49 protein-coding genes, 2 tRNA genes, 1 rRNA gene and 2 pseudogenes (1 of these 54 running past the window's edge) are annotated in these 57,671 nt (G+C 38.5%); 26 read left to right on the top strand and 28 right to left on the bottom strand.

The window, feature by feature from the left end; translation table 11 throughout:
* The 3 genes from pyrH to rpsB form a co-directional block, all read right to left on the bottom strand.
* A protein-coding gene (gene pyrH, locus BQ4443_RS02050; protein WP_023950043.1) for a UMP kinase crosses the window boundary here: on the bottom strand, positions 1-274 show its start. The gene continues 440 nt to the left of window position 1, outside the view; 274 of the gene's 714 nt are visible here — the first part of the coding sequence; the start codon lies at positions 272-274; its stop codon lies beyond the left edge, outside the window.
* A gap of 339 nt (positions 275-613) precedes the next feature.
* Complete coding sequence (tsf, locus tag BQ4443_RS02045; protein WP_071057910.1) at positions 614-1,489, bottom strand: translation elongation factor Ts; 876 nt, start codon at positions 1,487-1,489, stop codon at positions 614-616.
* Positions 1,490-1,624: 135 nt separating this feature from the next.
* Positions 1,625-2,362 (bottom strand): 30S ribosomal protein S2, encoded by a 738-nt coding sequence (gene rpsB, locus BQ4443_RS02040; RefSeq protein ID WP_023950045.1) that lies wholly within the window; start codon positions 2,360-2,362, stop codon positions 1,625-1,627.
* A 315-nt stretch (positions 2,363-2,677) separates the two neighbouring features.
* On the opposite strand from rpsB, the gene map reads away from it, so the two are divergent.
* The 4 genes from map to BQ4443_RS02020 are packed head-to-tail and all read left to right on the top strand — an operon-like array spanning position 2,678 to position 7,287.
* Entirely contained in the window at positions 2,678-3,481 is an 804-nt protein-coding gene (gene map, locus BQ4443_RS02035) for a type I methionyl aminopeptidase (RefSeq protein WP_071057909.1), read from the top strand.
* A gap of 12 nt (positions 3,482-3,493) precedes the next feature.
* Positions 3,494-6,091 carry a [protein-PII] uridylyltransferase gene (locus BQ4443_RS02030; protein ID WP_071057908.1) on the top strand — a complete coding sequence of 866 codons (2,598 nt, stop codon included), beginning with the start codon at positions 3,494-3,496 and terminating at the stop codon, positions 6,089-6,091.
* A gap of 4 nt (positions 6,092-6,095) precedes the next feature.
* Positions 6,096-6,782, top strand: coding sequence for a MarC family protein (locus tag BQ4443_RS02025; RefSeq protein WP_071057907.1), 687 nt, complete (start codon positions 6,096-6,098; stop codon positions 6,780-6,782).
* Position 6,783: 1 nt separating this feature from the next.
* On the top strand, positions 6,784-7,287 hold the full coding sequence (locus BQ4443_RS02020; protein WP_071058276.1) for a disulfide bond formation protein B: 504 nt from the start codon (positions 6,784-6,786) through the stop codon (positions 7,285-7,287).
* A 93-nt stretch (positions 7,288-7,380) separates the two neighbouring features.
* Here the strand turns inward: BQ4443_RS02020 and BQ4443_RS02015 are convergent, their stop codons facing one another.
* Positions 7,381-7,809 (bottom strand): Lrp/AsnC family transcriptional regulator, encoded by a 429-nt coding sequence (locus BQ4443_RS02015; RefSeq protein ID WP_031274263.1) that lies wholly within the window; start codon positions 7,807-7,809, stop codon positions 7,381-7,383.
* A 129-nt stretch (positions 7,810-7,938) separates the two neighbouring features.
* Here BQ4443_RS02015 and BQ4443_RS02010 point away from each other — a divergent pair, with 129 nt between their 5' ends.
* The gene (locus BQ4443_RS02010; RefSeq protein WP_023950050.1) at positions 7,939-8,985 is read left to right on the top strand and encodes an ornithine cyclodeaminase; all 1,047 of its coding nucleotides are present in this window, start codon (positions 7,939-7,941) and stop codon (positions 8,983-8,985) included.
* Between the two features lie 155 nt (positions 8,986-9,140).
* Here the strand turns inward: BQ4443_RS02010 and BQ4443_RS02005 are convergent, their stop codons facing one another.
* From BQ4443_RS02005 to BQ4443_RS01980, 6 genes are all read right to left on the bottom strand, one after another.
* Entirely contained in the window at positions 9,141-10,163 is a 1,023-nt protein-coding gene (locus BQ4443_RS02005; protein ID WP_071057906.1) for an NAD(P)H-dependent flavin oxidoreductase, read from the bottom strand.
* Entirely contained in the window at positions 10,156-11,667 is a 1,512-nt protein-coding gene (gene purF / locus BQ4443_RS02000) for an amidophosphoribosyltransferase (protein ID WP_071057905.1), read from the bottom strand. Before purF ends, BQ4443_RS02005 begins: the two co-directional genes overlap by 8 nt.
* Positions 11,668-11,688: 21 nt before the next feature.
* Positions 11,689-12,177, bottom strand: a complete 489-nt coding sequence (locus BQ4443_RS01995) for a CvpA family protein (RefSeq protein ID WP_023950053.1) — start codon at positions 12,175-12,177, stop codon at positions 11,689-11,691.
* 2 nt (positions 12,178-12,179) lie between these two features.
* Positions 12,180-13,247 (bottom strand): SPOR domain-containing protein, encoded by a 1,068-nt coding sequence (locus BQ4443_RS01990; protein ID WP_071057904.1) that lies wholly within the window; start codon positions 13,245-13,247, stop codon positions 12,180-12,182.
* Positions 13,248-13,264: 17 nt separating this feature from the next.
* Complete coding sequence (gene folC, locus BQ4443_RS01985; RefSeq protein WP_071057903.1) at positions 13,265-14,575, bottom strand: bifunctional tetrahydrofolate synthase/dihydrofolate synthase; 1,311 nt, start codon at positions 14,573-14,575, stop codon at positions 13,265-13,267.
* Positions 14,576-14,652: 77 nt separating this feature from the next.
* On the bottom strand, positions 14,653-15,198 hold the full coding sequence (locus tag BQ4443_RS01980; RefSeq protein WP_071057902.1) for a cytochrome b: 546 nt from the start codon (positions 15,196-15,198) through the stop codon (positions 14,653-14,655).
* 131 nt (positions 15,199-15,329) lie between these two features.
* Here BQ4443_RS01980 and mutM point away from each other — a divergent pair, with 131 nt between their 5' ends.
* The gene (gene mutM / locus BQ4443_RS01975) at positions 15,330-16,145 is read left to right on the top strand and encodes a bifunctional DNA-formamidopyrimidine glycosylase/DNA-(apurinic or apyrimidinic site) lyase (protein ID WP_023950061.1); all 816 of its coding nucleotides are present in this window, start codon (positions 15,330-15,332) and stop codon (positions 16,143-16,145) included.
* Between the two features lie 104 nt (positions 16,146-16,249).
* Here the strand turns inward: mutM and lpdA are convergent, their stop codons facing one another.
* From lpdA to aceE, 3 genes are all read right to left on the bottom strand, one after another.
* Positions 16,250-18,022 carry a dihydrolipoyl dehydrogenase gene (lpdA, locus tag BQ4443_RS01970; protein ID WP_071057901.1) on the bottom strand — a complete coding sequence of 591 codons (1,773 nt, stop codon included), beginning with the start codon at positions 18,020-18,022 and terminating at the stop codon, positions 16,250-16,252.
* Between the two features lie 14 nt (positions 18,023-18,036).
* Complete coding sequence (gene aceF, locus BQ4443_RS01965) at positions 18,037-19,710, bottom strand: dihydrolipoyllysine-residue acetyltransferase (RefSeq protein ID WP_071057900.1); 1,674 nt, start codon at positions 19,708-19,710, stop codon at positions 18,037-18,039.
* 62 nt (positions 19,711-19,772) lie between these two features.
* Complete coding sequence (gene aceE / locus BQ4443_RS01960; RefSeq protein WP_071057899.1) at positions 19,773-22,460, bottom strand: pyruvate dehydrogenase (acetyl-transferring), homodimeric type; 2,688 nt, start codon at positions 22,458-22,460, stop codon at positions 19,773-19,775.
* Between the two features lie 295 nt (positions 22,461-22,755).
* On the opposite strand from aceE, the gene BQ4443_RS01955 reads away from it, so the two are divergent.
* From BQ4443_RS01955 to BQ4443_RS01935, 5 genes are all read left to right on the top strand, one after another.
* Complete coding sequence (locus tag BQ4443_RS01955; RefSeq protein ID WP_071057898.1) at positions 22,756-24,510, top strand: PAS domain-containing sensor histidine kinase; 1,755 nt, start codon at positions 22,756-22,758, stop codon at positions 24,508-24,510.
* On the top strand, positions 24,500-25,117 hold the full coding sequence (locus BQ4443_RS01950; protein ID WP_071057897.1) for a response regulator transcription factor: 618 nt from the start codon (positions 24,500-24,502) through the stop codon (positions 25,115-25,117). The genes BQ4443_RS01955 and BQ4443_RS01950 overlap by 11 nt, the downstream gene beginning before the upstream one ends.
* Positions 25,118-25,135: 18 nt before the next feature.
* Positions 25,136-25,993, top strand: coding sequence for a bifunctional methylenetetrahydrofolate dehydrogenase/methenyltetrahydrofolate cyclohydrolase FolD (gene folD, locus BQ4443_RS01945; RefSeq protein WP_071057896.1), 858 nt, complete (start codon positions 25,136-25,138; stop codon positions 25,991-25,993).
* A gap of 188 nt (positions 25,994-26,181) precedes the next feature.
* On the top strand, positions 26,182-28,239 hold the full coding sequence (locus tag BQ4443_RS01940; protein WP_071057895.1) for a M3 family metallopeptidase: 2,058 nt from the start codon (positions 26,182-26,184) through the stop codon (positions 28,237-28,239).
* 26 nt (positions 28,240-28,265) lie between these two features.
* The gene (locus tag BQ4443_RS01935; protein WP_083331826.1) at positions 28,266-28,865 is read left to right on the top strand and encodes an SCO family protein; all 600 of its coding nucleotides are present in this window, start codon (positions 28,266-28,268) and stop codon (positions 28,863-28,865) included.
* 87 nt (positions 28,866-28,952) lie between these two features.
* Here the strand turns inward: BQ4443_RS01935 and BQ4443_RS01930 are convergent, their stop codons facing one another.
* Positions 28,953-30,728, bottom strand: coding sequence for an SLC13 family permease (locus BQ4443_RS01930; RefSeq protein ID WP_071057894.1), 1,776 nt, complete (start codon positions 30,726-30,728; stop codon positions 28,953-28,955).
* A gap of 184 nt (positions 30,729-30,912) precedes the next feature.
* Between BQ4443_RS01930 and rpsT the strand changes: the two genes are divergently transcribed.
* Entirely contained in the window at positions 30,913-31,176 is a 264-nt protein-coding gene (gene rpsT, locus BQ4443_RS01925; RefSeq protein ID WP_023950071.1) for a 30S ribosomal protein S20, read from the top strand.
* Between the two features lie 355 nt (positions 31,177-31,531).
* Here the strand turns inward: rpsT and BQ4443_RS01920 are convergent, their stop codons facing one another.
* Positions 31,532-31,822, bottom strand: a complete 291-nt coding sequence (locus BQ4443_RS01920; RefSeq protein ID WP_023950072.1) for a DUF3579 domain-containing protein — start codon at positions 31,820-31,822, stop codon at positions 31,532-31,534.
* A gap of 154 nt (positions 31,823-31,976) precedes the next feature.
* On the opposite strand from BQ4443_RS01920, the gene argF reads away from it, so the two are divergent.
* The 6 genes from argF to BQ4443_RS01890 all read left to right on the top strand — a co-directional run bounded on the left by argF (position 31,977) and on the right by BQ4443_RS01890 (position 38,400).
* On the top strand, positions 31,977-32,900 hold the full coding sequence (gene argF, locus BQ4443_RS01915) for an ornithine carbamoyltransferase (protein WP_371128771.1): 924 nt from the start codon (positions 31,977-31,979) through the stop codon (positions 32,898-32,900).
* 65 nt (positions 32,901-32,965) lie between these two features.
* Positions 32,966-34,183, top strand: coding sequence for an argininosuccinate synthase (locus tag BQ4443_RS01910; RefSeq protein ID WP_071057893.1), 1,218 nt, complete (start codon positions 32,966-32,968; stop codon positions 34,181-34,183).
* Between the two features lie 191 nt (positions 34,184-34,374).
* The gene (locus BQ4443_RS01905) at positions 34,375-34,704 is read left to right on the top strand and encodes a rhodanese-like domain-containing protein (RefSeq protein ID WP_023950076.1); all 330 of its coding nucleotides are present in this window, start codon (positions 34,375-34,377) and stop codon (positions 34,702-34,704) included.
* Positions 34,705-34,855: 151 nt separating this feature from the next.
* Positions 34,856-35,863 (top strand): Fe(3+) ABC transporter substrate-binding protein, encoded by a 1,008-nt coding sequence (locus BQ4443_RS01900; RefSeq protein ID WP_245586958.1) that lies wholly within the window; start codon positions 34,856-34,858, stop codon positions 35,861-35,863.
* Positions 35,864-35,954: 91 nt separating this feature from the next.
* Positions 35,955-37,598, top strand: a complete 1,644-nt coding sequence (locus tag BQ4443_RS01895; protein WP_143000526.1) for an ABC transporter permease — start codon at positions 35,955-35,957, stop codon at positions 37,596-37,598.
* A gap of 22 nt (positions 37,599-37,620) precedes the next feature.
* Complete coding sequence (locus BQ4443_RS01890; RefSeq protein ID WP_071057892.1) at positions 37,621-38,400, top strand: ABC transporter ATP-binding protein; 780 nt, start codon at positions 37,621-37,623, stop codon at positions 38,398-38,400.
* Between the two features lie 109 nt (positions 38,401-38,509).
* Here BQ4443_RS01890 and BQ4443_RS01885 read toward each other — a convergent pair.
* The 8 genes and pseudogenes from BQ4443_RS01885 to BQ4443_RS01850 form a co-directional block, all read right to left on the bottom strand.
* Positions 38,510-38,911: pseudogene (locus BQ4443_RS01885) on the bottom strand (aquaporin); the annotation flags it as partial.
* Positions 38,912-39,323: 412 nt separating this feature from the next.
* Positions 39,324-39,399: transfer RNA gene (locus BQ4443_RS01880), tRNA-Val, on the bottom strand.
* Between the two features lie 23 nt (positions 39,400-39,422).
* Positions 39,423-39,498: transfer RNA gene (locus BQ4443_RS01875), tRNA-Val, on the bottom strand.
* Between the two features lie 345 nt (positions 39,499-39,843).
* Positions 39,844-40,116 (bottom strand): HU family DNA-binding protein, encoded by a 273-nt coding sequence (locus BQ4443_RS01870; protein ID WP_023950080.1) that lies wholly within the window; start codon positions 40,114-40,116, stop codon positions 39,844-39,846.
* Between the two features lie 187 nt (positions 40,117-40,303).
* Complete coding sequence (locus tag BQ4443_RS01865; protein ID WP_023950081.1) at positions 40,304-41,545, bottom strand: cystathionine gamma-synthase family protein; 1,242 nt, start codon at positions 41,543-41,545, stop codon at positions 40,304-40,306.
* An 8-nt stretch (positions 41,546-41,553) separates the two neighbouring features.
* Positions 41,554-42,291: a 23S rRNA (guanosine(2251)-2'-O)-methyltransferase RlmB gene (gene rlmB / locus BQ4443_RS01860; protein ID WP_023950082.1), complete on the bottom strand. Its 738-nt coding sequence runs from the start codon at positions 42,289-42,291 to the stop codon at positions 41,554-41,556.
* 247 nt (positions 42,292-42,538) lie between these two features.
* A complete protein-coding gene (rnr, locus tag BQ4443_RS01855) occupies positions 42,539-44,968 on the bottom strand; it encodes a ribonuclease R (RefSeq protein ID WP_083331868.1) in 2,430 nt (809 codons plus the stop codon).
* A gap of 127 nt (positions 44,969-45,095) precedes the next feature.
* The gene (locus BQ4443_RS01850) at positions 45,096-45,863 is read right to left on the bottom strand and encodes a TSUP family transporter (protein ID WP_071057890.1); all 768 of its coding nucleotides are present in this window, start codon (positions 45,861-45,863) and stop codon (positions 45,096-45,098) included.
* A 110-nt stretch (positions 45,864-45,973) separates the two neighbouring features.
* On the opposite strand from BQ4443_RS01850, the gene BQ4443_RS01845 reads away from it, so the two are divergent.
* A complete protein-coding gene (locus BQ4443_RS01845; protein ID WP_023950084.1) occupies positions 45,974-46,354 on the top strand; it encodes a SirB2 family protein in 381 nt (126 codons plus the stop codon).
* Positions 46,355-46,402: 48 nt separating this feature from the next.
* Here the strand turns inward: BQ4443_RS01845 and BQ4443_RS01840 are convergent, their stop codons facing one another.
* The gene (locus tag BQ4443_RS01840; protein ID WP_071057889.1) at positions 46,403-46,849 is read right to left on the bottom strand and encodes a GNAT family N-acetyltransferase; all 447 of its coding nucleotides are present in this window, start codon (positions 46,847-46,849) and stop codon (positions 46,403-46,405) included.
* Positions 46,810-48,612 (bottom strand): ABC transporter ATP-binding protein/permease, encoded by a 1,803-nt coding sequence (locus tag BQ4443_RS01835; RefSeq protein WP_071057888.1) that lies wholly within the window; start codon positions 48,610-48,612, stop codon positions 46,810-46,812. The genes BQ4443_RS01840 and BQ4443_RS01835 overlap by 40 nt, the downstream gene beginning before the upstream one ends.
* Positions 48,613-48,837: 225 nt before the next feature.
* Between BQ4443_RS01835 and BQ4443_RS01830 the strand changes: the two genes are divergently transcribed.
* The 7 genes from BQ4443_RS01830 (at position 48,838) to BQ4443_RS01800 (ending at position 54,686) form a co-directional block, all read left to right on the top strand.
* On the top strand, positions 48,838-49,629 hold the full coding sequence (locus BQ4443_RS01830; protein WP_031274278.1) for a ferritin-like domain-containing protein: 792 nt from the start codon (positions 48,838-48,840) through the stop codon (positions 49,627-49,629).
* Complete coding sequence (locus tag BQ4443_RS01825; RefSeq protein WP_023950086.1) at positions 49,630-50,886, top strand: D-amino acid dehydrogenase; 1,257 nt, start codon at positions 49,630-49,632, stop codon at positions 50,884-50,886.
* 385 nt (positions 50,887-51,271) lie between these two features.
* Positions 51,272-51,751, top strand: coding sequence for a TM2 domain-containing protein (locus BQ4443_RS01820; protein ID WP_023950087.1), 480 nt, complete (start codon positions 51,272-51,274; stop codon positions 51,749-51,751).
* A 37-nt stretch (positions 51,752-51,788) separates the two neighbouring features.
* Positions 51,789-52,253 carry a T6SS immunity protein Tdi1 domain-containing protein gene (locus tag BQ4443_RS01815; protein ID WP_023950088.1) on the top strand — a complete coding sequence of 155 codons (465 nt, stop codon included), beginning with the start codon at positions 51,789-51,791 and terminating at the stop codon, positions 52,251-52,253.
* 264 nt (positions 52,254-52,517) lie between these two features.
* Complete coding sequence (locus BQ4443_RS01810; RefSeq protein WP_023950089.1) at positions 52,518-53,894, top strand: nucleobase:cation symporter-2 family protein; 1,377 nt, start codon at positions 52,518-52,520, stop codon at positions 53,892-53,894.
* A gap of 218 nt (positions 53,895-54,112) precedes the next feature.
* Complete coding sequence (locus tag BQ4443_RS01805; RefSeq protein WP_023949862.1) at positions 54,113-54,391, top strand: BrnT family toxin; 279 nt, start codon at positions 54,113-54,115, stop codon at positions 54,389-54,391.
* The gene (locus BQ4443_RS01800; protein ID WP_023949860.1) at positions 54,378-54,686 is read left to right on the top strand and encodes a BrnA antitoxin family protein; all 309 of its coding nucleotides are present in this window, start codon (positions 54,378-54,380) and stop codon (positions 54,684-54,686) included. The genes BQ4443_RS01805 and BQ4443_RS01800 overlap by 14 nt, the downstream gene beginning before the upstream one ends.
* A 539-nt stretch (positions 54,687-55,225) precedes the next feature.
* Here BQ4443_RS01800 and BQ4443_RS01795 read toward each other — a convergent pair.
* The 3 genes and pseudogenes from BQ4443_RS01795 to rrf form a co-directional block, all read right to left on the bottom strand.
* Positions 55,226-56,758, bottom strand: a pseudogene (locus BQ4443_RS01795) (IS66 family transposase).
* An 86-nt stretch (positions 56,759-56,844) separates the two neighbouring features.
* The gene (gene tnpB, locus BQ4443_RS01790; RefSeq protein ID WP_083331814.1) at positions 56,845-57,237 is read right to left on the bottom strand and encodes an IS66 family insertion sequence element accessory protein TnpB; all 393 of its coding nucleotides are present in this window, start codon (positions 57,235-57,237) and stop codon (positions 56,845-56,847) included.
* Positions 57,238-57,545: 308 nt separating this feature from the next.
* Positions 57,546-57,658, bottom strand: a 5S ribosomal RNA gene (gene rrf / locus BQ4443_RS01785).
* Positions 57,659-57,671: the final 13 nt, after the last annotated feature.

Raw genomic sequence — 57,671 nt, 5'->3', positions numbered from 1 at the left:
TTAACGCATCTTGTAAAGCTAAGGCATTCATCACAGTCGCTAGCATACCCATATAATCTGCTGTTGCACGATCCATTCCCTGAGCACCAGGAGCAATTCCACGGAAAATATTGCCACCACCGATAACAATAGCTAACTCAACACCCTGTTTCGCTACCTCTGCAATTTCTTCAGTCATTCTTATAATAGTTGCACGATTAATACCGAATGCGTCCTCACCCATCAATGCTTCACCAGAAAGCTTAAGTAATACACGTTTATAAGAAATAGCCATGGTTTGAATCCCTTGAAAGAAAATAATCGCTATTTTAACAATTTTATGACATCAATTCAGCCCAAAAGAGTGCATTAGTGAATGAAAACAGCTGATTTTTGTATTTCAGCGTGTAATTATTCTCTCCACTCTTGATTTCTCATAAACTCATTATTGCTAAACTGTTTATAGCACACAAAGCCACCTACTTCTGCAGAAGACTGGAAGATATTTTTTAAAAAAATATACAAAAAATCAACCCTCTATTTATAAAATAGAGGGTTAAAATATAGCTAAATCTTTATTTTAACTTTGACGAACTTTTTTTAGCATAGGCTAAAAATTTCATGCACCAAAGAATTATTTAGCTTGAGTCATTGAGGCAACTTCAGCAGCAAAGTCTGTTGTCGCTTTCTCAATACCTTCACCAACGATAAATAAAGCAAAACTTTGAACAGCTGCTTTTTTCTCTTTAAGCATTTGCTCTACGCTTAATTTATCATTTTTAACGAAAGGTTGATTTAATAGAGTAACTTCTTTTAAGAATTTAGCCACAGATCCTTCAACCATTTTTTCAACAATTTCAGCTGGCTTACCAGATTCAGCGGCTTTTTGAGAAGCTACTGAACGTTCTTTTTCGATATCCTCAGCAGAAACGCCTGTTTGATCTAATGCTTTTGGCTTAGTTGCAGCTACATGCATTGCCACATCTTTACCAACCTCTGCATCACCAGAGTACTCAACAAGAACGCCAATACGACCACCATGGCTATAACTAGCAATACTGTTTGGTGTATCAATACGTTGGAAACGGCGAATTGAAATATTTTCACCAATTTTACCCACTAGAGCAGCACGTGTTGTTTCTACTGTACCTTCACCGAAAGCTAAATCAGCTAACGCAGCTACATCAGCAGGTTTAGCTTCAGCAATTTTCTTAGCTAATGAATTAACAAAATTAATGAAATCATCTTGTTTTGCAACAAAGTCAGTTTCGCAGTTTACTTCAACAACAGCACCAGATTTTGCATCATCAGAAACAAATAAACCAACAAGACCTTCTGCTGTAACGCGGCTAGCTACTTTGCTGGCTTTGTTACCTAACTTAACACGAAGAATTTCTTCTGCACGCGCTAAATCACCCTCTGCTTCTACTAATGCTTTTTTACACTCCATCATAGGAGCATCAGTTTTTTCACGTAATTCGCGAACCATTGCAGCGCTAATTTCAGCCATGTTTTCTCCAAATTTAAATAAATGACTCAATAATTGAGCCGTAATCAATCTATAAAAATAAAGTCGCACTCAAGTATATACTCTCAGCGACTTTATTATAAAAACTCTCGTTTACACTAAAACGACAGTACTCACTTATTCTGCCGCAGCTTCTTCTGCTGATTCTTCACGAATCTCTTCTACTAAGCCATCTTCACGTTGTTGACGACCTTCTAAAATCGCATCCGCAATACCTGCAGCATATAACTCAATCGCTTTTGCAGAGTCATCATTACCAGGAATAACAAAATCAACACCGTCTGGTGAGTGGTTAGTATCTACAACAGCAATCACTGGAATACCTAATGTACGAGCTTCTTGGATAGCAATTTTGTGGTAGCCAACGTCTACTACAAATAATGCAGCAGGAAGTTTGTGCATATCTTTGATACCACCGATTGATTTGTTTAATTTTTCCAAATCACGTGTGAACAACAATGCTTCTTTTTTAGGTAAACGCTCAACACTACCATCTTGCTCAGCTGCTTCCATATCTTTTAAGCGTTTGATAGAAGACTTAACTGTTTTAAAGTTAGTCATCATACCACCTAACCAACGATTATTTACGTATGGTACATTAGCACGAGTAGCTTGTTCAGCGATAATTTCACGAGCAGAACGTTTTGTACCAACAAACAGAATATCACCACCACGAGCAGCTGTTTGACGAACAAAATTTACTGCTTCTAAGTATTTAGCAACTGTTTTTTCTAAGTTAATGATATGAATTTTATTACGTTGACCAAAAATGTATTGACCCATTTTTGGATTCCAGTAACGTGTTTGGTGACCAAAATGAACACCAGCTTCTAACATTTGACGCATTAATGACATATTTTTCTCCACAGGGTTATGTCTTGTACAACAGTCAGTATCGGTATTTTTATAATATGTACCAACACCCTATGCGACTGTGCACGCTATTAAATAAACAATAAACTACCTATAAATCTTCACAACCATATAACAAAAGAACGCAAGCACTTTGTAAAAGAAGTACACTTACTCCCTAAGGCTTTTTTCTTTATTAATTACATATTAAAAATGTTTTAAGCATCTTTAATTTTGCGTAATTTATCAATATAGGTTTAGAATTTTCCTAGATAAGCCTATAATTATATACTGTTTTTAAACTAATGTTCAAGTTTTATGCCTATTCTAAAAAATCCTGAAGATATTCAGAAAATGAGGGCGGCTTGCAGAGATGCCGCCAAAGCACTGGACTACATTACCCCTTTTGTAAAAGCGGGCGTTACTACTGGTGAATTAGATCGTTTAGTCATCGATTATATTGACAACGTGCTTCATGTTAAATCAGCAACGATTGGCTATGGCCCCCCAGGACACCCCCCTTTCCCTGCTAGTATTTGTACCTCTATAAATAACGTCATTTGCCATGGCATTCCAGGAGATAAAGTTTTAAAAGACGGTGATATTATGAATATAGATATCACCATCATCAAAGATGGTTGGTTTGGTGACACAAGTCGTATGTATCACATAGGTGATCCTTCTATTCAAGCTAAAAAATTAAGCGATACTGCTTATGAATGTATGTGGCTAGGGATTGAACAAGTGAAACCTGGGGCAACCTTAGGGGATATTGGTCATGCCATCCAAACTCATGCTCAAGCACAGGGTTTTTCTGTTGTGCGTGATTATTGTGGTCATGGTATTGGTCAAGTGTTTCATGATGATCCTATGGTATTACACTATGGCAAACCTCATACTGGATTAAAGCTAGTGGAAGGCATGACCTTTACGATAGAGCCTATGATTAATGCTGGCCACTATGCCACAAAAATACTACCTGACAAATGGACTGTAGTAACAAAAGATCGTAGCTTATCTGCCCAATGGGAACATACTATTATTGTGACAGCTGATGGATATGAAGTATTAACTGTTTCTGATAATATGCCTGCCCCACCCGCATTTATTATTAACAAATAGTGGTATATCAATATGACAGTTGCTCAAGATTTGCAAGCGATTAAACAGACAACGGCTCATGAACAAGCGGAGTTAAGAGAAAAGTATCAGCAGCATCAATTAAATCCTAATGAGTTCTTATTACTGCATAGCCAGCATATAGATTGTTGTTTAAGCAAAGTAATTGAGCTCTGTCCTCTACCTGACGGTGCCGCTTTGTGTGCTGTGGGTGGCTATGGTAGAGAGCAACTGTTCCCCTATTCCGATATTGATATCCTTATTTTATTAGCGAATGAGCCTCAAAAAGAAGATAAAGCCAAAATTGAAATGTTGGTGCAATCTTTTTGGGATTTGGGTTTAGATATTGGTGCAAGTGTTAGAACAATCAAAGACTGCTTACGTGAAGCTAAAAACGACATTACTATTGAGACTAGTCTTCTTGAATGCCGTTATATCTTAGGTAATCAGCAATTAGTAAAGCAATTACACAAAGAGTTTTTCCAGCATCATAATCCACAAGATTTTTTTCTAGCAAAACAGTTAGAAATGAATCAGCGTTATGCTCGTTACAATAATACCCCTTATTCACTAGAACCAAACTGTAAAGAATCACCAGGCACACTACGTGATATTCAACTCATTCAGTGGCTTGCTCTTTCAAACAACATTCAAGATGGTTGGAATGGCTTAGTAAAAGCTAATCTGATGACAGAAAAAGAAGCAGAAGTCATCAAAAAAACGGAGAATAATTTTCTACGTTTCAGAATAGAACTACATCTTATTCATCAAAAAAGAGATGATCGCATTCTCTTTCATGTTCAGCCATTATTAGCTGAAGTGTATGGATACACAGCACAGGGAGGGAAACGTCCGTCAGAAAATTTCATGCAAGATTATTATGGTGCGGCCCGTATCGTAAATCTGATTACGCACTTCATGATACTCAACTTCAAAAATTATTTATTCCCTGACTCTGACAAACGTATTACTCCTATTGATGATGATTTTCAAAAAATTGGGCAATTATTAGATATTCGTCATGATGATGCTTTTGAGAAAAACCCTAGTCTGCTATTAAAGGCTTTTTTGGTATTACAGCAACATTCTGATTTAGATGACTTCAGTGTTCGTACACAACGCCTGATTTGGAGTGAACGCAAACGTATTGATTCTGCTTTTCGTCAAAATCGCGTTAATCAACAAATTTTTCTTGAAATTTTAAAACACCCCACAGGAATTGTGCATACGTTTAGACGACTATCTAAACTAAAAATCCTGCCTCGTTATATTCCCTCTTGGCAAAAAATTGTTGGGCAAATGCAGCATGATTTATTTCATGTTTATACGGTCGATCAGCATACCTTGCAAGTAATTCGTTATATGCGTCGCTTTACTATGCCTGAATATGCTCAAGATAACCCATTAGCAGCACAACTGATTGCTGATTTTGAGGATGTATGGTTGCTATATATCGCTGCCCTATTTCATGATATTGCTAAAGGTAGAGGTGGCGATCACTCTGAATTAGGAGCCATTGAAGTACGACAATTCGCAGAATTACATCAACTATCATCAGAAGACACTGATTTATTAGAATTTTTAGTAGCTAACCATTTACTACTTTCATCTGTTGCTCAGAAAAAAGATTTATCCGACCCCGAGGTCATTAAAGAATTTAGTGAAAAAGTTAAAACACGTCGTCGTCTTACCGCACTCTATTTACTGACAGTAGCTGATGTCCGTGGTACTAGTCCAAAAGTATGGAACGCATGGAAAGGACAACTTTTTCAAAATCTCTACAACAGTACAGCATTATTGTTTGAGAGTGATCACTTTGATAGAAACACGATTTTGTCACAACGAAAAGAACAAGCCAATGCAATTATCAAATTAAGTGGTTTGTCTGATAATGAGCGTGATAGATTCTGGTCAAAAATGGATGTCGCTTACTTCTTACGTCATGAAGCTAGCGATATCGCTTGGCACACTCGTGTATTAAATGCTCATATGGATACCCAACGCACTATCGTACGAGCACGCCCGGTAGAAAAAAGTGACCATATGCAAATTGTAGTGTTCACCAAAGATAAATTGAATTTATTTGAAATCATAGCTGCCTATTTTTATCGTCATCGTATTAACATTCTCGATGCTAGAATTCATACAAATACTGATGGGTATGCGCTAGATAGTTTTTCAGTTTCTTCAGAAACCTTTCATAATCCTAGAGATTTTGTATCGATTATTGAAAATAGCTTAGCTGAAGCCATTGATAATGCTAATATACAAGCATTAAATACAACTCAACGCAAAAGCTACTCTGTTGGAGCTGAAGTTAGGCGTTCTCGCACCTTTCCTATTGTCCCCAAGATAGAGCTAATAAAGGATGAGTACGGTCAATCTTGGTTGCTGACAATTACCACAACAGATTGCCCAGGTATTCTTTACCATTTGGCACATTTATTTAATCAACACCATATTAATTTGGTAATGGCAAAGATTATGACTTTAGGGGAAAGAGCCGAAGACGTTTTCATGATTTCTAGTTCTCGATTAGAGAATCCTAAAAATCAATTGGCTTTTGAACGTGATATTTTAGAAATGTTGAACCAGCTGATTCTATTAAAATAAGCCTATGTCATCTATTTTTATTAGTAATTTATTATTTGTCTTTGCAACGGTATTACCCATTCTAAATCCCCCTGGCGTTGCCCCCATTTTCTGGACAATGACCAGTGGAGCCAATGCAGCTACTCGTAAAATGTTATCCAAGAGAATTGCTGTTAACGTCTTCATCATGGTTGTTGCGGCGATTTTTTTAGGTAATTTTGTACTGACTATGCTTGGTATCTCCCTCTCTGTTGTGCGTGTTGGGGGTGGTTTATTAGTTATTGCTGCCGCATGGAAACTATTAAATGCTGAGGATCCTGATACAAGTCTACACCCTATGAACAGTGAGGAATATACAGTAGACAAAGCAAAAAACAATGCCTTTTATCCACTAACCTTTCCGATTACCTGTGGTCCAGGAACTATTGCAGCAGCCATTACCGTGGGTGCAAGTTTGCAAATTAACTCAATTAATACAGATACCTTTGCTATTTTAAGTGGTACTATATTGGGTGTATTAGGCGTAGCACTAACTGTATATCTTTGCCTACGCTTTGCGGCACAATTCCTACATCGATTAGGACGTAATGGAACAACTATTTTCATGCGTTTATCAGCCTTTATCTTGTTATGCATCGGCGTACAAATTCTATGGGCAGGTATCCATGATTTAGTAATATCTCTCTACACTGACGTTGCAAAAATTAAATAATATGAATTCTCAAAAAATACTAAATTTTATTGCTTTTCTATGTATGGCTGCTGTTGGCTTTGCATTATTCTCACAGCACTATTTAGGCATGCTACCGTGTGCATGGTGTGTCTTGCAACGACTTATTTTGTTGATTATCGCCGTCATTTGCTTATTAGCCAATCTATTTAAGCCTCTCTTTTTAATTCGTCTCTGTGCGTTTCTAAGTTTTTCACTATCTATTACAGGGATTCTTAGTGCTTGGTATCAATATAGTGTAGCGTCTAATTTAGTTTCTTGTGATATGACATTTGCGGACAGATTTATGTCAAAATGGACAGGTTTAGATGCTATGTTCCCTTGGTTATTCGGTATTTTTGCTACTTGTATGGACGCAAAGGTGAGCTTATTAGGTATTGATTATGCACTATGGGCATTAGCTATGTTTGTTCTTTGTGCTTTACTCTCTTTGATTGCTGTATTTAGAAAAAATAACCGTGAATTATTTTCGCATTATTCTTATTAAGTGAAAGTATATATCACCATTAAATTAGATAGCTATCAATACTAAATGATCTCAAGGGATAATGTTTTACATTATCCCTTTTCATTTATCCATTTATAAATACGTTTTTAAATGGATACTTGTTTCAGAGTTACTAATATTCTTGATTAATCGAATCCTTTCGAGCGCTTTACCTAGTGCTTCTAAAGACGGAGCCCTTAACTCAACCAGAATATCCCAACGTCCATTTGTATCATACATTGCCGCTACACAGGGATCGCCCCTTAACGCTTTAACTACTGATAAAGTCATATTACCCTCAATAGCAATGCTTGTCCAAGCATGAACTCTTTCTGTATCATGTTCTTCTAGTAACTCCACCGTATACCCCTTGATGACGCCATTATCTTCAAGTTTAGCAATACGATTGGTAACTGTCCCTCGAGAAACCTTTAATTTTTTCGCTAAATAAGCAATAGAATAACGAGCATTTTCTCGTAATAATTCAATTAGCTGATGATCTGTTTGGTCAAAATTATGCATAAAAATATCAAAATAATAATTAATACTGTCATTATGATAAACATATAGACAAATATTAGCATAATTTAGCATTTTAATTGTCATCAAAATAAGAGAAACTATATATATTATAATTTTAAGGACAACGTTATGAGTACATCAGCAATTAAAGGCAGCTTGCCAACTATTCTAATCAGCCCACAAGATATTGCACAAATCGTCAGCAAAAAAGGACTTAAGGAAGTTTTTGAAGGAGTGGCGGACTATATCCTTAAGGATTACTTGCGTTGGAACGAGTTTGACAAATCAGCCAGGGTTGCTAGTTACTTAGACAATGGTGTTTTAGAATTAATGCCAATCGCCAGCAAAGATCAATATAGCTTTAAATATGTTAATTGCCATCCTGACAATCCTAAGTCTGGTTTATCAACTGTTTTAGCATTCGGTGCATTAATTAATAACTCAACTGGCTTACCAGGTGTTATTAGTGAATTCACACTGACTACGGCCATTAGAACAGCGGCTATGTCGGCATTGACTGCTAGATTCTTAGCACGTAAAAATAGCAAACGTATGGCGATTATCGGTAATGGCTGTCAAAGCGAATTCCAAGCTCTTGCCTTTCATTATCTATTAGGTATTAATGAATTAGCACTTTTTGATATTGATAAAGAAGCTAGCAAAAAATTAGCTGAAAATTTAAAAGATACTTCTATCCAAATTACTATCTGTGACTCTGTCGAAGAAGCCGTAAAAGGTGCAGATATTATTACTACTGTCACAGCAGAATATTCAAAAGCCCATATCATCAAGGCCTCTATGATAGAAAAAGGGATGCATATTAATGCTGTTGGTGGTGATAGTCCAGGTAAAACAGAATTAGAGCCTAGCGTCCTAAATATGGGTAAGGTCTATATTGAATTTGAACCTCAAACACGTGTTGAAGGAGAATTGCAAAATATGCCTGCAGATTTTGAAGTTTCTTTATTATCTAATGTATTTGCTTCAGGCAATCCTGCTCGCACGAGTGATGAAGAAATTACTATTTTTGACTCAGTAGGCTTCGCAATTGAGGACTTCTCTGCGGTTCGCTACATGACAGATGTCGCTAAAGAACTTGGTTTAGCCCAAGCAATCTCTATAGCCCCTAATCTAGACAATCCTAAAGACTTATTCAATTACCTTAAAAAACACTAAACAAAGCTATCCATAAGTTATAAGTTAAGGCTTATATCAAAAAAGCCAAAGCCTAGTAACATCGAAAGAAGTCTAGCTTTGGCTTTTTAGTCATAATAAATCTGTACCTTACTAAGTTAGAGATTTAGTCCAACTTCTGGGGTGCAGATCATTTTTTAGTCATCGCCCTTTTTTAATCGCTGCCAAATTTCAGCGGCACTACCAGATTTAGCCAATAAAGCACTTTGCCCCGCCCAAAAAGAAGAAAAATCATAACAGTGTTTTACTTCAGCATGTGCTTTTAGCATACCTATCGCTAAACTTGCTCCAGGGAAAGGTAATACATCAGGATGTATTAAACCATTTTCACGCATAATCCGATTAATAATACCACGAGCATATCGACCACTAAGAATATTGGTGATGACCGTATGGTGTGCTTGTTCACTTTGCAACGCTTGCTTATGTGCCGCAGAAATCTTAGCTTCATCTGCTAATAAGAAAGCGGTACCCACTTGAACCGCACTTGCTCCTAATTGCCTAGCGGCATTAACTCCTTTAGCATCGGCAATACCACCTGCTGCAATCACAGGACATTTTACTGCTTCGACTATCTGTGGTAACAATGAAAATAAACCGAGCTGTTCAGATAAGTCTTGGCTTAAAAACATTCCTCTATGGCCACCTGCTTCTAACCCTTGTGCAATTATCCTAGTCACCCCTTTCGACTCAAGATACTTCGCCTCTGCTACTGTTGTTGCACTTGACCAGACTTCTGCTCCTGTCTTTTTGATTGCTGCTAATAATGAGTCATCAGGCAAACCAAAATGAAAACTCACAATAGGTGGACGAAATTCTTGTATTAAAGCAAGGCCTTCTTGATTAAATGGCATACGACCTACACCAGTAGGAATATCTTGTACACTCAAGCCAAATTGTTCCAAATAAGGTTTTAGGAAAGCATGCCATTGAGAAATCTGTGTATCGCTATAGTCTGGTGGAGTATGTGCAAAAAAATTGACATTATAACGCTGTCCTTCAAGACTTGAATTAATACGCTGTAACTCAGTGGCAAGTTTTTCTGTAGAAAGCATTGCGGCAGGCAAGGAACCTATCCCCCCTGCTTTACTAACAGCAATAGTTAAATCTGCATCTTGAGCACCCGCCATAGGGGCTTGAATAATATCCATCTTAATCATTTTCTACTCCCATATTAACGGACATACTACCAGCAGTTTTTTCTACAGGTTTACCTCTTTGTGCACTTAATCGATTCAGATAAGCCTGATTGATATCACCCGTAACATATATCCCATCAAAACATGATGTATCAAAATTAGCTATATTAGGATTGATATCCCATACCGCTTTTTTCAAATCTTCTAGCCCCTGATAAACAAGACCGTCAGCACCGATTTCTGCACACACTTCTTCTGTCGTCCGGTTATGGGCAATTAATTCTTGTTGGGTAGGCATATCGATACCATATACATTAGGAAAACGAACGGCTGGTGCAGCGGAAGCAAAAAAGACTTTTTTAGCTCCTGCTGCCCTTGCCATATCGACAATTTCACGACTTGTTGTACCACGAACAATAGAGTCATCTACCAAAAGAATATTTTTATCTTTAAACTCTACGCTCATGGCATTTAGTTTTTGGCGAACGGATTTCTTACGGACTGATTGTCCTGGCATAATAAAGGTTCGACCAACATAACGATTTTTGATGAAACCTTCACGATAGTCTAATCCTAAACGAGCAGCTAACTCCATAGCAACTGGTCGAGAGGTATCTGGAATTGGCATCACCACATCGATATCAGATAATCTTAATTCTTTGGCTACTTTTGCTGCTAAATATTGCCCCATTTTAAGACGTGCATTGTAGACATTCACCCCATCAATCGTTGAGTCAGGGCGTGCAAAATATACATATTCAAAAATACAAGGATTCAATTTTGAAATATCAGAGCATTGTTCTGAAAAAACATTTTTTTGCTCATCAATAAATACCGCCTCACCAGGTGCAATATCACGGACTAATTCAAAGCCTAACCCCTCAAGAGCTACTGACTCAGAAGCTAGCATATATTCAGTCCCTGCTTCTGTTTTCAACTGTCCCAAACACAAGGGTCTAATACCATTAACATCTCTAAAGCCTACCATGCCAAAGCCAGTAATTTCAGCCACTACCGCATAAGCACCGCGTACACGTTTGTGCAATGCCTTAATCGCTGTAAATATCATTTCATGATCGTTAAGTTGCTTATCACTGGCAAGTTGTAGTTCATGAGCAAAAATATTTAGCAATACTTCAGAATCAGAATTAGTATTGATATGTCTTTTATCAATATTGAATAATTGCTCACGTAATTCATCAGGATTAGTTAGGTTACCGTTATGAGCAAATGTAATACCAAACGGGGCATTCACATAAAATGGTTGTGCCTCATCAATACTATCACTAGACCCTGCTGTTGGGTATCTAACTTGCCCAATTCCAGTATTACCTGGTAAGGAACGCATATTTCTGGTTCTAAATACATCACGTACCAGACCATGTGCTTTGAACATACTAAAATGGTTATCTTTTGACGTTGCTATACCTGCAGCATCTTGACCACGGTGCTGCAATAAAAGTAAGGCGTCATAAACTGATTGATTAACAGGTGATAATCCTGAAATACCCACAATGCCACACATAGCGTTGAAACCCTTTAAAAATTAATACGGTAAATATGTTGAGAATTCAGCAGGAACATATGTCTTTAAATGATTAATCGCATCAACAACAATTCCTGAAAATTTTGCATTTTGCCACCAAGTTGATTGAGGCAAATCAGTATAGCCGAGTAAAATAGCCACCACTAAAATAATAATAACACCTCTAGCAAGGCCAAAAATTAACCCTAGACCATTATCTGCTGGACCTAAACCAGCGTATGAAATCATTGAGCTTAATGTAATATTAAGCAAACCCACCAATAATAGTACACCTATAAATACAACTGCATAAGCTATTGCCGTACTGACATAATGATTATCAAATAAACTCTGAAACCATGGGATAGCCCTTGGTCCCCACATCATGGCAGCATATCCAGCAGCAACATAAGCAATTAACGAAAAGGCTTCTTTCAAAAACCCTCGCATAAAGCCTAATAGCCCAGAACAAGCCAACACAGCCAATACTACATAGTCAAACTCTGTCACGCTTAATTACCTGTAATAAAACCACTATGACCTAATCCACGTAAACGAGTTAAGGCAGCTTGAGCGGATTCTTGACTGGTAAAAGGTCCTACTCGTAAACGATAAGTCTGTTTACCATTAACTACGGCACTTTGCACAAAAGCATTAGACACACCTGCGCTACTTAAGCGATCACGTTGTGCTCTAGCTTCATCAATTGAAGAAAATGCCCCAACTTGAACATTTAAACGAGTATTGGCTGTCGTTTCTTTAGCTGCTGATTGTGCTTTAGAGAAACTTGCACTTGTCGTTTTCTCTGCAGTTGGTTTACGTCCTTCTAGCAATGCTAACGCAGCGCTACCATCATCTGTACGTTTAACATTATCAACCGTATTGCCCATTTTGGGAGCTGCTTTAGGTTTATCTGTTGGTTTATTATCAGCAACTTTATTTTCAGGTTTTTTCGCTACTTTATTTGGTTGTGTTGGTTCAGTATTTTTAGTTACTGAAACTTGATTATCTGACATCTGTTGCGCTACTGATTTTGGTGATACTTCCACTTCAGTTTTGCTATTTCCCGTCGTGTTAGATAGCTGATTAGATGTATCTTGTGCTACTGACGTTGAAGGTACTGATGTAGAAGAGTTACCTTTAGTTGATGGTATTCCTGTGCCAACAGCATTTGCAACGCTTTGAGGAATTTCTTCTGTGCCAGTTGCTCCTGTGTTTGTATTAGCTGTTGTCGATTCAGCTGGTGTTGTTTGTACAGTACCTTCATTAACATTTTGACCCGATGCTACACCAGGTGCTGTAGAAATAGAAATAGCTCCCGTTGAACCATTTTTATTATCCCCACTAGGTGCTACCAAAGGTGCTTGACCTTCCTGTATCACTGTAGAGATTGGTTTGTCATTTGAAAAAATAAACGGTAACAAAATAACGCCTAAAATAGCTAAAACTACGGCACCAATAAGCTTACTTTTTGCTTTATATCGTAAATCACTATCTTGATGTTCAGCTTGCGCAGAGCGTGGAATCGGTCTGCGTTGAGTCATGTGTGTACGTGATGAGTTTTTATTAAATAATCCCATTTCAATCCTTTAATTGATTAAAGTGATGAGTTGTTTGTCTGATTGATATAGTCCAATACAGCAGAAACGGTTAAAAAAGAACCAAATACAACAATTCTGTCATTGTTTTTTGCTTTTTCTTTGACCTTTTGATAAGCCTCTTCTGGAGAAGCACATACTTCTACTGTCGGTAAACCTTGGCTATCTTTAGGTAGGTTTGTATTGATGATGTCGGCTAATTCCTGCCCTTTTCTTCCTCTAGGACCTGGCAAGTCGGTAACATACCAATAATCAACAATGCCTTTAAATTTTTGAATAACTTCTACAGCATCTTTGTCTTTCAGCATACCTAAAACTGCATAGGTATAAGGAAAATAAGACATACTATATAGGTTATGTGCTAATACTGCTGCCGCATGAGGATTATGAGCAACATCTAGAATCGTTGTTGGTTGACCTGGTAAAATTTGGAATCTACCAGGCCAAGTTACAAGTAACAACCCTTCTCGTATTGCTTGAATTGGAACCGCTAAATGCGGCTTAAGTGCTTCAATTGCCGCCAAAGCCGCCGATGCATTAAGCAACTGATTTGCTCCTCTTAGCGCAGGATATGCAAGAGCACTTTTCCTACCACCTCTACCAGCAAATGCCCACTGCTGTTTATCCCCATCATAATTAAAATCACGACCAAACAGCCATAAATCAGCACCGATTTCTTTAGCATAATTAAGTAAACTTTCAGGAGGCTCTGGATCACTACAAATAGCGGGTTTGCCAGTTCTAAAGACATGAGCTTTTTCCCAACCTATAGCTTCTCTCGTATTCCCCAAATATTCGGTGTGATCAATATCCACACTAGTCACAATCGCACAGTCAGCATCAATCAAATTAACCACATCAAGACGCCCACCTAAACCCACTTCAAGAATAGATATATCTAATTCTGCTTCTTTAAAAAGTAAGAATGCTGCCAGTGTTGTATATTCAAAATAACTTAATGTGATATCCCCTCGTGCAACTTCAATTTCAGCAAATTTTGCAATAATTGCCTCATCTGAAGCATACTCACCATTAATACGAATACGTTCATTAAACTTAATCAAATGTGGCGAAGTATACATACCTGCTTTATAACCCGCAGATAAATAAATCGCCTCTAACATAGCACAAGTTGAACCTTTGCCATTTGTACCTGCAACAATGATTTTTTTACCATGCCATTGATTTAACCCCAGCTTGTCCGCTACTGGACGTATTCTCTCTAGACCTAAATCAATTGTTTTGGGATGAAGAGTTTCTAAATAAGTAAGCCACTCTTGTAAAGAACTATGTAGTGTTGGAACAGACATAATAAATATAGGCTGTGTAATGCAGAAAAGTCTACATTTTAACACAGCCTTACCATGGAATTGAGTATTAAATCATTTTAGTGACCCATCATTCTAGATAATGTACGGTCTTTTAAAACGACGTGATGATAAAGGGCTCCAACAATATGCAATACCAACATAATAATTAACACTACTGGCAACGTTTCATGCATATCATGAGCAAAACCTGCTAACGAGGGATTCAATGCTACCGCCTTACCGTCTACTATATTAGAAGCAAAAATTTCAGCACCAAACACATTTAAACCACGACCCGCAGCCACTGACATACACATACCACTTAAAGGTAATAAGACAGTGAGCAATATCAGTATCCAATGGGTAACTTTTGCAAGGGTTAGATTCCACTGCGGCACTCCCATATTCACAGGAGTAGGCCATCCTTCTTTAATACGCCATAATATTCTACAGGTAGCTACGACAAAGATAATTGCACCAATAGATTTATGTAAACCACTATATTCCTTAAAATCATCTAGTAAGAAACCGAATATCAACATACCAATCATGGCTAAAGCAATTAACCAGTGGAAAAAACGCGTTACAAAACTTAAATTTGTAGTTGTTGAGCCATTATTCATAATATATCCTATAAAATCTATTGAGACATAAACCAACTTTAGTTTAATCCAAATATAAGTATTAAACTTACACTAAGAAAAAAACTTATTTCAACCCTATACTAAACGTGAATAAAATATTGGTTTAACAGATGCCCGAATTACCTGAAGTGGAAACCACCCTACGTGGAATTACCCCTTACATCCTCAACAAAAAAATATCATCAACTATTATCCGACAGCCTAGACTTCGCTGGCTGATTCCCGATAATCTTAATGACTTATTATGTCAAAATAAAGTACTAGGCTGTACACGACGAGCAAAATACTTGTTAATCCATTTCAATACAGGTGACCTAATTATCCATCTAGGTATGTCGGGGAGTTTACGCATTTTTCACTCCCCTATACCATCTGCATCAAAACATGACCATGTAGATATTATTTTTGAGGACGGTACTGCTCTTCGCTACCACGATCCTAGACGATTTGGTGCCATTTTATGGAATGATTTAAATCAACAGCATACATTACTTAGTCAACTAGGACCAGAGCCACTTAGCGATGACTTTAATGGTGATTATCTTTATGACTGCTTAAAAACCCAAAAACGACCAATTAAAACAGCCTTAATGGACAATTCTGTTGTCGTTGGTGTGGGTAATATCTACACGAATGAAAGCCTATTTCATGCCAAAGTTCGCCCCACTCGCCCGGCTAACCGTCTAACCAAAAAAGAGTGTGTTCGCCTGGTAGAGTGTGTTAAAGATGTATTGGAGAAATCCATTGCACTAGGAGGAAGTACTCTCAAAGATTTTGTTGATAGTGACGGAAAAAGTGGTTATTTCCAGCAAACATATTTTGTCTATGGTCGTGATGGTCAACCCTGCAAAATTTGTCAAACACCTATTCAAAAAACGACTATTGGGCAAAGAGGGACATTTTTTTGTAAAAAATGTCAGCGTTAAATAGGATAACAGCAACTGGCTCAAAATTATGTTCACTCTGAATACTCAAAAGGCTCTAGTCATCTAACCAGAGCCTTTTTTACTACCACTCAACGAATTAACGCTTAACGTTTTTTCTGCGGGGGTAAGTCAGTACAACTACCATGAGCTACTTCTGCTGCCATACCGACTGACTCTCCTAGCGTAGGATGTGGGTGGATCGTTTTGCCAATATCCGTAGCATCTGCCCCCATTTCTACCGCCAAGCAAATTTCACTAATCAAATCACCCGCATGCGTGCCCACAATCGCACCACCAAGTAAGCGATGAGTTTCCGCATCAAAAATAAGCTTAGTAAAGCCTTCGTCACGACCATTGGCAATAGCACGACCTGAGGCAGCCCATGGGAATACCCCTTTCTCAATTTTAATGCCTTGTGCTTTCGCTTGATCTTCAGTTAGTCCAACCCAAGCCACTTCCGGATCAGTAAATGCAACGCCCGGAATTACACGAGCATCAAATACTGTTTTTTGTCCTGCAATAACCTCTGCCGCTACATGAGCCTCATGTACAGCTTTATGAGCTAGCATTGGTTGTCCAACGATATCACCTATGGCAAAAATATGAGGCACATTTGTGCGCATCTGCGCATCCACAGGAATAAAACCTCGTTCATTCACAATAACGCCAGCCTTGTCAGCAGCAATTTTTTTACCATTTGGAGAGCGTCCCACAGCTTGTAAGACTAAATCATAACGTTGTGGTTCTTTAGGAGCACCTTCCCCTTCAAACGTCACATAAATACCATCACTCTTAGCCTCTGCACCAACAGTTTTGGTTTTGATCATAATATTATCAAAACGATGTTCATTCTTTTTCTGCCAGACTTTAACCAAATCGCGGTCAGCGCCTTGCATTAAACCATCCATCATTTCCACAACATCTAATCTCGCTCCTAATGCAGAATAGACTGTACCCATCTCTAAACCAATAATACCACCGCCAATGATAAGCATTTTTTGTGGAATAGATTTGAGAGCCAATGCACCAGTTGAATCAATAATACGATCATCCTCTGGTAAAAAAGGCAATTTCACCGATTGACTACCCGCAGCAATAATAGCATTTTTAAAAGCAACTTCCTGTGTACCGCCTGCAGTAAGTTCTACGACAAAATGGTGATCATCTTTAAATTGTGCTGTGCCCGTAATAATCGTGACTTTACGTGCTTTAGCCATACCACTTAGACCACCTGTTAATTTGGCTACTACATTATCTTTATAAGCACGCAGTTTATCTAAATCAACAGTAGGCTCAGCAAAACTAATACCATTTGCAGCTAAATGTTTAGCCTCTTCCAAGACAGCGACATTGTGTAACAACGCTTTAGATGGAATACAACCTACATTTAAGCATACTCCACCCAGGGTCGAGTAGCGCTCAATTAAGGCTACTTTTAAACCCAAGTCTGCCGCTCTAAACGCCGCAGAGTAGCCACCAGGACCTGCTCCTAGCACCACCACATCATAGGCATCATCACCTGCATGAGACTTCACTCCTGTAGGTGCAACAACGGCTTGTTCAGTTGTTTTTTGGGGGCTAACATCAGTCTTAGCTACTGATGTTTCTGTCTTTGGGGCTGGTGCCTGTTGAGCTGTAGCAGAATCTGCCTCTACAGTAAGTACAACACTGCCCTGCTTCACTTTATCACCTAGCTTCACATTAATAGCCTTGACAACACCACCAACATCAGCAGGGATTTCCATCGATGCTTTATCGGATTCAACAGTAATCAAGCTTTGCTCTGGTTTGATGGTATCACCCACGTTAACCAGAATCTCAATGACCTCAACCTCATCAAAATCGCCAATATCTGGCACTTTAATTTCTGTACTCATATTAGCTACCCCTCTTACACTAATGCACGACGGAAGTCGCTTAATAATTGAGACAAGTAAACATTAAAACGAGCGGCAGCTGCACCATCAATGACTCGATGATCATATGACAATGACAATGGCATTGTTAAGCGTGGTACAAATGCTTCACCGTCCCATACTGGTTTTTGATATGAACGACTCACGCCAAGAATAGCAACCTCAGGCGCATTGATAATTGGTGTAAAATGAGTACCGCCAATACCACCTAATGATGAAATAGAGAAACATCCTCCTTGCATTTGTGCTGGTGATAATTTGCCTTCGCGTGCTAATTTAGCCAACTCGGCTGTTTCCTTAGCAATATCTGAAACTGATTTTTTATCTGCATCTCTAATCACAGGAACCACCAAACCATTCGGTGTATCTGCAGCAAAGCCAATATGGTAGTACTCTTTTAAAACAAGATTATCGCCATCTAAAGAGGCATTAAATTCAGGGAATTTTTTCAGACATTGAACAACAGCTTTAATCAAGAAAGCTAGCATAGTGAATTTCACACCAGCCTTTTCATACTCTTTATTCAATTGTACGCGGAAAGCTTCTAAGTCAGTAATGTCTGCTTCATCGTTATTAGTCACATGAGGAATCATGACCCAGTTACGATGTAAATTAGCACCAGAAATTTTCTTAATCCGAGAAAGAGGTTTAGTTTGAATTGGACCAAATTTAGTGAAATCAACTTTAGGCCAATCCAAGACAGATAAACCACCACCGACAGTACTACTTCCAGCATTCACATTATTATTAGGTGCGACAGATAATGCCGCTTTAACAAAGGCACGTACATCATCTGCCGTAATTCTATCTTTACGCCCAGTACCTTTAACCTGTGTTAAATCAACGCCTAACTCACGTGCAAATTGACGAACAGAAGGAGAGGCATGAGGTAAGTTTCTATATTCTGTACCACTCAATGCATAAGACGCTGTTGGTGATTGACGCGGAGGCTCAGCTGATGCTTGAACCGGTGCTGAAGCAACTTTAGGGCTAGACTCTATTGGTGTTGGCTCTGTAGGCGCCACATTAGCCGTGTTCACTACAGGGCTAGCTTGAGTTGATTCAACCTTAGCAATTAAAGTTCCTTTCTTAACTTTATCACCTACTTTCACCTTCAATTCAACAATTTTACCTGCATGACTTGAAGGTATTTCCATTGAAGCTTTATCTGACTCTACAGTAATCAAGCTTTGTTCTTCTTTGATATCATCACCAACGGCAACCATCACTTCTATGACATCTACCTCATCAAAGTCGCCAATATCTGGAACTACTACATCTACTAAACCACCTGCTACAGAGGCTTTCTCAGGTGCAGATGCAGTAGCGATAACTGGCTCAGCTACTTTTTCCTGTACTGCAGGTGTCGCTGGGTTTTCTGCTTTTGTTTCTGTGGTGGAGACATTATCATTTGCTTCCACCTCAAGAATAACGCTACCTTGCTTAACTTTAGCACCAACATTGACGGCAATGGATTTAACAACACCAGCTGTATCGCTAGGAATTTCCATAGATGCTTTATCAGATTCTACAGTAATCAAACTTTGCTCAGTAGCAATAGTATCCCCTACCTTGACTAACAGCTCAATGACTTCAACTTCATCAAAATCACCTATATCAGGTACCTTGACTTGTACTAATTGACTCATTCTCATATTCCTTTTGGTGAGGGCAAAGAAACTTGCTTCACTTTGCCCAAATTCAATTAAATTTACGCGTGATGTGGATTAGCTTTATTGACATTAATGCCATATTTAGCAATCGCTTCTTGCACTTTTTCAGCAGGTAGTTTACCTTCATCAGCCAATGCTTTTAAGGCAGCAATAACCACAAAATAACGATCCACTTCAAAGTGATTACGTAATTTGAAACGGAAATCTGAACGACCAAAGCCGTCTGTACCTAATACTCGATATGTACGGCCAGCAGGGATAAACTCACGAATTTGATCAGCAAAGATCTTCATGTAGTCAGATGATGCAATCACGGGACCTTGAGTATTTTGCAACTGTGTAGTGACAAAAGGAACTTTTGGTGTAGCAGTTGGATTCAATAAGTTTTCACGATTACAATCCAAACCGTCACGACGTAGCTCTGTAAAGCTTGGGCAAGACCAAACATCAGCAGCTACACCCCAGTCTTTCTCTAACATGAGTTGAGCTTCTTCTACTTCACGTAAGATGGTGCCTGAACCTAATAATTGGACACGTAAGTCACCTACCGCACCCTCTTTAAGTTTATACATACCTTTAATAATGGCTTCTTCATCACCCTCTTTAAGACCAGGATGAGCGTAGTTTTCGTTCATCAATGTGATGTAGTAGAAAACATTTTCTTGATCTTCAACCATACGTTTTAAACCGTGTTGCATAATCACAGCAACCTCATGTGCATAAGTAGGGTCATAAGAAACACAATTTGGAATTGTAGAAGAAAGCATATGACTATGACCATCTTCATGCTGTAGACCTTCACCATTCAATGTTGTTCTACCAGCCGTACCGCCTAATAGGAAGCCTCGTGCTTGCATATCACCTGCCGCCCAAGCAAAATCACCAATACGTTGGAAACCAAACATTGAATAATAAATAAAGAATGGGATCATAATGCGGTTGTTGGTCGAGTACGATGTCGCCGCTGCAATCCATGAACACAATGCCCCTGCTTCATTAATCCCTTCTTGTAGCAATTGTCCGTTGGCTGTTTCTCGGTAATACATCACCTGATTTTTATCTACAGGCACATATTTTTGACCTTCTGGTGCATAAATACCGATTTGACGGAATAAACCTTCCATACCGAAAGTGCGAGACTCATCAGATAGGATAGGTACAACACGTTCACCTAAGTCTTTATCACGCAACAATTGATTTAAGAAACGCACAAATGCTTGCGTTGTTGAAATACTACGACCCTCTGTCGTTGGCTCTAAAATTGCCTTAAACACATCTAAGTTCGGTACTTTGAATTTCTCTTCAGCACGCTCACGACGACGAGGATAGTAACCACCTAATTTTTCACGGTGTTCACGTAAATACTTCATCTCAGCAGAATCTTCTGATGGTTTGAAATATGGGATTTCACTAATTTTGTCGTCTGGAATAGGAATATTGAAACGGTCACGGAATTCGCGAACGGCTTCATCATCTAGCTTTTTCTGTTGGTGTGCAGGGTTCTTACCTTGAGCGACTTGACCTAAACCGTATCCTTTAATTGTTTTAGCAAGAATTACTGTTGGTTGCCCTTCGGTTTTCATTGCCGCATCAAACGCCGCATACACCTTATTAGGGTCATGACCACCACGATTTAAACGCCAAATTTCTTCATCGCTCATTCGGCTAACCATTTCTAATGTACGTGGATCTTTACCAAAGAAATGCTCACGCACAAAAGCACCGTTATTCGCTTTATAGGCTTGGTACTCACCGTCAACGGTCTCTTCCATAATTTTACGTAAAGCACCAGATTTATCACGTGCTAACAGTGGATCCCAATAACTACCCCAGATAAGCTTAATAACATTCCAACCACTACCACGGAAATCACCCTCTAATTCTTGGATAATTTTACCGTTACCACGAACTGGACCATCTAGACGTTGCAAGTTACAGTTAATCACGAAAATTAGATTATCTAATTTCTCACGTGCCGCTAAACTGATTGCACCTAAAGATTCTGGTTCATCCATCTCACCATCACCGCAGAAGCACCATACTTTACGTTTTGAAGTATCCGCAATACCACGTGCATGTAAATATTTAAGGAAACGTGCTTGATAAATTGCCATCATTGGGCCTAAACCCATTGATACTGTCGGAAATTGCCAAAAATCTGGCAATAATTTTGGATGCGGATAAGAAGGTAGACCTTTACCGTCAACTTCTTGACGGAAATTATCTAATTGCTCTTCTGAAATACGTCCTTCTAAAAAGGCACGCGCATAAACACCTGGTGATGAATGGCCTTGGAAATAGACTAAATCACCACCATGATCCTCTGTCTCTGCATGCCAGAAGTGATGCTGACCGCAACCAATCATAGTAGCTAACGAAGCAAAAGAAGCAATGTGACCCCCTAGGCTACCACCGTCATCAGAATCAATACGGTTTGCACGAACAACCATCGCCATCGCATTCCAGCGAACATAAGCTCGAATGCGAGCTTCTAGCTCTAAGTTACCTGGATTAGGTGGCTCCAGACCTGGCGGAATTGTATTAACATAAGCCGTATTTGGAGAATAAGGAATATTTGAGCCAGAACGACGAGCAAGATCTGTTAATTGCTCAATAATAAAGTGTGCTCTCTCCGGACCTTCTCTATCAAGAATCGCTTCTAAAGCTTCTAACCATTCTTTGGTTTCTACGGCATCTACGTCTTGTGTTTTTTCATTCGTAGCCATGCATTGCTCCTATTAAAATCGTTTTTTTGTTTACAAGTCACCCCCAAAGAAAAAGCCTTAACGCCTTTCTCATAGGAAACTCAACTTATTCACCCGATTATGCCATACTTTTATGACGCTAATTAAGATTAAATACTTCTTTTTTTTATATAATGAGATTGATTACCATATTATGAGAAACTTATACCTCATTGATGCTTTATATAACTAGCAATATATTAATTTCGCAAAAGCACACAATGACGATACGTGTTTTTGTACAATTAGAAAATCTAGGAAAGATTAAAAAAACATTATGAATGACCACAACCACAAGAACTTAATCAGTAAGTCGCTGAACTATGCAACAAAGCCTCGACGTTTTTATTGGATTGCACCAGTTTTCGTGATTTTGCTATATACAGTCGTCATGATTGCATTTTTTAGTCTACAAAAAATTCAGACTAATCTATTACCCTATTTTGTCGATAATAACGAAGGATTGCAACGACTATTAAACCTCATTATTATTGCCTTATCTGTTCTAATTATTTTCAGTTTATTCCTGATGTGGCGATTTAACAGTCAACGTGCGAATACTGAACAAGCGCTTGAAACTGAAACTATTTTCCGACGAGCGATGGAAAACTCCATGTCCACAGGGATGCGAGTGATTGATATGCAAGGACGCATCATCTATGTCAATCCGGCTTTTTGTCGCCTCATTGGTTGGGATGAAACTAGCTTGGTAGGGTCTACTCAGCCATATCCTTATTGGATTCCCGGTAAACACCAAGAACATATGCGCACCATGGAACTAGTATTAACCGGCAAAACGCCAAGTTCTGGTCTAGAGCTTGAAGTCCAACGCCGTGATGGAACACACTTTACTGCTCGTATGTATGTTTCTCCCATGCGTAATCCTGACGGTCATCAAATAGGTTGGATGACCTCTATGACAGACATTACTGAACCTAAACGTGTACGTGAAGCACTTTCCGCCGCACACGAACGCTTTATGACCGTATTAGAAAGTTTAGATGATGCTATTTCAGTCGCTGCCGATACGCCTAATGGAATTGAAATTCTTTTTGCTAATCGTACCTATCGCCGTTTATTTGGTTCCCAACCCTATGGACACCAAGAACTCCTAAAACAAAGCAAAGAAAATATTGATGGAGTAAACCAATACTTTATCCCTCTAGTTAATATTTGGTTTGAAGTCCATCATCGCACGCTAAGTTGGACTGATGGACGAAAAGTTAGACTACAAGTTGCCCGGGACATTACCGAAAGATTAAAATTTGAAGAAGAATCAAGAACTCAACAAGAAAAAATTCAAATTACGAGTCGTTTAACAACAATGGGGGAAATGGCCTCTACGTTAGCACATGAGTTAAACCAACCATTAACGGCTATTGTTAACTACAATACGGCAGCCATTGGCCTATTGAAAGCAGGTCAAACTGATAACCCAATGCTAATTACTGCGCTAGAAAAATCAGCCTCACAAGCTGAACGTGCTGGCAAAATTATTAGTCGTATTAAGGCTTTTGTCAAACGCAGTGATCCACGCAGACAAAAAGTCTCTATTAATCGCATTCTATCAAATACCTTAGACTTAGCAGAATTAGATGCCCGTAAATATGGTAAGCAAATTGACTGTCATATTGAAGAAAATCTCCCCGATGTATTTGCGGATCCTATTCTTATCGAGCAAGTCTTACTCAATCTGATTAAAAATGGTCTAGAGGCCATGCAACAGAGCGAAGAACCCGCTATCAAGGTTTTTGTAAAAAAAGTCGATCGGCACGCTGAAGTATCCGTTGTGGATCGTGGGCATGGGCTCAAAGAACCAGATAGACTTTTTGAACCCTTTTTTAGTACCAAAACAGAAGGTTTGGGCATGGGATTAAATATTTGCCGAACCATTATTGAATCTCATAATGGTCAATTATGGGCAACTTCTAACCCAGAAGGTGGTACTATATTTACGTTTAAAATACCCTTTGCTTATACAGATAGCAAAGATAAATTAACCACAGTAGAGGAAATCAATAATGACAAATAGCAGTAGCACTATTTATATTGTAGATGACGATGATGCCGTAAGAGACTCCTTACGTTTCCTATTAGAAACCAATGGACATGAAGTGCTAACGTTTGCTAGTGGTGAAGAATTCCTCGAAAAATATGATCCAACTATCGTTAGTATTCTTATTACCGATGTCCGTATGCCAGGGATGACAGGATTACAATTACAAGAAGAACTCAATGCTCGTAAAGCCAATATTCCTATTGTATTCATCACGGGTCACGGCAATGTACCAATGGTTGTAAACACCATGAAAAAAGGTGCTGTAGATTTTATCGAAAAACCTTTCAATCTAGCCGATATCCAAGAAGTAATTTCTAACTTAACACGTGAGGCTATTGAACGTGCATCTGTTGCTCAAAGCCAACGTGCTAATGAGGAATTACTCAACCGCTTAACTTCTAGAGAGCAACAAGTCCTTGGTAGAATTGTAGCTGGTCGTTTAAACAAACAAATTGCTGATGATTTGAACATCAGTATCAAAACAGTAGAAGCGCATCGAGCAAACGTCATGGAAAAGCTACAAGTATCTACTGTGGCTGACCTGATGAAAGTGGCTCTGCACGCCTCTAATAATCAATAGTATTTTTAAAGGATTATTATGTCAGCAGCTATCATTGATGGTAAAGCACTTGCCAATTCAATTAAACAAAATTTAAGTGAAAGAATCCAACACCTAAAAGCAAACCACATTACCCCTGCTCTCACTGTCATTTTAGTAGGAGATGACCCTGCATCAGCAGTTTATGTGAATAGTAAACACAATACCTTCACTAGCTTGGGGTTGAAAAGTGAGGTGTTGCGTTTTCCTGCTGAAATTACGCAAGAACAATTGCTAACTGAAATTCGCAAACTCAACCAACAGAAAGATTTACATGGTATTTTAGTGCAACTACCACTACCTAAACATATTGATACCAATACAGTCATCGATACTATTGCACCCGAAAAAGATGTTGACGGTTTCCATGTGAGCAATGCTGGTGCCTTGATGACAGGCAACCCACGCTTTATTCCTTGCACGCCATATGGTGTGATGAAAATGCTTGAAGCACAAAAAGTAAATCTACGTGGCGCTGAGGCTGTTATTGTAGGTGCTAGTAATATTGTTGGTAAGCCTATGGCTCTATTGCTGCAAAAAGAAGGCGCAACCGTCACTATTTGCAATTCAAAAACCAGAGATCTAGCTGCACATACAAAACGTGCTGATATTCTTGTGGTAGCCACTGGTCGAGCAGAAATGATTACCGGCGATATGATTAAACCGGGCGCTGTTGTCATTGACGTAGGAATTAATCGTATGGCAGATGGTAAATTAAAAGGCGATGTAGAGTTCTCATCTGCATCAGAAGTGGCAAGTGCCATCACACCGGTTCCTGGGGGCGTAGGACCTATGACAATCGTCATGTTGCTGGTTAATACAATTGAATCAGCAGAGCGCTCTTTAAAAACAGCCTAACACCCCTATCTTATAGTGTCATAACGGTGGTTTATTTTCTTCTAGAAGAAACCACCCTTTAGCTTTAGCAATAAGCCCTTCTCCACTTTAGAAGCATTCGTTGATTCATAATCAAGTTAATTTTAACTCTAGGGCTAAAGCACAATTAGTACACGACAATAAAACTTATCAATTCAGGCAAGAATACAATGACAAGCAATAATCCATTACTCGTTCCAGTCACAGAATTTATCGATTATTCCTCAATAAAAACCGAGCATATCGTCCCCGCCATAAAACAGTTATTAACTGAGAACAAAGCGCTTATTGAAGAAATCGCTGCAAAACCTGCCCCATTGACATGGGACAGTTTTGTAGAGTTTCTAGCCGTAAATTCTTCACGATTATGGCGCGCATGGAATGTCGTAAATCATCTTAATTCAGTGGTAAATACGCCTGAATTAAGAGCCGCCTATAATGAGATCTTACCAATTATCACTGAATATTCAACATGGATAGGCTTAAACAAAGACCTTTATCACCACTATAAAGCCTTACATGATTCAGCAGAGTTTGACACATTAAGTCTCAGCCAACAACGCGTGATTACACTTGCTCTTCGAGATTTTAAATTAAGTGGTGTAGAGCTTGAAGGAAGTGATAAGGAACGTTATGCACAAATTAGCGAGCAACTTGCTAATACATCACAAAAATTTAGCGAAAACTCTTTAGATGCAGTTGATAATTGGGCACACTATGTACTTTCTAAAGATGAGCTAGCTGGCATTCCTGAAGATACCTTAGTTGCTGCCGCTGAGGCGGCTAAAGCCGAGGGCAAAGATGGCTATAAATTTACCCTAAAGATGCCGTCTTATCTTCCTGTTATGCAATATGCACAAAATGGCAAGCTACGTGAAATTATGTACCGTGGTTATAGCACTATTGCCTCTGACCAAGGTGATACCCGTTTTGATAACTCTGACAATATTGAACAATTATTAAGTTTACGCCAAGAAGAATCACACTTGCTCGGGTTCAAAAATTTTGCCGATATGCAGTTGGAAACACGTATGGCTAACACAGCAGAACAAGTTATCAGCTTCTTACGTGATTTAGCCAGTCGAGCCAAACCTTATGCCTTAAAAGATATAGATACACTCAAAGCCTTTGCTAAAGAAAAATTAGCCATTGACTCATTAAATCCATGGGACTATGCCTATGTGTCCGAGCAGCTAAGACAACAAAAATACGCCTATTCTGATGAAGAAATCAAACAATATCTCCCTGAGGATACTGTATTAAAAGGCTTTTTTGCTATTGTTAAAACGCTTTACCAAGTTGATTTTGCTCCTATTGCTATTTCAACATGGCATCCTGATGTCAAGGCTTTTGCCGTACAAGACAATAACCAAACCATTGGATACATTTATTTCGATCTTTATGCCCGTGTAGGCAAGCAAAGTGGCGCATGGGTTGGCTCTGAAAGAAGTCGTCATGTGTACAATGACACTACTATTACCCCCGTGGTCTATTTAACATGCAACTTCACACCACCAACAGCAAATAAACCTGCTCTTTTATCTCCAGATGACCTAATCACCCTATTCCATGAAAGTGGGCATGCACTACATGCGTTATTATCCAAGGTTAAAGAGCCTGCCGCTTCTCCTTTCTCTAGCGTGGAATGGGATGCTATCGAACTCCCTTCTCAGTTTATGGAAAACTTTGTATGGGAATGGGAAGTAATGGAGCCAATGACTCGTCATTGGGAAACCAACCAAAAACTACCTCATGATTTGTTTGCAAAAATGCTAGCTGCCAAAAATTTCCAAAGTGGTATGCAAACTGTTCGACAAATCGAATTTGCTCTTTTTGATATGCTTATCCACCAAAAAACAGAGAAACTAACCATCCAAGATGTACTAGATATCTTAAATCAAGTACGCCAAGAAGTAGCTGTTATTATTCCTCCCACATGGAATAGATTTCCTCATAACTTCTCTCATTTATTTGCTGGAGGCTATGGGGCTGGTTATTATAGCTATAAATGGGCTGAGGTTTTATCAGCTGATGCCTATAGCCTATTCGAAGAAAACCGCACTCCACAAGGTAGTACTGTCAATCCTGATATTGGACGTCAATTCAAAGACAAAATTCTAGCGGTAGGAGGTTCTATGCCTGCAGCGGAATTCTTTAAAGCTTACAGAGGTAGAGATCCTCAACCAGAGGCATTATTGCGTCATAATGGCATGCTAGAGAATATTTAACCTTATGATATTAATTGAGGATTAAAATGTTTAAAATCAAAACAATTTTTACAGCTCTCTCTTTATCAGCGAGTTTGTTTTTAAACACAGCCGTATTAGCTGAAACTACTATTTATGATATTAAGGGAAACTTACCTGATCTAAAATTTGATCTCAAAAAAATTGATAATGACCATTTCACCGAAAAAAACTTACAAGGTAAAGTAGTTCTCGTTTTTTTTGGTTATGCATCTTGCCCTGATATTTGCCCTACGACTATGGCTGAATTGAGTGAGCTTAGAAACTCACTAAGCAAAGAGCAAATGGAAGCAATGCAAATTGTATTTATCAGTGTTGATCCTCATCGTGATACACCAAAAGTACTACAGGCCTATGTGGATGCATTTAATAACGGTGCTATAGGTTTGACAGGCACTGAAAAAGAAATTGCTGATATTGCTAAACGATATCGTGTTGCCTACCAAATTGGTAAGCCTAAACCTGGGGATGATTCCAATAATTATGAGGTGATGCACGCTCAAGGCATTTATATCTTTGATCGTGATGGCAAGGCACGTTTACTGAGTTCTAATGGTGAGGACACTGATAAAATCAAGCAAAAACTAGAGACTTTGTTTAACGATTAGTTATTTGCTAGCAAGCTTCTTAAAAGCTTACCCACTGAAAAATGCCATAACTTGACAAATTTGCAGGTTATGGCATCTATTCTTTACCTATGGTGATGGGCTAAATGGCCAAAATATAGGAATCAATATAGCGCCTAAGACTAGGTAAATCAGATTCAGTGGCAACCCCACTTTTAAGAAATCAACAAATCGATATCCTCCCGCACCATAGACCATAGTATTGGTTTGATAACCTACAGGGGTCATAAAACTAGTAGCCGCTGCAAATGCCACTGCAACAATAAAGGGGCTAGCATCCACTCCTAATACCTTGGCAGTGGAAACGGCAATTGGTGTTAATAGAACAGCTGTTCCCGCATTACTCATAAACTCAGTTAAAATCATCGTCATTAAATAGAGAATAATTAACACTACCACAGGCCCAAACCCTTGCACATTCCCCAAGGTATTATCGACAATAAACTGTGCTGCCCCGCTATTTGCCATCGCTTGCCCCAAAGGTAGTAATCCTGCTAACACAATAATAATACGCCAATCAATACTATCATAAGCGTCTTCAGCCGATAAACAGCCAACCATTACCATCGCTACAGCACCTATTAGCGAAGTAATCACAATAGGTACTATATTCAAAGCCGCCAATAAAATTACTGCCCCCATCACAAATAAAGCAAACTTAGCTCGCCAATTTTTACCCTGCCGAACACTACCCTCTGACAGCAAAATAAAGTGATTATCCTGTCTCAAATCGCTAATATCGATTTCAGGCAGCGTTAATAATAAAATATCACCTACTCTTAAAGAAATATCACGCAAACGATCTCTAACCACATTTCCTCGTCGCTGAATCCCCCATACTCGACAATCTTTATTCCATAAACGCATCAATAAAGATGCATTAGTACCAATCCATTTTGAATTAGGCGCAATCATCACTTCTGCTATTCGTAATTGATTTTGTTTATCTTGACTATTCAAGTCTTGATACTCTGAGCTATGTGCTAATTCATATTTAGCGACCAATTTTAAAATATCTTCAACCTCTCCTCGCACCAATAAAATATCATTCTCTTGTAATTCTTGATGAGACGGTGTGGATAGCTTCTCACCATTACGCAATAAACCAAGAAGATAAACATTAAAATTTTCATTCAATTTTTCATCACCCGCTAATTTATTAATCAGTGGTGATGATGCAAGTATTTTTAGCTCTACAACATACTTTCCAAATCCCAACTCATCTTCAATTTTCGCATGTGTATCAGGCAGTAACCATTTGCTGATAAAGAGTAAATAAATTCCACCAACTACTAAAAAAATTACTCCCATTGGTGTGAAATCAAACATCCCAAACCCTTTGTGACCTTGCTGAATCGCAATAGAATTCACTAATAAGTTTGTCGATGTTCCTATGAGAGTTGATACTCCTGCCATTTGTGACACAAATGATAGAGGAATCAACGCTTTTGATGGCGATAATTTGATTTGCTGACAAGCAGAAATGACTATTGGGATAAATACAGCAACTACAGCTGTGTTATTCACAAAAGGAGATATAACAGAAGTAACTATAAGCAAAATCAATAAAAAAACCTTTGCTGATTTGGCTTTGCCTAATAAAGCACCAATACCATCCAATGCGCCACTATTTTGCAAGCCTGTCGCCAATACAAACATAGCTGCCACGGTAATAGTAGCTGAGTTACTGAATCCTGAAATAGCTTCATCAACTGAGATCTGATTAGTTATAACTAATAAAGCCAATACTATTATGGCTACAGCATCCATACGGATTTTTTCTGTCGCAAACAATATAACAGCCAAGAATGTTATTATTAACGTCACAATTATATTTATATCCATTCATCACTCCTTCGGCAATCCATTATAAAAATAATAGATGTCTCCGTAAAAGAAGATTAAAAAATCACAGTTTTTACTCCTAAACTTAGGTTTTTAGACAACAAAAGTGCAAAATCCTTGCGTTATTAAATACTTACTGTTAGAATACTAGCTTTGCTGAATTAACTTAATAGAAGATACACATATGGCCAATACTGCCCAAGCTCGTAAACGTGCTCGCCAAGCTGTAGCACAAAACAAACACAACTCTAGCTTACGTTCTTTATTACGTACATCAATTAAGCGCGTTCGCCAAGCTATCGAAGCTGGTGACCAAGCTAAAGCGAATGAAGTTTTCTCTCGTGCAACTAGCGTAATTGATCGCGTTGCTGACAAGAAAATCATTCACAAAAACAAAGCTGCTCGTCATAAAAGCCGTTTGGCTGCAGCTATTAAAGCCCTAGCTTAATTCTCATTGCTCACATATTAAGTTGTGCGCAGATAAGTCCTCTATAAATAATTATCTACGCTAGGGTTCAGCATAAAAAAGACGCTATTTTGACATGGCGTCTTTTTTCTTTCTTGATTTTTTGAGGTCTGAATCATACGACTTTCTCTCAATATAATCACTCCCCCTCTTTTACCCTTGCTTTATTTTTAGCATTCTCTATCTTTATGCGCTTCCAGTTCGCCTTATTTCTTCTCTCTATATCAGCGATTTTCTGAAAAAATTATTTCTCCCTTTTATTCTTTTAACGTCATTAAAAAAGCCCTTAAGTAAATACTTAAGAGCTCTCTAAATTTAACATAAAAAGAATGAACCTTTAATCAAACTCAGGCTCACCTTTTAACTCAATAGTAAGGTCATTATCTACAGCAAAATCATTAACGAACTTCCACGCTCTAGGCTCTAATTGACGAAGACGTTCGTCAACTATCAAACATTTATTCCCATTAAAATCACTGGGAATAACATAAGGTGAATAAGCAATATGGCTTTGCTGCAATCCTGGCGGACGAAATTGTGCCATTACACCTGCCAAACGCTCTGCCCAGTCACTGGGGCGAAATTTTTGACCTTTTTTGGTCAGACCAATAATGATTAATTGTTGCACTTCTTCTACTCTGCATCAATAGACATGTTATTTTATTCTATTTACACAAGAATTTCGACAAAATTTGGCATAATTGTTTATTATTAATATTTACGCTTTCAAATTCTTACTTTTTACTTTTATTGCTATGTCACTTCAAACCACCAGTGCTCCTATGCGCCATTTTTTACAATTAACTGATTTTTCTGCTGCTGAAATACTTTATGTATTAACACGTGCTCACTACATTAAGCAAAAATTCAAACGCTATGAGCCACATATGCCTTTACATGACCGAACCTTAGCCATGATTTTTGAAAAAGCTAGCACAAGAACTCGAGTATCTTTTGAGGCTGGCATGTATCAAATGGGAGGTTTAGTCATTAACCTAACCTCTAATGATAGCCAACTAGGCCGTTCTGAACCGATTGAAGATACGGCCCGTGTCGTCACACGTATGGTTGATATTGTAATGATCAGAACCTTTGAGCAATCACGCTTGGAGCGTTTTGCCGCCCACTCTCGTGTACCTGTTATTAATGGGCTAACAAACGAATATCACCCATGCCAAATTCTAGCTGACTTATTGACTTACATTGAGCATCGAGGTTCAATTCAAGGCAAAACAGTCGCATGGATTGGCGACGCCAACAATATGGCTTATACCTGGCTACAAGCAGCACAGCTATTAGACTTTAAATTGCATATTTCTGCACCTAAAGGCTATCAGCTAGACAAAGAGCGTATTGCTTCTATTAACCCTAAACATTTCCAAGAGTTTGATGATCCGATGCAAGCAGCAACCAATGCCGACCTCATTACCACAGACGTATGGACTAGTATGGGTTATGAGCAAGAAAATGAAAAACGTCGTCAAGCCTTTGCTAACTGGATGGTTGATCAAGAGATGATGTCTCTAGCCAATCCTGATGCTTTATTTATGCATTGTTTACCCGCTCATCGTGGAGAAGAAGTCAGTGCTGAAGTGATTGATGGCCCACAAAGTGTGGTTTGGGATGAAGCAGAAAACCGTTTACATGTACAAAAAGCCTTAATGGAATTTTTGTTATTGGGCAAAAAAGAAACACCGAGTTTTTAATGTTTTTTTTGTTACTAAAGCGTAAAATAATTTGATTAATAACTCCTTGATGAGAGAAAATAGATATGAGCGATATTAAAAAAGTTGTACTTGCTTATTCTGGTGGTCTAGATACATCAGTCATTCTAAAATGGTTACAAGATACGTACCAATGTGAAGTAATTACGTTTACAGCAGATATTGGTCAGGGTGAAGAATTAGAACCAGCACGTACCAAAGCACTTAAATTTGGTATTAAACCAGAAAATATTTTTATTGATGACTTACGCGAAGAATTTGTACGTGATTTTGTCTTCCCTATGTTCCGTGCCAATGCGATTTATGAAGGCGAATATTTATTAGGTACATCAATTGCTCGTCCTCTTATTGCTAAGCGTCAGATTGAAATTGCTAAACAAGTAAATGCAGATGCCGTTTCACATGGTGCGACAGGTAAAGGCAATGACCAAGTTCGCTTCGAATTGGGCTACTATACATTAAACCCAACTATTCGTATTATCGCTCCATGGCGTGAATGGGATTTACTCTCTCGTGAGAAGTTACTTGCTTATGCAGAAAAAGCAGGTATTGAAGTCGATATGAAACATAAACAAGGGGGGGCTCCTTATTCAATGGACGCAAACCTTCTGCATATTAGCTACGAAGGTAGACACCTAGAAGATCCAAAGGCAGAAGCCGAAGAAAGCATGTGGCGCTGGACTGTGTCACCAGAAAAAGCACCTGACACGCCAGAATACATTGACTTAGAATACGAACGTGGTGATATTGTTGCTATCAACGGCATCAAGTTAAGTCCAGCTCAAGTATTAACTAAACTAAATGAACTTGGTGGCAAACATGGTATTGGCCGTTTAGACCTAGTAGAAAACCGTTATGTTGGCATGAAGTCACGTGGTTGCTATGAAACCCCTGGCGGTACAATTATGCTAAAAGGTCATCGTGCTATTGAGTCTATCACACTAGATCGTGAAGTGGCTCACCTAAAAGATGACTTAATGCCTCGTTATGCATCGCTTGTCTATAATGGCTACTGGTGGTCTCCAGAACGAAAAGCTTTACAAGTATTGATTGACCATACTCAACAATTCGTGAATGGCTTTGTGCGTTTAAAACTTTATAAAGGTAATGTATACACTGTTTCTCGTGACTCAAAAGATAGCCTATTTGATAAAACAATTGCTACGTTTGACGATGATGGTGGTGCATACAACCAAGCTGATGCTGGTGGTTTTATCAAACTAAATGCACTACGCATGCGTATTGGTACAAAAGCAGGACGATAAACCAGAGGCTTGAGGACTACACATCGAATTTAAAAAATAGTTCTCAACAAACCACTTCTTAACAATGAACTGTACCTCATCAGTTGAGTCAGTTTAGTTTAAAGAAGTGGTTTTCTTAATTTTTTATCATCACATTATCGCTATCAATATTTCCTCATTTATTATTTAGATCCTCCCTCCAAAGCAACAATATGCAAACAGTCTCAACTATCACCGTTCATACCTTAAAAGAATGGCTAATAAGTGAAAAACCTTTTACCTTACTTGATGTACGAACTAATGAAGAAATAGCCTTTAACCATATCCCTGGTGTTAATAAGCATATTCCTATGGATGAAATTCCCATGCGTCACCAGGAGCTTGATGACAACCACCCTATTGTGATTTATTGCCATCATGGTATGCGAAGTATGCAAGTTGGTTTATATTTAAATCATATTGGTTATGACGACATATATAACCTCCAAGGAGGTATTCACGCATGGTCACAGATTATTGATCCAACTATACCTAGCTATTGATCATTTCTGATGCTACCCAGATTTTCCAATACAATTTATTTTTAATCCATCATTAATTTCCACAAAAAATTATTATTGAGTATTATAATGAGAATAATTTTTATTTCTATAAGGATTTTTGATGCGATTAAATACGATTTTAAAATCAATAATGGTTATTTGTTCTTTAAGTTTGACATGTACTACCCTTGCAAACACAAATGAAGTAAACATTTATACCACTAGAGAGCCTGGCTTATTACAACCTCTTCTGGATGAGTTCACAAAAGATACTGGTATCAAAGTAAATACGGTTTTTGTTAAAGATGGATTAGCTGAACGTGTTCAAACGGAAGGCAATAAATCTCCTGCTGATGTGCTCATGATGGTGGATATCGGTAAATTAACAGAACTTTCTGAAAAAGGATTGGCACAGGCCATTGACTCAAAAATATTAACAGAAACTATTCCTGCACAATATCGCGATAGCAAAAATGAGTGGTTCACCCTCTCTCTAAGAGATCGTGTACTATATGTGCATAAAGATTTAAACATAAACTCTTTCACTTATGAGGAATTAGCTGACCCTAAATGGAAAGGTAAAGTATGCATTCGATCTGGCCAACATCCTTACAACACTAGTCTTATTGCAGCGATGATTGCTCATCATGGTGAGGTAAAAACAGAGGAGTGGCTCAAAGGAGTTAAAGCTAATTTAGCACGTAAAGCAACTGGCGGTGACCGTGATGTTGCTAGAGATATTTTAGCTGGTATTTGTGAAATTGGTATTGGTAATGCCTATTATGTAGGCAAAATGAAAACTGCCACAGGTAAAAATGTCGAACAGCGTAAATGGGCAGATGCAATTAAGGTTATTCGTCCTACATTCAATAACGGCCAAAATGCTGGTACTCATGCGAATATCTCAGGCGCTGTTGTTGCAAAACATGCACCAAATAAAGAAAATGCCATTAAATTAATGGAATATTTAGTCGGGGAAAAGGCGCAAAGTGAATATGCAAAAATAAATTTTGAATATCCTGTACGTAAAAATGTTACCCCTGACCCTATTATCGCATCATTAGGCAACTTTATTCCTGATGAATTGCCAATGAGTGAAATATCTCACTATCGTAAAAAGGCCAGTGAATTAGTGGATAAAGTTGGCTTTGACAATTAATTATTTCCCTTTCTTTAAGGACACAACTTGTTATTAGCTATTAAAATAACAGGTTGTGTCTTTATTTTTTAAACTAAAAATGCTCAAAAATATGGGCCGTAAATTATTAAATACATTGAGTCCTCGCAAAGTTCTTTCATATATAGTAGCTCTATGTGTTATTGCTCCTGTTTTATCTTTGCTTACCATTGCACTAACAGGCAATTTGGCACATTGGGACAATCTATTACATTACGTCATTCCTGAAGTTTCGCTCAATACATTACAGCTACTGGTAGGCGTAGCAATCATCGTTAGCCTACTTGGAGCAGGCAGTGCATGGATAACCTCTGCTTATGATTTCCCCTCAAAAAAAATATTACTCTGGGCATTATTACTCCCACTTGCTATTCCGACCTATATTATGGCATTTGCCTATTTAGATTTATTACACCCACTTGGTCCGATTCAAACAACCATCAGAGATATTCTAAATATTTCCTCACCTAGAGAATTTCGTTTACCTGATATACGAGGAATATGGGGTGCTATTTTTATCATGGGTTTAGCACTTTATCCTTACGTATATTTAAGCACTCGTATCATGTTCATTAGTCAACCAATGAATCTGATAGAGGCAGCAAGAACATTAGGATATTCACATAGAGAAGCTTTTTATTACATTATCATTCCCATGGCTCGCCCTGCCCTTGCTGTAGGCATTAGTTTAGCCTTAATGGAAACACTAAATGATATAGGAGCTTCTGAATTTCTTGGTGTACGTACATTAACAGTCGCTATCTATAATGAATGGGTCACCCGATCTAACCTAACAGGTGCTGCACAAATTGCTATTATCATGCTACTCATTGTAAGTTTGTTGTTATATATTGAAAAATATAGCAGACTTCATCATCGTTATGCCAACACTCAAAAACTTAAACCGATTTCACCTCAAAAAATTACTGGTTATAAAGCGGTTATTTTAATGATTCTTTGCTGGATTCCTGTTGTATGTGGCTTTCTATTACCAGTCTTATATTTATTGAGTGAAACCACGAAACGCTGGCAAGGATTTAAGCAATTATCTGCAAATCTATTATCAAGTACATTTAATACCGTCCTGCTTGCTAGCATAGCCACTCTATTTACCGTACTACTTGGTATCTTTATTGTTTGGGTCCAACGAATGAACTCTCGCAATCAACACTACTCGCTGAGCAAAATTAATAGCTTTGGCTATGCTATACCCGGAACAATTTTAGCCATTGGCTTATTAAGTCCATTTGTTATAATGGATAACTTTATTGATTGGATACTAAATATCTTCTTTTACGTACCATCTCAGCTTTATATCATGGGAAGTATCGCAGGTTTAGTCATTGCGTATTGTATTCGTTTTTTAGCCATTTCTATTGGTTCCATAGAGTCTGGCTATGCACGAATTCCTCTATCCCTTGATAATGCAGCATCAACTCTTGGTTATAATTCTTATCAAATTTTTGGATATATTCACCTCCCCTTACTAAAATCGGCTATAGGTGTTTCCTCTCTTCTGGTCTTTGTTGATGCCATGAAAGAATTATCCGCTACTTTACTATTGCGGCCACTTAATTTTGAAACATTATCTACATTACTTTATGCGGAAGCAGCTCGTGGAACATATGAAGATGGAGCTATTGCTGCACTTCTAATTGTAGTTGTAGGCATTTTACCCGTTATTATTCTCGCTAAAACACAACATTCACAGGCTTGATAATTTTTTTATTTTAAAAATCATGAACCCTTTATTAACTCTTGACTCCATCACTTTGGGGCACAAAAAAAATAGTTCTTTTAATACAGTTATTCATAATTTAAGTTTAACTATTGAACCAGGTGAAATTGCTTCTTTTATTGGTGCTTCTGGTTGTGGAAAAACCACCTTACTGAGATCCATCGCAGGATTTGAACCAATTTATGAGGGAAAAATTCTATTGATGGATAAACTATTGTCCACTCCCTCAAACATGCTACCACCTGAACATCGTCATATTGGTATGATGTTTCAAGATTATGCCTTATTTCCACATCTGACCATTGAAAAAAATATTCGTTTTGGTTTACACAAATTTCCGAAAGCGGAGGCGCAAAGAATTACCTATGAAATGCTTGAGTTAATCAACCTTACTCAATATGCTAATGCATACCCTCATCAGTTATCGGGAGGTCAACAGCAACGAGTAGCACTAGCACGAGCTATAGCTCCATCACCTAAACTATTACTGCTAGATGAACCTTTTTCCAATCTAGATATAGATACACGCGAAAAACTCGCATTAGATGTTAAATCTATTCTAAAAGAAAAAAAACTAAGTGCTATCTTGGTCACTCATCACCAAATAGAAGCATTAGTCTTTGCCGATAAGATTGGTATTCTCTCCAATGGACAATTATTGCAATGGTCAACACCAGATCAATTACTTGAGAATCCTAATTCCCTAGAGGTAAAAAACTATATTCGTAAAGATACAATTTACAGTTATCAAGACTTTAAACAACTTCTAAAATCTGCCTAATAAAATATCCCCTCTCTAACCATTCCATAAAAAATGCCTTACTGACAAAATCAGTAAGGCATTTCTTCTATACAATAAAGCTACCTAAAACAAAGGATTAGATAAATTATTACGCATTTTTATTGCATGATACACAACGATATAATAGCGCACCAATAATACCACCAACAATAGGAGCAAGCCAGAACAACCATAATTGTTCAATTGCCCAACTACCTTGGAATAAAGCCACACCAGTACTACGTGCTGGGTTAACCGAAGTGTTAGTCACAGGAATACTAATTAAATGGATAAGTGTTAATCCTAAACCAATGGCAATTGGCGCAAAACCAGCTGGTGCACGTGAATCAGTCGCACCCATAATGATAAATAAGAATACAGCTGTTAAGACCACTTCAATAACAAATGCTGATACTAATGAATAACCACCAGGTGAATGCTCACCAAAACCATTGCTAGCAAAACCTGCTGATGCATCGAAACCTGCTTTACCAGAAGCAATTAAATAAAGAAAACAACAACTTGCTAAATAGCTAAGTTGCAGTGAACTTTACTCCTTTTTGCTTAATATTTAAAGTATTGATAAGCATTATTAACAATTATTTGGATTAATTAACAATTACATCTAAGGCGTTAGCACATTGGCGACACAAACTGATAAGCGTTTAAATTTTATTTCTTATCAAGACACAAATATATTTTGATACAGATAATATCCGTACAAAGCAGTTAGGTATAATCTGCTTAGTTAAGAGTAGGATATCAGTGAAAAATAAAGTAATTGAAAATAGTCTGTCACCAAGACCAACCCACTATAAGCATAGCTTAGACTACTATATTGCCTATTTTTCAACCGATCAAAGACACAAGATACAAAAAAACCTTTTACACAAAAGCGTAAAAGGTTAATTGCTATTTATTGATGGTGGGCGCTACAGGGGTCGAACCTGTGACCTACGCCTTGTAAGGGCGCCGCTCTACCAACTGAGCTAAGCGCCCATCAATAGATGACAAAACATGGATGGTGGGCGCTACAGGGGTCGAACCTGTGACCTACGCCTTGTAAGGGCGCCGCTCTACCAACTGAGCTAAGCGCCCATCTATGTTTCGCTGTAAGAGTTAAATTATACGTATACTATTTATTTGTAGCAAGTTTTTCACTAAAATATTTTAAATAAAAAATATATACGTTGTTAAATTACCACTTAATAATATTAAACTTCACTTTTATGTGACTAGCCAACTAATACATAGGCCTTATACAATTCAATTCCTTAGACATTCCTTTTAATAAGTTAATAGACCTATCCCCTCGTTTTTTATTACTGTACTCTTCGCTAATAAAGTCTAATCTTGAACCATTATCTATATTTTAAGCATAAAAAAGCCTGTATTATCTTTAATACAGGCTTTATAAAGGAAAACTACTACAAGCAAAGAAACTTATTTTACGATATCTTTAAGTGCTTTACCTGGAACAAATTTAGGTACTTTAGCCTTTTTGATTTTAATAACTTCACCAGTACGTGGGTTACGACCATTGCGAGCCTCACGAACAGCAACACGGAAAGTACCGAAGCCAACTAAAGTTACTGTATCACCTTTTTTTAATGCATTTTTGATAGTATCAATCGTAGCATCTAATGCACGAGCAGCAGCTGCTTTAGAAATCTCCGCTTTTCCAGCAATGCTTTCTACTAATTCAGTTTTATTCATCAGAATCCCCTATTCTTAATAATGTTAATGAAATAACTTTACGCTATAAATATCGCCCGAATCACTCTATCTGTCAAGCTTTTCAGAGCAAAAAAATCAAATTATTGTTTTGCACTTAACAATTCTTTATAGAATATAGCACAATTTGTAGGTTTTACCTCACAAGCAATTGATTCTTATCAAGATTTTATACAGTTTTTTGATAGGCTTGTTCTATATCCTCTATTAAGTCTTCTACGTTTTCAATCCCCACAGAAATTCTTAATAAATTATCTGAAATTCCCATGACAGCACGATCTTCAGCACTCATTTCTGCATAAATGGTTGGTGCAACAGGTAAGCAAAGTGTTCGATTATCTCCTAAATGTGTGGCTAAAATAATCACTTGTAAATGGTTTAAAAAAGCCACTAGATCAATATCCTCACGTAAAGAAGCTGCTATAAGTGTTCCATACCCCTTCTGTTGGAATAATTGGTTTGCTAACTCATGTTGAGGATGACTATCTAGCCCCGGATATTTTACCTCGCTAAATAATGGGCTTTGTTGCATATACTGTGCTAGTTTTAGTGCATTCTCATTCATTTTTTGTATACGCAACTCAAATGTTTCCAAACCAATGGCAATACGACTAGCTGCATCTGAGGATAGGCTTGCTCCCATATCCCTTAGTGCTTTTTTCTTAATTTGAATAAGCCCTCTATTAGCCACTGGATAGCTTTTATATATTTCTAAAATATTTGGATAATTATCCCAATTAAACATCCCTGTATCTGTAATAGAACCACCCAGTGCATTAGCATGGCCACAAAGAGCTTTTGATAAAGAATGCATAACTAATGATGCTTTAATATCTTTTCCTCTAAGCAAATAAGGCGTTGCCATAGTTGTATCGACAAAATAAAGAATACCTTTTGACTCACACAAATCACCCATTGCTTTCAAATCACTCACCTGAGTGACTGGATTCGCAATGCTTTCTGTAAATAATAAGCGTGTATTCGACTTAATCGCCGCTTTAACCTCTCCAATATTGGTCGTATCCACCACCGTCATTTCAATCCCTAGGTTTCCTAGCGTATTAAACAAACTCTTGGTATTCCCAAAAATATAATGACTTGCGATAAAGTGATCGCCTGCCTTTAGTAACGTCAGCATGACAGCCGCAATAGCCGCCATACCAGAAGCAAAGCATAAACTTCCTACACCGTCTTCTAAGGCTGTAATTTTTTGTTCTAATGCGCTAACCGTTGGCGTTCCTTGCCTAGAATAGGCATAGCCTGGTGTATTACCAAAAACAGCAATTAAGTCTCTCACGTCTTTAAACGCATATTGTGAAGCAATATGAATGGGCTTGTGAACGGCATTATGTTCAATCGCTTTTTGGCGATCCATATGCACAATCGTTGTGGTTATTCCTTTTTTATCCATTTTTCTTCCTAAGCTAATCGTTGTCTGGCTGTTTCATATAAACAAACAGCACTAGCCACACTAACATTTAAACTTTCTACTGATCCTGCCATTGGGATTCTCACCAACTCATCACATGTCTCCGCCGTTAATCGACGCATACCATCACCCTCGGCACCCATGACCCATGCCATTGAACGTTTAGCATCCACTTGATAAATAGTATGATCGGCTTGATCGGTTGTTCCTACTAGCCATACATCTCTTTCTTTAAGTTGTCGCATAGTACGGGCTAAATTGGTCACCATTAGATAAGGAACAGTATCTGCCGCACCACAAGCCACACGTTGTACAGTAGCATTTAAACCAACCGCTTTATCCTTTGGCGCGATAACCGCATGAACACCAGCAGCATCAGCTGTACGTAAGCAAGCACCTAGGTTATGTGGATCGGTGACAGAATCCAAGATAAGCAATAATACAGGACCTTCAACTACATCTAAAACATCATCAACATTAACAGCCAATTGACGTTGTTCAGCTAATGCTACTACACCTTGATGACGAATGCCTTTTGATAAACCATCTAAACGATGAACATCCACAAAATAAATTTTCACCTGCTGGCGATCAGCTTGTTCAATAAGCGTTTGCATTCGCTTATCTTTACGAGCATTTTCTATATAAATTTCTTTGATTGAATCAGGAGAATGTCTAAGTCTTGCCGTCACTGCATGAAAGCCTGCTAATACTTGGTAAGTAGCCACGTTGAATACCTTACTTTACTTTAAAATAAACGATGTCCTCTCATTATATAGAGTCTAGTAAATAAGGGGCTAAATAGCCCCTTAAACTATTGAAAAATCTTTTTTAGATTTAGACAAACAACTTTTCTACTTAGAACCACAAAAATCAAGTCCTAATGACTAGTATAAAAGCCTACACATCCAATTATCTTTTATCCATAGTCTAAAAAGCTAAATAGCTTCTTAAGCTAAATAAACATATACAAGACTACTTACTGGATGCTTTTTTTCTTGATACTTTTTTGGCTCTTTTTTTGGAACTATTAGTACGATTTAACTTCTCTTCTTGCTTGCTCTCTTTTTTAAGTGCTAAACGACGTTGCGACGCCGTAAGTCCTCTAAGTTCAGCAGGTTTTGCTTTGGCCGCTTTTTTAATTCTACGTTGAGGTTTGCTTTCACCCATTAACTCTTTTTGCACTCCCTCAAAAGTCAAGCCACGCACAGGAATAAACTCTATGCGTCGAGCCTCAAGATCCACTCTTGCTACCTGAATTTGTACAGCATCTCCGAGACGATAACGCTTACCAGTCCTTTCTCCATACAACTCATTAGTTGTTTCTGAGAAAACAAAATAATCCGCCCCCAATTCAGAAATATGGATTAAGCCTTCAACAAAAAGGGTATCTAGCGTAACAAATAAACCAAAGCTAGTCACTCCTGTCACTTTGCCACTAAACACCTCACCAATTTTCTCTCTGATATACCAGCATTTAAGCCATGATTCAACATCTCTAGACGCATCATCAGCACGTCGTTCTGCGGCAGACAATTTAACGCCTAAATAATCCCATACAGCATGCTCATGCTCGGCTATAGGCTCTCCTTTGACTCTTTCGACACCATCAACCTCTGGCATATATTTTTTTTGTTTCAAGATACTCTTGATAACTCTATGCACCAATAAATCAGGATAACGGCGAATAGGTGAGGTAAAGTGTGTATAGGCTTCATAGGCCAAACCAAAGTGCCCTGAGTTATCAGGACTATAAATAGCTTGTTGCATTGACCGTAAAGCCATCGTCTGGACAACTTGATAATCAGGACGTATTCTGGCGCTATCTAATAGTGTGGCATAGTCTTTGCCTTGAGGGTCTGCACCACCACCTAACAACAAACCAAGATTCTTCAGAAAACTACGTAAGCTAGCTAATTTTTCAACGGTAGGTCCTTCATGAACACGGAAAAGACCTTGCCGTTTACTACGAATAATAAAATCGGCTGCACATGTATTAGCTGCCAACATACATTCTTCAATCAATCGATGAGCATTATTTCTAATGAATGGCACAATCTGCTCAATCTTACCCATATCATTACTAATGATCTTTGTTTCTACTGTCTCAAACTCCATTGCTCCTCGTTTTTTACGAGCATCAAATAAGAGATGATAAAGCTCATATAAATCATTAATTTGAGGAACCACATGAGCTAATTGTTTAGCTGATGGGCCTAACGGCTGCTGCAAACTATCCCATACTTGTGTATATGTCGTTCGTGCATGAGAATGAATGACCGCATCATAAAACTGATAAGCTTGAACTTCTCCTGCTTTAGCTCCTGTCGCTGCAATCACCATATCGCATACTAATACAAGCCTATCTACCTCAGGATTTAAAGAGCATAATCCATTAGATAGTGCTTCAGGTAACATAGGAATTACTCGGCGAGGGAAATATACTGATGTACCTCGTTGTAATGCGTCTTCATCTAATGCTGTTTTGGGTTGCACATAATGAGATACATCTGCAATAGCAACTAATAACCGCCAACCTTTTCGTTTGCGTTTTTCTGTTCCTAAATTAACCGCTTCTGCATATACAGCATCATCAAAGTCTCTTGCATCCTCTCCGTCAATAGTAATAAAAGGAATATCTCTTAAATCAATTCTATTTTCAAGATCCGATTCAATAACTTTCTCAGGAAAAGCTTGTACTTGCTTAAGTGTAGCAGCTGAGAAATCAACAGGCACATCGAATTTTCTAACGGCAATTTCTATCTCCATTCCCGGATCATCAATTTCGCCTAAAACCTCTATGACCTTCCCTGTTGGTTGGCTATAACGTGTGGGTTGATTAGTAATTTCAATCACCACTACATTGCCTGGATTCGCTGACATGATATCTGCAGGAGGGATAATAATGTCATGCTTAATCCGTTGATCTTCAGGCACAACTACCCACTGCCCTTGCTCATACAAAATACGTCCAACTAATTTGCTGGTACCACGCTCTAATACTTCAAGAATAGTCCCTTCTAAACGACCCTTATTCTCACCAATAACTTTGACACTTACCTTGTCGCCATGCAATACTTTTAGCATTTCACGATTAGATAGATAGATATCTTCAGTATTATTATCCTCGGGGATTAAAAAGCCAAATCCATCTCTATGACCTTGAACTCGCCCAATCACAACATTATCATTATGTTGATTAATTTTATAGCCTTGTCTAACCGCTATCAATTGACCATCTCTAAGCATCGCTTCTAGGCGTTTCTCTAACCCTCTTACGCCAGTTTCTCTCACTAATTTAAAATGTCTAGACAAAGCATCCAAGCCTATTTGTTTTTGATGCTCTCGCATAAAGGCAAGAATATCCTCACGACTAGGCACATCAGCATCAAACTGATTACCCATTTCTAAAGAAACAGTTGTAGGATGTGTTACCAAGAGATACTCCTTATTTATAAATAGTTCCTATGGCATAACCATATATGAACTATTTTACTTATTGATGACGGACATGACTGATTTACATATTATCTTAGAGCCAAAATTTTGAGTACATATAACGAGCAACCATTAAAAAACACATGATTACGACAAGCGGGCGAATTAATTTGGAACCATTTTTAATCACCATCAATGAGCCAAGATATGCCCCTAAAATCTGCCCACAAATCATCACAGCACCAACTAGCCAGACGACTTTGCCACTAAATACAAACACTAATACAGCCGCAATATTACTTGCAAAATTAAATACCTTGGCATTACCTGTTGCTGTCACAATTTGCTGTCCGCGTAAAGCGATATTAGATAAGGAAAAAAAAGAGCCTGTTCCCGGACCAAAAATACCGTCATAAAAACCAATACCCGGTACCACAGTGGTATTAAATAATTTTTCTTCCATGCGTGGTTTTTTCTCTATTTCACCCACACTTGGCACTAATAAAAAATAAAGCCCAATCATAATCAATACGATAGGAATTAGAATATCCAATACCGATACATTAATAAAATGCACACAGATTGTTCCTATAGTGGCGCCAATAAAAGACATTAGGGCAGCAAACCAAATTTTATCTAACTTTACGACCCCTTTTCTAATCATCGTCATTGAGGCTGTAAATGAACCCGCCATTCCCTGAACTTTATTAGTTGCAAGAGCATTAATTGGAGGTAAGCCTGATAGAAGTAATACTGGAATGCCAATTAATCCCCCTCCTCCAGCGATTGAATCAATAAAACCTGCCAAACAAGCTGCTGCAAAAAACAGCAATAACATATCCCAAGAAAAGCTGAAATCCATTATAAAGACCTAGAAAGTGTAAAGCTATTAAACGAAATTTAAAATAATACGCTAATATTTAGTTTTAGTAAGTTTGTTTACACAAAACATTTAATTTAGGACAAAAACAAATGGCTGAACACTACCTAACCATCAAAATGATACATATGAGCTGTGCCTATACCAGTGTCATATTGTTATTAATCAGAATATTTTTTTCTGTTTCTAACCCAGCCATTCTTCAACAGGCATGGGCAAAATACCTTCCTCATATCATTGATACTGTGCTTTTGACCTGCGCCATTCTCATGGTAATGGTTATTGGCCCTAATCATCCTTTTATTTTGGTCAAAATTATCATGCTATGTTTATACATTTTGTGTGGCTATATTACACTGAAAAAAGTACATTCACTTAGTGGAAAATTGATTGGAACAAGCTTTGTTTTACTGATTTTCTTCTTTATTGTCGGTGTCGCCAAATATAAAAGCCCACTCTCTTGGTGGGCATAAAGTAAATTCCCCCATGAATATTAGTAACTCATGGGGGATAGTACGAGACTAAAAGACTAATCGCATGAGTCGGTGCTCTATACCAGCATCCAAATAAATATCACCCTCTGCATGAAACCCATACTTTTCATAAAAACCAATCGCATGGGTTTGTGCTGATAAAACGACTTCCTTATATCCTTGAGTTCTAGCGGTATCAATCAGGTGTGCTAAAACAATTCCACCGATACCTGTCCCACGAGCCATCTTTCGAACAGCCATTCGACCAATATGTCCATCAGGTAACAAGCGTCCTGTTGCCACAGGGACGTGTTGCTCATTGTACACCATGGCATGGTAGGATAATTTATCCATTTCATCGAGCTCTTCTTCAGGTGGTACCTGCTGCTCTTGAACAAATACTTCAAAACGAATCAATGATGCATCGGCAGCCAGATCATTCCAATCCCCTGCTTTTAATGTGTAGCCTGGTTGTTCATTAATTTGTATTCCCATGCCCCTTCTCCTGTCAAGGTTAATAAGTGAGTGTGGTGAACATGTAAGGTACTTCTATGCCCCACACTAACTAATTTTAATGTTGGAAAATTTGTGCGCAATAAATGATACATTGCATATTCTAATCCCTCATCCATTGCCGAGGTTGCTTCATCCATAAAAACAACTTTAGGTTGAATCAATAGAATTCTGGCAAACGCCACACGCTGCTGCTCTCCTAACGATAAGGTATGAGACCAATTATGCTCCTCATCCAGACGTTTTGATAGATGAGGTAAGGCAACCTTTTGTAATACCTCTAGTGCTTTCTCATGAGCATTTTCAGGGACTGGATTTGGATAATATAAGGTATCAATTAGGCTACCTTCAGGTAAATAAGGTTTTTGTGATAAAAACAGCACCCCATCAGAAGGACGAATTACGCTACCCTTACAATATGGCCACACCCCGGCAATAGTACGCAAGATAGTTGTTTTCCCAGATCCTGACGGTCCTTGAATTAACAAGGCATCACCGTCATTCACTTCAATCGATAAATCTTGTACAAGTACTCTTTCTAAAGGCGTATAAATAGACACATTTTCTAATGCCACTCTTTCACCTTGTTGCTGTACATTTGGTGTAGGCAACTGATCTGCACTATCAATATTATGATGAAACCCTGTTAAACGATCTAGCACAGCCTTATATTGCGCAAAGCTATCATACGCCGTACGGAAGAAAGATAAATTCTCAGATAAATTACCAAAAGCTTGTGCCGTTTGAACCATCCCCCCTAAGTCTAATTTACCCGCAAAAAAACGTGGGGCTTGAATAATAAACGGGAAAATAACAGCTGTCTGAGAGATAAAAAAGTTAAATCCTTGAAATTTTAAGCTTCTATGTACAATCGCCCAAACATTCTCAATCACTTCAGCAAACCGTTGACGTAATTTACTTCCCTCAATTTTTTCACCAGCGTAAAATGCAATACTCTCCGCATATTCACGCACACGGATAAGTGAATAACGATAGTTCGCATTTAGTCGCTCATCTAAGAAATTCAAACGAATCAAAGGACGACCAATTTTAAACGCTAAAACAGTAGCCACAATGATGTAAATAAATAAAGCAAATACCATTCCTCGAGGAATGGTTACCCCAAGAATCTGCATCTCGTCAGATAGCCCCCACAAGATAATGGTAAAAGCAACAGCAGATACCATAGAGGAAATAACACCTAACGTAAGATCTAACGATAAGGTCACAAAACTTACCACATCTTGTTGGATTCGTTGATCAGGGTTATCAATAGGCGTATCTAAATAGTAAGAACGATAATAGCTTTTTTTGTCCATCCACCGTGAAAGCATTTCTTCATTTAAGGTTTCTCGCCACTTGATGGTGAATCGTTGTTGTAAATAATAAGATAATAAGGCCCTGACAATATGAATAGCGGCTAGAACTGAGAACACAATCATTTGAATCCAAAAAGTATTCTCATCCAACTTTTGCAATGCCGTGTACATCGTGTTATACCAATTGGAAAACAGCACACTAATACGTACACCAAACAAACTTAATAATAAGATTATGGCAAAAGTAATTATCGTTAATGGCTTTTCTTTAGGATTGAAATAATGACCTGCCAAAAACCAAAACTGGGAAGCCCAGCGGGTTGTCTTGATCAGAATAAAACCAACTACCACTAATAAGACAGTAGAAATTAAAAAGGCTTTGCCTACCCAGAAAAAACTCGACGATAATTCTTGAGACCAATCCATTCTTTGCTCAGTTAAAAAAACAAAGCACTATTATAGTAGGAATAGTTCCCAGAAAAATAGATAATGGGAAAGTTTTATCATAGAATATTATTTCACTATTTTTCCTATGCTGTTTTTCTAAACTATTCAATCTTCATCAATCCCCAACAAAAACAGTAAAAGAGCCTGATTTTATACCTAATTTTTTGTACAATAGCTATTTAGAATCTATTTCTCAATTAAGGTATGAATATAAGAGAGCAAGTGCTGTATGCCCTTGAACAAACTGATATCAATCAAAAAATCAACACTGTTAATACAATTAATGTTAGTCAACAAGTACTTGATACATCACAAATCCTTATTCCATCTCGCCCTCTTCCAGGACGTCCTATCAAACCAGAACTCGTAGATCCCAAAACAGTCAATTTTCGCTCAGTCGGTTCACAACAAGGGCGAGCATCTTTACTCCATGCTATTGCTCACATCGAATTTAATGCGATTAATTTAGCGCTAGATATTATTTGGCGTTTTCCTAATATGCCAGAACAATTTTATCTGGATTGGTTACGAGTAGCCAAAGAGGAATGTTACCACTTTGGTCTCATTCGCGAGCATTTACAATCAATTGGCTTTGACTATGGTGATTTTAGTGCACATAATGGGCTATGGGATATGTCTGAAAAAACGTCTAATGACTTATTAGCTCGTCTCGGGTTGGTTCCTAGGACATTAGAAGCTCGAGGTCTTGATGTTAATCCCGGGATGCAAGAAAAATTTAAACAAATTGGCGATACTAAAGCTGTTGAAATATTAGAAATTATTCTACGAGATGAAATTGGTCATGTAGAAATTGGCAATCGCTGGTATCAATATATGTGTAATTTACATCAACTTGATCCTATTGATTGTTATGCAAATTTATTAATACAATATGGCACTAATAAGCCCAAAGGCCCTTTTAATATAAGAGATCGGAAAAAAGCTGGTTTTACACAAGCAGAAATTGATTGGTTACAAAGTAAAGAAGGTATTTAAATGAAAGCTGTTATTCTTGGTGCAGGTATTATTGGTTTAAGTACAGCCAATGCTCTTGTTAAACGAGGCTATGAAGTAACGATTATTGAACAAAATAGTGAAGTGGGTCATGGTACAACCTTTGCCAATGGGGCACAACTTTCGTATAGTTATGTCGCCCCTCTAGCAGGCCCTGGTGTTATGGGTAAAGTACCGAAATGGCTTCTTGATCCCAACTCTCCTTTACGTTTTAAGCCTAGTCTAGATCCAGCCATGGTTTGTTGGAATCTAAAATTTCTTAAAGCCTGTAATTCCACAACAAGTGCGAAAACAACCCAAGAATTATTAAAATTGGCTTATTTAAGTAGAGATTGCTACCACAAGCTTTTTGCTGAAGATACCTTTAGTGGGATAGACTACAGTTGTACAGGTAAATTAGTCGTCCATCGTTCAGAAGAATCTATGCAAAGTGCGGTATGTCAATTAGATGTACAGGCTAAATTAGGTGGACAGCCTCAACAAGCATTATCACGCCAACAATGTATTGAAAAAGAGCCTGCTTTAGCACCTATAGCCGACCAACTCGTTGGTGGTATTTTTACCGAAAGTGAAGAGGCAGCGGATGCCTATAAAGTATCATTAGCCTTTAAAGAATACTTGTTAAGCCAAGGGGTGAAGATTTTATTCAACCATAAAGTAAAGCAACTTGAAAAGATTAATGCATCACAAGTACAAATACGTTTACAAGATGGTAACTCCATCACTGCAGACAAAATCATTGTGTGCTTAGGTGTTGAAAGTACATCCCTACTACGCCAGATTGATGTATCTGTTCCTGTTGCACCACTTAAAGGCTACAGTTTAACCTTACCTATTGAAAATGATCAGATGGCGCCCAAAGTCAGCATTACTGATTTTGAGCGTAAGGTTGTTTATGCACGTCTAGGTAATCGTCTACGTTTGGCAGGCATGGCTGATTTGGTTGGTTTAGATTATAAAATTGATCCTGTACGTATCAAAGCATTAATTAATGAAGCCAAAGCCGTATTTGCTGCTGCAGGTGATTATGATAAAGCAACTCAATGGGCTGGTTTACGCCCAGCAACACCATTAGGCAAACCAATTATTGATACAACACCTTTTAATAATTTATTTATTAATGTGGGACATGGTGCATTAGGTTTTACGCTTGCGACAGGATCAGCAGAAATATTAGCTGAATTGGTTGATGGAAAATCACACCCATTACAAGCATTATTTAGCTTATCTGCATCTTAATCCATTATCCAAAGTATCCTTAGTCTTACAAGCTACCTAACCGTTACTAGATTACAACTGTTAGGTAGTAACGTTAACACGCTGTCTAGTTAATTTGTTTAAAGCGGATATCTCAGTATAAGCCTATCCCTTAACTTTGTTCACCTGTTGATGTTCAGCTTTTCACTAATAATGAAAACCAGCCCCCAAAACACAATACTCTCAATAACCTAACAATTACTAAGCTGTAACGATTAACTGTTAACTTTTAATAATTCCCTCTTGTTTTTTTACACTAAACCGTTACATTATTAGCAATAGTTGGCTTTTATGCATTGTCTATTAGATATCGTTCTTTATAAGTCAATATTGGAACTATTTTTTCATTTTTGAGGGATTTTTTATTATGCAAAAAATCTTTATACCTATTGTTATTTTTATCGCTGTTCTTCTTGCATTGATGTTTGGTGAAGGGGTTTTAGCGAGTCTACTTCAATTTCTTGAAGAATGGACAGTGATTATTTTTGCCCATTGGAGAGAATACTATCAAACTATCATAGGATTTATCCAAGAGAACCCTTACAAAATTATCTTGGCATTAATCATTACTATTTTTGCCTCAATTTGGGTACTTAAAAATCACTCTGACGACCTTAATAAACCAGGTAATAATCGCAAAATGGCAATTATATTAGCGATTTTCTTAGGTTGGATAGGTGGTCATCGTTTTTATATGCAACAATACGGTCTAGGGATTTTGTATATTATTGGCTCTATCATTTACTCCCCCTTAGTAATACTTATTAGTTTTATTGATGCTATTCGTTATTTCTTTAGTACAGACGAAGAATTTAATGCGAAGCACAGTAGAGCTTTAGTGAGATAAGCTTTTCAAAAATTTTAAACTATTTAAGAAAACCTACATGGAAATTCAAAATTTAACTATTCCTACTGATCATCTCAATGCCAAAGATTTATTAAAGGAATGGGCATGGTTATTTGAGCCTAGACTAGAAATCGTCATGATAACCAAACTTGGCGATGCTTTTTTAATTGAGCCTCAAAGTGGCGAGATTTTCTTTTTAGATACCTTAGATGGTGAACTTGAATCCATCGCAGATTCAATTGAAAATTTCCGTCAACTATTAAACGATAAAGATTTTGTCATTGATTATTTTTCGCTCGAATTATTAGCACCTGTTATTCATTTGACTATGCCAGAAAATACCGTGTATAGTTTTAAAGAACCACCTGTACTTGGTGGGGAATTAAGTAGCCATAATTTAGAGTTGTTTGATGTACAAGTTCATTTTGATGATATGGGCAAACTTTGGGGAGAAATTGACTCTATTGATTTAGACGAAGTCAAAAATCAAAACAATGCTTAAGTCCTCATTCAGTGCCACTTTAGTTGTTTAAACGTAAAAATGTGATAGTGGTGGATATCATATTTTTTCAGGTGTGAGTTTTCATAATTATGATAATCAATCAATTCTTGGGGTTTCATACACCGTAAGCCCACACATCAATTTAAAAAGAGTTGCTAATAAGCCGTTTTTATTTTATAAAGGCAAAAGTTTCCATTTAAAGATTTACCATAAGTATCAATCCACGTTAAAATATAGTGCATTATTTTTTTTGGACATCTAATAATGCATCCCTCTCAAAGACCAAATAACGATTTAGTTTATCAAATCGAAGATAATCCCCCTTTCTTTAATGCATTGCTAAGTGCAATGACTCACCTCCTAGCCATTTTTGTTCCTATGGTAACACCCGCCTTAATTGTAGGTGGTGCCCTAGGGCTTTCGACAGAAATCACGGCCTATCTTGTTTCTATGGCGATGGTTGCCTCTGGTGTCGGCACTTTTTTACAAGTTAATCGTTTTGGTATGATTGGTTCTGGTATGCTCTCTATCCAATCCGTTAACTTCTCTTTTGTCACCGTCATGATTACCCTTGGTTTGGGGATGAAAAATCAGGGTTTAACAGAAGACACTGTTATCTCTACCCTACTCGGCGTCTCTTTTGTGGGGGCTTTCCTAGTCGTTGGCGCAGCTTGGCTATTACCCTATCTGAAAAGAGTTATCACACCAACAGTATCTGGTGTAGTTGTGATGATGATTGGTTTAAGCCTTATCCATGTCGGTATCACTGATTTTGGAGGAGGCTTTGCAGCTAAAACTAACGGTAGCTTTGGATCGTGGCAAAACCTAGGGCTAGCCAGCTTGGTATTATTAATTGTTTTAGTATTTAACTGTTTTAAAAATCCATTCTGGCGTATGGGTGGTATTGCTATCGGCCTCATCGTTGGTTATATCGTGGCATTGTTTATGGGTATAGTAGATTTCAGTGCTTTACAGAATTTACCATTAATTACTATCCCTATTCCTTTTAAATACGGTTTTAACTTTGATTGGCATGCTTTTTTATTAGCAGGTACAATTTTCTTATTAAGTGTATTTGAAGCTGTAGGTGACTTAACCGCTACCGCAATGGTCTCAAATAAACCTATCGAAGGTGAAGAATATACAGCTCGCTTACGTGGTGGTGTAATGGCAGATGGTCTCGTCTCTGTTATTGCCACGGCATTGGGGTCATTACCCTTGACAACATTTGCACAAAACAATGGTGTTATTCAAATGACTGGCGTTGCTTCACGTCATGTAGGTAAATATATTGCTGCTATCCTCGTTATTTTAGGTCTATTCCCTATTATTGGACGCTTATTTACGACTATCCCTAGCCCTGTTCTGGGTGGCGCAATGGTACTCATGTTTGGTCTTATTGCCATTGCTGGTGTACGTATTATTATGACTCATGGCATAAATCGTCGAGAGGCTATTATTTGTGCCACATCAGTAGGATTAGGCTTAGGTGTTGCTTTTGAACCAACCGTATTTGAAAAGCTACCTATCTTATTCCAAAACCCAATTTGTATGGGGGGTATTGCTGCCGTAGTACTTAACCTTATCCTGCCAGAGGATAGTCAAAAGAAAGTTTTTTTGGATAATGATTTAGAGCATTAATTGAGAAAAGGCATTTAATACTACTTGTTTAATTATTCACTGTAAAATATTAAACGATAAAACATATTAAATGCCTTGATTATTTCCAGTAAATTTTAAGCTTCCTCCTAGGATACTTTCATCCTACCCCTATATGCTCATCATTCTCTTCTCGCTAAGATAGTAATTCACCATTGACGAATTTATTTTTTATAACTACAATAATTAAGATAGTCATCATGATTACACTTGACGAGATAGAATATGACCATCAAAAAAACATCCAAAATTTTGAAAAGCACGGTATTTATCTAACAGAAGCAGTGAACTTTGATTGGGAAACTGCACTTTGTTGGCCAGATAAACGTATGGACTATTTTGAAATTCGACACCTATGTATCGGATATATACGAGAACGTCTCTATGTCATTATCTATACACATCGTGCAAATAAGTTTCGAGTTATTAGTTTACGAAAAGCCAATAAACGTGAGGAAAAAAAATATGCCACCACTTAAACCTAATCATATTAGTCCAACCGACGAAGAAGACGCTGCCATTACTGCTGCAGCGATGGCTGACCCTGACACATTCCACCCCACAGAGGAAAACCTCGCTCGTTTAAGCCAAATAAAGCCTTATCGTATTCGAGTCCGTGGTCGTCCTATCGGATCAGGACAAAAGCAACAACTCACAGTCCGCTTTGACACGGATGTGGTTACTGCTTTTCGTACGCTAGGAAAGGGTTGGCAAACAAAAATGAACAATGCATTAAAAGACTGGTTATTGCACAATGACCCATCAAAGCTTTAAAAAGAAGATTTCTCTGGATATACCTCTTCTCCCAACTTCAACATCAAACGATTAGCCCAACCAATTATCTTCTAACCCTAAGTTTTTTAGTTCCTGAATTTTCGTGCTTCGCTAAATGAGGATGGACTTTCTATCAATTCGGTGACTAATCGAATGATAGCTTTATCTCACTCGCTATCACTTGCCATTGCTGGATTATCATAGATATACTCACTAATTTCATTGCACCTTGCTAATTGCTCAAATCGTTGAGCATACACTGAGACACAATAAATACAACCATTAATACCGTGAGGCAATCAAGGCACACCTAATTTCTACTATCAGCACGTATTAAACCAATGAGGCATAACATAAAATTGTCTTATAGGTAGTGGAGCGATGCGTTAGAATCGCTGGCTCATAAACAAGTCACCATACACCACGCAAGATGGTTATATGGGGGCGATATGAGGATGAGTTTAAAGTAAGCGTCCGGTGAACTCCGATTGACTTCCGTTTTTAAACGTTCAATGCCCCGATTTTGTCGGGGCATTGTGTTAATTCTTGGTGTCGTTTGGCGCTTGCCAACGATGAGGCAGAAGCTCAGCAATGTCCTTCGCTTTCTGTGTCGGCAATCGTTCCAACACATCCTTAAGGTAAGCATAAGGGTCATGGCCATTGAGCTTAGCCGATTGAATTAACGACATCACCGCAGCCGCACGTCGACCCGCTTTCTCTGAACCTACAAAGAGCCAATTCTTGCGACAGAATTGTGCAAACAATTCCTTTAGCCTTTAAGCNGCGATCGCCGAGTTCGGCGGCACCAGCTCAAACTGACTACGCAACCACCTTTCTAATTGCTTAAGTGCCGGCTCCATGTGGCGTTGTCGATGGGCTAATCGCTCCGGTGGACTTAAGTTCCTGGCCTCGGCCTCGTAGTGATAAAGTCGTTGGATTTGTTGTAAGGCCTGTTCAGCCACTGAGCTGCCGTTGGCTTGGTAAATATCGTGGAATTTGCGACGCGCATGCGCCCAACATCCCCCCTCAATCACTTGCTCATCGGCAAAGAGGGCTTTATAACCGGCGTAATCATCACACATCAGACTACCGCGCCAATCGCCTAAGAATTCGCGGGCATGAGCGCCTGAGCGACCTGGCTTAAAGTCATAAATCACCGCTTTCATCTGCTCATAAGCACCCGGGGCATAGACCCAGAAATAACCACGTTGCGTTTTGCCCTTTTTATGGTGCATGTAAGTGATGGGGGTCTCATCGGCATGCAATACCGAATGCGAGAGCACCTCTTGGCGTAAAGCATCAACGAGCGGTTGTAACTGTGCGCCACAGGTGCCTACCCAATCCGCCAGCGTAGAACGGGCAATGCGTACACCGCTGCGCTCAAAGATGGCTTCTTGACGGTGCAACGGCAGATGGTCAGCATACTTCATGATCAGTACTGTCGCCAGCAGTCCGGTCGTTGCCAACCCCTTATCAATGATGTGAGGAGGTACCGGCGCTTGATTGAGGGTCTTGCAACAATCACACACGTATTTCGGACGAATGTGATTCTCCACGCTAAAAGTACCGGGCACATAATCCAGTTTCTGACTCACCTCATCCCCAAGATGACGCATCTCAGCACCACAACCACAGGTCGTGCTTTCCAACGTATAATGAATATCCACCGAGGGCAATTCCGCCGGCAAACGCATACGAGACGGTGTGCGAGGTGTGTGCTCTTGACCACTCATGGACGTTAATTGCTGACCGATGTTGTCTAACATCGTTTCTAGCTCAGCCAAATCCTCATGGGCGTCATCTTCAAAAAGTTTCGCTTGTAGGTCAGGGAGCTGTTCGCTACGTTTAGCAAAGTTGATGCGTCTTAAGATCGCCAACTCCATCTTCACTTGTTCGTAAGCGCTCAGAACACGACGATAGGCCAGATCCTTTTCTTCCACCTGTGCTGCTTTTTTTACAATCAATGCGTCTTGTTGAGCAATTAAGGCTTGTTGTTGCAGCACGAGTTCGCGCAACTGCTCAGCAGTTAACTGGGATAAATCAGAGGAAAGAAAAGCAAAAGAATTCGGCATAAGACGTAGTATGCCTTATGCCGATAAAATAAGCGATACCGAGAATACCTAATTGACAAGATCGCCCCACTTAGCTCACGATCAAACTAACAATAACGATAGATACCGGCTTCACCTAAACGATGCCAAGGCAGCCCCAAGGCTAAGGCCTGCAGTTGTTCTGCCGACAGTGCCGGATTCATCCGTGAGCCTGCACCGTGAAAGCGTCCTTCATGTAGTCGACGAACACATAGCCACGACCCCATCGCATCGTGCATGAGTAATTTAAGAAGCGTGTGCGTGCGATTCATAAACACATAGGCTTCGTGAGGTGCCACCTGACCAAAGCGCTGAATTGCCTTAGTGCGCAAGGTATCCATCCCCGCTCGTAAATCTGTCGCCTCACTCACCAGGATGATTTTATCTAGTGCCAGTAGGCTAGACGCTTGCTCTTGAATTCCCACTCGTTGGGCGGTCTCGATACGCATTAAAGACGGCATTGATTTCTCCTAACATACACAAAACCATAGTGTCGCGCAATTTAGCAGGAATGAATACATGTGTTCACCGGACGCTTACGACGCTTGCTCTTGAATTCCCACTCGTTGGGCGGTCTCGATACGCATTAAAGACGGCATTGATTTCTCCTAACATACACAAAACCTTAGTGTCGCGCAATTTAGCAGGAATGAATACATGTGTTCACCGGACGCTTACAGTTTAAAACATGGAGGGGGAGCTAGTTTATGGTGTCGGTAGACGTAAAAAACCCTCTAGAGGGAGGTCTAGAGGGTTTAGCGAATAAGAAGCTTGACGATGCCCTACTTTCACAGGTGTCCACCCACTATCATCGGCGCAAAGGTGTTTCACTGTCCTGTTCGGGATGGGAAGGAGTGGGACCACCTTGCTATGGTCGTCAAGCGTAAAACGGTTA

It is taken from the genome of Pelistega sp. MC2, from assembly GCF_900099475.1.
GTDB lineage: Bacteria > Pseudomonadota > Gammaproteobacteria > Burkholderiales > Burkholderiaceae_B > Taylorella > Taylorella indica.
This window is presented reverse-complemented; position numbering and strand designations above follow the sequence as displayed.

Excerpts from the sequence above, each read along its gene's own strand:
- rnr (WP_083331868.1), bottom strand. The coding sequence starts at position 44,968 with ATGGGTAATCAGTTTGATGCTGATGTGCCTAGTCGTGAGGATATTCTT.
- BQ4443_RS01980 (WP_071057902.1), bottom strand. The coding sequence starts at position 15,198 with ATGAATAATGGCTCAACAACTACAAATTTAAGTTTTGTAACGCGTTTT.
- BQ4443_RS01900 (WP_245586958.1), top strand. The coding sequence starts at position 34,856 with ATGGTTATTTGTTCTTTAAGTTTGACATGTACTACCCTTGCAAACACA.
- BQ4443_RS01825 (WP_023950086.1), top strand. The coding sequence starts at position 49,630 with ATGAAAGCTGTTATTCTTGGTGCAGGTATTATTGGTTTAAGTACAGCC.
- BQ4443_RS01820 (WP_023950087.1), top strand. The coding sequence starts at position 51,272 with ATGCAAAAAATCTTTATACCTATTGTTATTTTTATCGCTGTTCTTCTT.
- BQ4443_RS01870 (WP_023950080.1), bottom strand. The coding sequence starts at position 40,116 with ATGAATAAAACTGAATTAGTAGAAAGCATTGCTGGAAAAGCGGAGATT.
- BQ4443_RS01850 (WP_071057890.1), bottom strand. The coding sequence starts at position 45,863 with ATGGATTTCAGCTTTTCTTGGGATATGTTATTGCTGTTTTTTGCAGCA.
- BQ4443_RS02010 (WP_023950050.1), top strand. The coding sequence starts at position 7,939 with ATGAGTACATCAGCAATTAAAGGCAGCTTGCCAACTATTCTAATCAGC.
- BQ4443_RS02025 (WP_071057907.1), top strand. The coding sequence starts at position 6,096 with ATGTCATCTATTTTTATTAGTAATTTATTATTTGTCTTTGCAACGGTA.
- BQ4443_RS01890 (WP_071057892.1), top strand. The coding sequence starts at position 37,621 with ATGAACCCTTTATTAACTCTTGACTCCATCACTTTGGGGCACAAAAAA.
- BQ4443_RS01905 (WP_023950076.1), top strand. The coding sequence starts at position 34,375 with ATGCAAACAGTCTCAACTATCACCGTTCATACCTTAAAAGAATGGCTA.
- BQ4443_RS01800 (WP_023949860.1), top strand. The coding sequence starts at position 54,378 with ATGCCACCACTTAAACCTAATCATATTAGTCCAACCGACGAAGAAGAC.
- BQ4443_RS01845 (WP_023950084.1), top strand. The coding sequence starts at position 45,974 with ATGGCTGAACACTACCTAACCATCAAAATGATACATATGAGCTGTGCC.
- BQ4443_RS01805 (WP_023949862.1), top strand. The coding sequence starts at position 54,113 with ATGATTACACTTGACGAGATAGAATATGACCATCAAAAAAACATCCAA.
- BQ4443_RS02015 (WP_031274263.1), bottom strand. The coding sequence starts at position 7,809 with ATGCATAATTTTGACCAAACAGATCATCAGCTAATTGAATTATTACGA.
- BQ4443_RS01910 (WP_071057893.1), top strand. The coding sequence starts at position 32,966 with ATGAGCGATATTAAAAAAGTTGTACTTGCTTATTCTGGTGGTCTAGAT.
- BQ4443_RS01830 (WP_031274278.1), top strand. The coding sequence starts at position 48,838 with ATGAATATAAGAGAGCAAGTGCTGTATGCCCTTGAACAAACTGATATC.
- map (WP_071057909.1), top strand. The coding sequence starts at position 2,678 with ATGCCTATTCTAAAAAATCCTGAAGATATTCAGAAAATGAGGGCGGCT.
- aceF (WP_071057900.1), bottom strand. The coding sequence starts at position 19,710 with ATGAGTCAATTAGTACAAGTCAAGGTACCTGATATAGGTGATTTTGAT.
- mutM (WP_023950061.1), top strand. The coding sequence starts at position 15,330 with ATGCCCGAATTACCTGAAGTGGAAACCACCCTACGTGGAATTACCCCT.
- purF (WP_071057905.1), bottom strand. The coding sequence starts at position 11,667 with ATGTGTGGCATTGTGGGTATTTCAGGATTATCACCTGTTAATCAATCA.
- BQ4443_RS01940 (WP_071057895.1), top strand. The coding sequence starts at position 26,182 with ATGACAAGCAATAATCCATTACTCGTTCCAGTCACAGAATTTATCGAT.
- BQ4443_RS01950 (WP_071057897.1), top strand. The coding sequence starts at position 24,500 with ATGACAAATAGCAGTAGCACTATTTATATTGTAGATGACGATGATGCC.
- BQ4443_RS01865 (WP_023950081.1), bottom strand. The coding sequence starts at position 41,545 with ATGGATAAAAAAGGAATAACCACAACGATTGTGCATATGGATCGCCAA.
- BQ4443_RS01815 (WP_023950088.1), top strand. The coding sequence starts at position 51,789 with ATGGAAATTCAAAATTTAACTATTCCTACTGATCATCTCAATGCCAAA.
- BQ4443_RS01930 (WP_071057894.1), bottom strand. The coding sequence starts at position 30,728 with ATGGATATAAATATAATTGTGACGTTAATAATAACATTCTTGGCTGTT.
- rpsT (WP_023950071.1), top strand. The coding sequence starts at position 30,913 with ATGGCCAATACTGCCCAAGCTCGTAAACGTGCTCGCCAAGCTGTAGCA.
- BQ4443_RS02020 (WP_071058276.1), top strand. The coding sequence starts at position 6,784 with ATGAATTCTCAAAAAATACTAAATTTTATTGCTTTTCTATGTATGGCT.
- aceE (WP_071057899.1), bottom strand. The coding sequence starts at position 22,460 with ATGGCTACGAATGAAAAAACACAAGACGTAGATGCCGTAGAAACCAAA.
- argF (WP_371128771.1), top strand. The coding sequence starts at position 31,977 with ATGCGCCATTTTTTACAATTAACTGATTTTTCTGCTGCTGAAATACTT.
- BQ4443_RS02030 (WP_071057908.1), top strand. The coding sequence starts at position 3,494 with ATGACAGTTGCTCAAGATTTGCAAGCGATTAAACAGACAACGGCTCAT.
- tsf (WP_071057910.1), bottom strand. The coding sequence starts at position 1,489 with ATGGCTGAAATTAGCGCTGCAATGGTTCGCGAATTACGTGAAAAAACT.
- lpdA (WP_071057901.1), bottom strand. The coding sequence starts at position 18,022 with ATGAGTACAGAAATTAAAGTGCCAGATATTGGCGATTTTGATGAGGTT.
- BQ4443_RS01955 (WP_071057898.1), top strand. The coding sequence starts at position 22,756 with ATGAATGACCACAACCACAAGAACTTAATCAGTAAGTCGCTGAACTAT.
- BQ4443_RS01895 (WP_143000526.1), top strand. The coding sequence starts at position 35,955 with ATGGGCCGTAAATTATTAAATACATTGAGTCCTCGCAAAGTTCTTTCA.
- rpsB (WP_023950045.1), bottom strand. The coding sequence starts at position 2,362 with ATGTCATTAATGCGTCAAATGTTAGAAGCTGGTGTTCATTTTGGTCAC.
- BQ4443_RS01840 (WP_071057889.1), bottom strand. The coding sequence starts at position 46,849 with ATGGGAATACAAATTAATGAACAACCAGGCTACACATTAAAAGCAGGG.
- tnpB (WP_083331814.1), bottom strand. The coding sequence starts at position 57,237 with ATGCCGTCTTTAATGCGTATCGAGACCGCCCAACGAGTGGGAATTCAA.
- folD (WP_071057896.1), top strand. The coding sequence starts at position 25,136 with ATGTCAGCAGCTATCATTGATGGTAAAGCACTTGCCAATTCAATTAAA.
- BQ4443_RS01810 (WP_023950089.1), top strand. The coding sequence starts at position 52,518 with ATGCATCCCTCTCAAAGACCAAATAACGATTTAGTTTATCAAATCGAA.
- folC (WP_071057903.1), bottom strand. The coding sequence starts at position 14,575 with ATGTCTGTTCCAACACTACATAGTTCTTTACAAGAGTGGCTTACTTAT.
- BQ4443_RS02005 (WP_071057906.1), bottom strand. The coding sequence starts at position 10,163 with ATGATTAAGATGGATATTATTCAAGCCCCTATGGCGGGTGCTCAAGAT.
- BQ4443_RS01935 (WP_083331826.1), top strand. The coding sequence starts at position 28,266 with ATGTTTAAAATCAAAACAATTTTTACAGCTCTCTCTTTATCAGCGAGT.
- BQ4443_RS01990 (WP_071057904.1), bottom strand. The coding sequence starts at position 13,247 with ATGGGATTATTTAATAAAAACTCATCACGTACACACATGACTCAACGC.
- BQ4443_RS01835 (WP_071057888.1), bottom strand. The coding sequence starts at position 48,612 with ATGGATTGGTCTCAAGAATTATCGTCGAGTTTTTTCTGGGTAGGCAAA.